The organism is Klebsiella sp. CN_Kp100, assembly GCF_040065315.1.
In the GTDB taxonomy this organism is placed as follows: domain Bacteria; phylum Pseudomonadota; class Gammaproteobacteria; order Enterobacterales; family Enterobacteriaceae; genus Klebsiella; species Klebsiella oxytoca.
Genome location: NZ_JBEAIJ010000001.1, coordinates 171,101 through 228,771 on the forward strand (window position 1 = coordinate 171,101; position 57,671 = coordinate 228,771).

Here is a 57,671-nt window from a genome sequence, read left to right on the forward strand (position 1 = left end):
TCGCCAACGGTCAGATGCAGGCGACCCGCTTGCTCAACCAGCTGGCTGGGACGAATATTCATCTCCGGCGCGCCGATAAACCCGGCCACAAACATGTTTTTCGGCTTGTGATAGAGGTTGTCCGGGGTATCCACCTGCATGATATGGCCCAGCTTCATCACGCAGATGCGGTCGCCCATGGTCATCGCCTCGGTCTGATCGTGGGTGACGTAGACGGTGGTCGCCGGTTTACCGGATTTTTTCAGCTGCTTATGCAGGTCGGAAATACGAATACGCATTGAGGCGCGCAGCTTGGCGTCAAGGTTAGAGAGCGGCTCATCGAACAGGAATACATCCGGTTTCTTCACAATCGCGCGGCCAACCGCTACGCGCTGTGCCTGTCCGCCGGAGAGCTGACGCGGCAGGCGGTCCAGCAGTTCTTCCAGCTCAAGGATTTTCGCCGCTTCGTTTACCTGGGCCTCAATCTGGTCTTTTGGCAGCTTGCTCAGCTTCAGACCGAAGGCGAGGTTCTCGCGCACCGTCATATGCGGATAGAGCGCGTAGTTCTGGAATACCATCGCAATGCCGCGCGCTTTTGGCGCGAGATTATTCACGATTTTTTCGCCGATCCGCACTTCGCCGCCGCTGATAGTTTCCAGACCAGCCAGCATGCGCAGGGTAGTCGATTTGGCGCAGCCGGACGGCCCAACGATAACCATAAACTCGCCGTCCGCGATTTTCAGATCGATACCATGTACCGCCTTGAAGCCGTTGGAGTAGACCTTTTCCAGTTTGTTGAAAATAACTTCAGCCATGATATTTCCCTCTTAACCTTTAATTCCGCTGCTGGTAACGCCCTGTACGAAGTAGCGTTGTGCCAGGAAGAACACGATGATGGACGGCAGAATGGAGATACTCGCCATTGCCAGAATTTCGTTCCACGGAGCGCCTTCCGTGACGTCGATGGACATTTTCAGCGCCAGCGCGATGGGGTATTTATCCACGCTGTAGACGTAAATCAGCGGACCGATAAAGTCGTTCATGGACCACATGAACTGGAACAGCGCCACCGAGATAATCGCCGGTTTCAGAATTGGCACCACCACGTACCACAGCACCTGAATGGAGTTGCAGCCGTCAATCTGCGCCGCTTCTTCCATGTCGCGCGGAACGCCGCGCAGGAACTGAATCAGCATGAAGACGAAGAACCCCTGAGTGGCGAAGGCCAGCGGCAGGTACAGCGGCAGATAGCTGTTCAGCATGCCCATTTCGCGGAACATCAGATACTGCGGGATCAGCAGTACGGTGCTCGGCAGGAGCATGGTGGTGATCAGCGTAGCGAACCAGAATTTCTTCCACGGGATTTCGAAGCGGGCAAAGCCGTAGGCCACGATGGTGGAGGAGATAATGGTCAGCAGCACTTTCGGGATCACATACTTAAAGGTGTTCAGCATGTAGTGGCCGAAGTTGTACTCGGTGCCGGTTTTCCAGCCGTTGATAAAGCCATCCCAGGTCGCGTGGGCAGGCCACAGACTCAGGGTGGTGAAGATCTCATGGTTCGGTTTGAACGACGCCGAGAACATCCATACCAGCGGGTAGAGCATCAGCAGGCCGACGAACAGCAGGATCACATAGCGAATCGAGCGGCTTATTTTTTCACGGCGCAGCGTCCGCGCGACTTCACGTTCAGCGACGTCCCTTGCTTCAGTGATTTGTTGGATATCAGCCATTTTTGCCTCCCTTATCGGCGGAGTAGAACACCCAATATTTCGAAGACTTAAACGCAATGGCGGCAAACACCGCGACCACCAGGAACAGCACCCATGCCAGCGCCGCACCGTAGCCCATATCGAAGTACTTAAAGGCGGTGTCGTAGATATAGAGCGAGAACAGATAGGTTGAGTAGGTTGGGCCGCCGCCGGTGATGACGTACGGGCCGGTAAACTCCTGGAACGCCTGGGTAGTCTGCATGATGAAGTTGAAGAAAATCACAGGTGTGATTAGCGGCACCGTGACCTTCATAAACATCTGCCATTTTGAAGCGCCATCGATCATCGCCGCTTCATATTGTGATTGTGGAACGTTCTGCAGCGCCGCAAGGAAGATGACCATCGCTGAGCCAAACTGCCAGACGCGCAGCAGGGTAACGGACATCAGGGCCAGAGAAGGCTCGCCGAGCCAGTTGACCGGGTCGAAGCCGAGCACGCCGATAAAGCTGTTCAGCAGGCCGTCGATAGCAAACAGCGCGCGCCACAATACGGCAATCGCCACCGAGCTACCGAGTATCGACGGGATGTAGTAGGCGGTACGGAAAAAACCGATGCCGCGCAGCTTAAAGTTGAGGACAAACGCGATCCCCAGAGCGAAAGCCAGTTTTAACGGGATGGTTAAAAAGACATACGCGAACGTCACGCCCATGGATTTCCAGAAGAGGCCATCTTCGGTCAGCATGTAGCGATAGTTTTCGATGCCGTTAAACACCGGTGGACTCATCAAATCGTACTCAGTGAAACTGAGGAAGAAAGATGAAACAAAGGGAAAGGCGGTAAAGACTATCAACCCTATGATGTAGGGCGATATCCATGCCAATCCCAGCATTTTGTTTTCATTCATACATACCTACCTGGCTTACGAGTTTGTAATACGGATTCGGGGTTACTGCCTTTCCCGCGGCCCGTGCCGCCGGAAAGTTAATGCGTTCCTGGTATGTCAGCGGTAAATCCTTCCCTGGCGATGGTTGATTGGTTAAAACTTTTCTTTCTTCTTATCCCTGAAGAACATGTGTTTTTTGATTTTGTCTTACCCGGCGTCCTGATTTTGTAAAACGCCGTTTTAATTTTATTTTATTGCTATTTATTACGGAGTCATTCGGTTGATCGCGGAAATGTGATCAAAGTCGAAACGATGTTTCAAAAAGGTGCTGGAGCGCGCATTTTGCAGAGATGAGAGGTCAGAGATACGGATGAGAGTCCGACGGAGAGAGGCTGGTCAGGCGAAATTGCTTGCGCTGCTAATCATTGCGGTGCGACATACTTTATGACAATTATTTGTAGCGGAAAAGTTCAGAAAATGGTGGGCATGCGCGGCATGCCCTGGAGATGAAGGGCTACTTTTGCAGAAAATCCTGACGCACAGGGGTGAAGGTATCCAGCAGCGTTCCCGCCCTGAGGCAAACGCAGCCGTGCATAATTTCCGGTTTCTTGTAGAGCGTATCGCCGGCGCTGACCACGTGCTTTTCATCGCCGATGGTGAACTCGAACTCGCCTGAGAGCACGTAGGTAAGCTGTTCATGTGGGTGGTTATGCATCGGCCCAATGGCGCCTTGTTCGAAGTTCACTTCAACCGCCATCATTTTGCCATCGTGCGCAAGAATGCGGCGCGTGACGCCATTACCCAGATCTTCAAGGGTGGTCTCTTTATGAAAAATAAACATCCGATGGTCCTGTGATTAATTGAAACAATGTTTCATTTAATCTATCCCATAATCCTGAAAAAGGAAACGATCGTCGGGAGAAGTGGAAAGTCGATCACAACTTTGTTCTACTGAAAAACTCACACAAGGAGGGATGATGAAAACGATTGGTCTGTTAGGCGGTATGAGCTGGGAATCAACGATTCCTTACTACCGGTTGATAAATGAAGGTATTAAAGCACGCCTCGGCGGTCTGCACTCCGCCAGCCTGCTGTTGCACAGCGTCGATTTCCACGAAATTGAAGCCTGTCAGTCAAACGGCGACTGGGAACGCGCGGGCGAGATCCTCGCGCAGGCGGCCTTCGGCCTGCAGCAGGCGGGCGCCGAAGGGATCGTCCTGTGTACCAACACCATGCATAAAGTCGCGCAGGCGATAGAAACGCGCTGCGACGTGCCGTTTTTGCATATTGCCGACGCTACCGGACGAGCGATTATCGCAAAGGGCCAGCGCCGCGTTGCGCTATTAGGCACGCGCTATACCATGGAACAGGATTTTTATCGCGGCCGCCTGCAGCAGCAGTTTGCTATTGATACGCTGATTCCGGAAGCTGAAGATCGCACGCGGATTAACCAGATCATTTTTGATGAACTGTGCCTCGGCGTCTTTAACGCGCATTCACGCGACTACTATCTGCAGGTCATTGACGCTCTGGCGGAGCAGGGGGCGGAAGGGGTCATTTTTGGCTGCACCGAAATCGGCCTGCTGGTACCGGAAGAGAGCAGTCCGCTGCCGGTGTTTGATACCACAGCGATTCATGCGGCGGACGCGGTTGAGTTTATGCTTTCGTAAGTACCGCTTCGAGCGGGGTCAGGATGCGAGACATGCTGTTTTGCAAATGCAGTGCAAACGCATCGACCAGCGCGGATCCCGGGCGGTGGAGCGGGCGAACCAGGCTTACGGTAAAAGGCACTTCAATGCTAAAGCGTCGGACCACCACGCCGTTCCCGGCATAATCGAGCGCGGTGAGCGGGTTAACCACTGAAATGCCGACTCCGGCGCGCACCATAGCGCAAATGGAGGCGGCGCTGTGCGTTTCTACCACCATCCGCCGTTTCACCTGATGTTCATGAAACCGCGCATCGAGCAGCTGACGGTAGCTGTCGGTGCGCGACAGGCTAATATAGTTTTCACCATTAAAGTCTGCAGGCGTTAAAACTTGCTTAGCGGCAAGCGGATGGCCCTGCGGCAATACGCACACTTCATTCAGGGTCAACAGGGGCGTACGCTCGGTTCCGGCGGGAGTATGCAGGGTCTCCGTCAATCCCAGATCGTGGCGCTGGGCGGAAAGCCACTCCTCCAGCAGCGGCGACTCCTGCGGGACGATTTGCAGGCTGACCTCCGGGTAGCGCGTCAAAAAAGGCCCCAGCAGTAGCGGCAGGAATGATTGGGAAAATACCGGCAGACAGGCGACCGACAGTTCGCCCTGGCGGAACTCGCGCAGGCTTTCCGCAGCGCTGACGATTCTGTCCAGGCCGTACCAGGAGCGCTGCACCTCTTCAAACAGGCGTAAACCCTGAACCGTTGGCTGCAGACGGCCGCGGGCGCGGGCGAACAGCGTTAATCCCAGCACCTTTTCAAAACGCGCCAGCTCGCGGCTGACGGTCGGCTGCGAGGTATGCAGCATTCTTGCGGCCTCGGTCAGATTGCCGGTGGTCATGACGGCATGGAAGATTTCAATATGACGCAGATTAACGGCGGGCATGAGTGTTCCTTAAGTAACGCAAGCCATATCATTTTTGCATAGACTGGCAATAAAACGATATTTTTTATTCCCCACGCGCTGTGGCGTAATCGTAAAAAAACAGAGATAACGCACACACAGCACCGGAGTTCTTTATGCCACACTCGCTTTACGCCACCGATACCGACCTGAACGCAGACAATCTGCTGCGTTTGCCCGCCGAGTTCGGCTGCCCGGTTTGGGTCTACGACGCGCAAATTATCCGCCGCCAGATTGCTCAGTTGAGCAAGTTCGACGTAGTGCGTTTTGCGCAGAAGGCCTGCTCGAATATCCACATCCTTCGCCTGATGCGCGAGCAGGGCGTGAAGGTGGATTCGGTGTCGTTGGGCGAGATCGAGCGCGCGCTGGCTGCCGGATACGATCCGCATCAGCATCCGGAAGATATCGTCTTTACCGCTGATCTGATCGACGATGCAACCCTGGCGCGGGTGAAAGAACTACAGATCCCGGTCAACGCCGGCTCAATTGATATGCTGAGCCAGCTGGGCGAAGTTTCACCGGGCCATCGCGTCTGGTTGCGGGTTAACCCGGGGTTCGGTCACGGTCATAGCCAAAAAACCAATACCGGCGGCGAAAACAGCAAGCACGGCATCTGGCACAGTCATTTAACGGCGGCGCTGGAAGTGATGCGTCGTTATCAGCTACAGCTGGTGGGAATTCATATGCATATCGGCTCCGGCGTAGACTACGGCCACCTGGAGCAGGTCTGCGGCGCGATGGTGCGTCAGGTTGTCGAATTCGGTCAGGATCTGCAGGCGATCTCCGCCGGCGGCGGGCTGTCGATCCCTTACCGCGAAGGCGAAGAGGCGATCGATACCGATCACTATTTCGGCCTGTGGAACGCGGCGCGTGAACAGGTCGCTAAACACCTGGGCCATCCGGTCGCGCTTGAGATCGAACCGGGTCGCTTCCTGGTGGCGGAATCCGGCGTGCTGGTTTCTCAGGTTCGCAGCGTAAAAGAGATGGGCAGCCGCCACTTCGTGCTGATTGACGCCGGTTTTAATGATTTGATGCGTCCGGCGATGTACGGCAGCTATCACCATATTACCGCTCTGGCCGCGGACGGCCGCGATCTGAGCGCCGCGGCGGAGATTGAAACCGTGGTGGCCGGGCCGCTGTGCGAATCGGGCGATGTCTTTACCCAGCAGGAAGGAGGGAAAGTGGAAACCCGCCTGCTGCCTGCGGTAGTGCCGGGCGATTATCTGGTGCTGCACGATACCGGCGCTTACGGCGCGTCGATGTCCTCAAACTACAATAGTCGTCCGCTACTGCCGGAAGTGCTGTTCGACAACGGTAAAGCGCGGTTGATCCGCCGCCGTCAGACTATCGAAGAGCTGCTGGCGCTCGAGCAGCTTTAAGGCGCTGCCCGATGGCGCTTTGCTTATCGGGCCCGCTAATTATGCGTAATACGGCCCGGTGGTGACCGACTCGCGCAGCACCAGTTTGCCGGTAAACGGCGGTATGGTTTCGATCGGCTGACCGTTAGCCAGCTTGATCGCCTGATCGATAGCGGTAGTGATCATGTTATCGATCGGCAGATAGACCGTCGATAGCCCCGGTTCCAGCCATTTAGCGCTCGGCGCGTCATCAAAGCCAAACAGCGAAATATCCTGCGGGATCCGCAGCCCTGCCTGGTGCAGCGCCTTCGAAGCGCCCAGCGCCATATCATCGTTACAGGAAAACAGCGCGCTAAACGGCGTTTTCTCTTCCAGCAGCTCGCAGCAGAGTTCATAGCCGCGGCTCATGGTGGAGTCGCCGTATTTCACTTTCGCCGGATCCCACTTAATGCCGTGCTTTTTCAGCGCGTTACGATAGCCTTCCAGGCGAGCTTTACCCGTCGGCGTGTGCATCGGCACGGTAATACAGGCGATATCGCGATGGCCCTGGGTTATCAGATATTCCACCGCCTGAAACACTGCATCCTGCTGTTCGAAAAACACGCAGCGCTCTCTCGCCTGGCTTACATCACGGTTAATCACCACCAGCGGCATGTCGATGGATTCAATCAGCGACATGATTTTCTTTTCGCTCATATGGCGGGTGTAAAGCACGATAGCATCGCACTGGCGGTCGGCCAGCATCTGCACCGCCTCTTCTTCACGTTCCGGCGCATCGTGGCCGTCGGTAACGATCAGCTGTTTACCCCAGGCTTCCGTCTGGCGGGAAGCCTGCTGCAGCAGGCGGCCAAAATAGAAGCCGTCAAAGGTAGAAACCACCAGTCCGATACTGTTGCTGGTGCGGTTCGCCAGCGAGCGGGCGAGAAAATTAGGCCGATAGCCCAGCTCTTCCATCGCCTTAAAAACCTGTTGGCGGGTGCTCTCTTTCACCTGACCCGTGCCGTTCAACACGCGGGAAACCGTCGCTTTAGAGACGCCTGCGCGAATTGAGACATCCAGCATTGTAGCCATTCATCCGATTCCTGATATCACGTGGTAACCCGCAGTTTATCACAGACATTCAGGGGGATATGGCTTGATGGCGGCGCAAAAAACTATCGCGATCACGCTTTTACAGGAATTGATCGCGCGGAAAATAAAACTGTAAATGCGGTATGCCAATTTCCGCCTTTCTGGAATACCAATAAACGAGTTGCGAGCTTAATCACAGAACTTATTCTCACCAGTGGCTATTTTTTGGTATGCCAATAGGTGTTTGGCTGTACACCTGGTGCGCTAAAAGCCCTTAAAACTGAGGTATCCTCTATGGCATTGCAGGACAAACTGATCGACTCACTGGGGAGTTTCGCCACGAAATTCAACAGCTACCGCTACATCATGGCGATAAAATCCGCCTTTATTACCCTGATGCCGGTGATCATCGTTGGCGCCTTTTCGGTGCTGATCTCCAATATGGTGCTGGATCCAAAAAACGGCCTCGCCAGCTTTCAGGCGCTCTCGTTTCTGGCGGCGCTCAAACCTATTACCAGCGCGATCAACTACGCCACCCTTAACTTTCTCAATATTGGCGCGGTGTTCCTTATTGGCATTGAGCTGGGGCGGATTAACGGCATTAAGAGCCTGTTCCCCGGACTGCTGGCGGTGATCTGCTTTATCTGCGTCACGCCGACCACCGTCGAGATGATGGTCGACGGGCAAATGCATGAAGTGAAGGATGTCCTGCTGCGCCAGTTCTCCGATACCCGCAGCCTGTTCCTTGGCATGTTTATCGCTATTCTGTCGGTGGAGATCTACTACTGGCTGGAGGGCCGTAAGGGGCTGAAGATTAAGATGCCGGATACCGTGCCGCCCAACGTATCGGCATCATTTTCCGCGCTGATCCCGGCCATTATCACCACCACGGTGATTGCCACCTTTGGCTTTATTTTTCATCAGGCGACCGGCATGTATCTGTATGACGCGGTCTATCAGGTGGTGCAGCAGCCGCTGGAGCGGGTGGTGCAAAGCCTGCCGGGGATCCTGCTGCTGATGTTTGTCGCGCAGCTGTTCTGGGTTATCGGCATTCACGGTAATCAGATGATCAAACCGATCCGCGAACCGCTGCTGCTGGGAGCCATTACCGTCAATATGAGCGCCTTTGAGCAGGGCAAAGAAGTGCCGAATATCATCACCATGCCGTTCTGGAATGTCTATATGAGCATTGGCGGATCGGGACTGACGATTGGTCTGCTGATTGCGGTGATGATCGCCACTAAACGCAAAGAGATGAAAGAGATCGCCAAGCTATCGATTGGACCGGGCCTGTTCAATATCAACGAACCGGTCATTTTCGGGATGCCGATCATGCTCAATCCGATCCTCGCGATCCCCTTTATTATTACGCCGCTGGTGACCGGCAGCATCGGCTACTTCGCGACTGCCGCCGGTTTTGCCGGTAAAGCGGTGGTGATGGTGCCCTGGACCACGCCGCCGCTGATCAACGCCTGGCTGTCAACGGCGGGCTCGATGGGCGCGGTGGTGACGCAGCTTATCTGCATCCTGACCGCGGTGCTTATCTACCTGCCGTTTGTCAAAATTGCTTCCCGTCGCGCGGAAAACGCCCAGCGTCAGGCGGACAACGCGCAAGCCAGCGAAAATGCATGAGGACACCATGACGACAGTAAAGATGGCCATTCCCCGCGACTTTATCCTCGGCGCCGCCGCTTCGGCGTGGCAAACCGAGGGCTGGAGCGGCAAGCAAGAGGGTCAGGATTCCTGGCCCGATCTCTGGTACAAGAACGACCGTCACGTCTGGCATAACGGCTACGGTCCGGCTGTGGCGACGGATTTTATCAACCGCTTCCGCGAAGATGTGCAGTTGATGAAGCTGGCCGGGCTCACCCACTACCGTACGTCGATAAACTGGTCGCGCTTTCTCACCGATTATGAAAACGTCACGGTCGATGAAGCCTATGCGACGTACTACGACCAGTTGTTCGATGAACTGCTGGCCAACGGCATCGAGCCGATGATCTGCCTTGAGCACTATGAACTCCCCGGCTATCTGCTGGAGCAGTACGGCGGTTGGGCGTCAAAAAAGGTGGTTGCGCTGTTTGTGCAGTATGCAGAGAAAGTTTTCGCCCGCTATCACCGCAAGGTTACGCGCTGGTTTACTTTCAATGAGCCGATCGTCGTGCAGACCCGCGTTTACCTGGACGCGCTGCGCTGGCCCTACGAGCAGAATACCGGCATCTGGATGCAGTGGAACCACCACAAGGTGCTGGCGACGGCAAAAGTGGTCCAGCTGTTCCGCGAGAAAGGCTATCGCGGCACGGTAGGCTGCATTCTTAACCCGGAGGTAACGTACCCGCGCTCAACAGCGCCGCATGACGTGCGTGCCGCCGAGCGCTACGATCTGTTCTATAACCGGATTTTTCTCGACCCGCTGGTCCACGGCGAATACCCGCCCGAGCTGCTGGCCCTGCTCGAACAGCACGAGGTTGCATGGGATTATCGAGCGGAAGAGCTGGCGATTATCCGCGAAAACACCGTCGATGAGCTGGGGATTAACCTTTACTATCCGCATCGCGTTAAAGCGCCATCGCGCGCCTGGCACCCGCAGACGCCGTTCCATCCGGCTTACTACTATGAGCCCTTTGAACTACCGGGACGGCGGATGAATCACTCCCGCGGCTGGGAAATTTATCCGCAAATCATTTTTGATATGGCGATGCGGATCAAACGGGACTATCGCAATATTTCGTGGTTCGTGGCGGAAAGCGGCATGGGTGTGGAAAACGAAGGGCAGTTTCGCAATAGCGAAGGCACTATCGCCGACGACTACCGGATCCGTTTTATCAGCGAGCATCTTTGGCAGACGCTGCGCGCGTGGGAAGCGGGAGCCAACTGCCAGGGTTACATGCTATGGGCATTTACCGATAACGTTTCGCCAATGAACGCCTTTAAAAACCGCTACGGGCTGATTGAAATCGATCTGCAAAATAATCGTGCCCGGCGGCCCAAGGCTTCCGCCAACTGGTTCCGTAAGCTTGGCGAGAGTCGCGAATTGACGCTGGATATTGATGATGAGTGGCGCTAGCCGGGCTGAAATTTTGCTAAGATAGCGGCCGATATTGACTCGCAGGCTCATAACGCACAGGTGATATTGTGGAGAAGGCTATCATTCCGCCGGAAAAGAAACCCTACCAGGAAATAGGTGATGATTTACGCGCACAGATTGCGCAGGGGCGCTATCCTATCGGGTCGCGCCTGCCGCCGGAACGCAATATCGCCGAGACCTACGGCGTGAGCCGTACCATCGTCCGTGAAGCGCTGTTGATGCTGGAGCTGCAGGGGACGGTTGATATCCGCCAGGGCTCAGGGGTGTATGTGATGCGCATCCCGCACGAGGACGATAGTGAGGAAGAACAGATGCTGAGCAGCGACGTCGGGCCCTTCGAAATCCTGCAGGCCCGCCAGCTGCTGGAGAGCAACATCGCCGCCTTTGCCGCCAAAATGGCCACCCGCGCCGATATCGATAACCTGAAGCGCATTATCGAGCAGGAGCAGCGGGCCATTGCCGCTAACGATACCAGCCAGGACAACGCCCGGCTGTTTCACCTGGTGCTGGCCGGCGCGACGCAAAATCAGATGCTGCTGGCGACGGTCGAGCGCATCTGGCTGCAGATGGACAGCAGCCCGCTGTGGCAGCAGTTCAACGTGCATATTGCCAGCCGGGCGTATCGCCTGAAGTGGCTCGGCGATCGGCAAACGCTTCTCGCCGCCCTGCGTCGTCGCGATGTGATGGGGGCCTGGCAGGCTATGTGGCAGCATCTCGAAAACGTTAAAAACAGTCTGCTGGAGCTGTCCGATGAAGACGCGCCGGACTTTGATGGCTACCTCTTTGAATCGGTGCCTATTTTTCAGGGGAAGCTGGTGTGATTATCCAACCCCTCTACGCCGCGCCGCAGCACGCTTCACGCGTGACGGAATGGCTATGGCGGGCTTTTGGCGGTGAAACGCTGCCGCAGGCGTTCTTCGCCAGTATTGTCGGGCATAGCCAGACGCCAGGGGCGCTGCCTATGACCTTTATTGCCGCTGAGGGGGAGACGCTGTTAGGCACCGTCGGCCTGTGGCGCTGCGATTTAATCAGCCGTCAGGACCTTTATCCATGGATGGCGGCGCTCTACGTGGCTCCTGAAGCGCGCGGGCAGGGGCTGGCCGGGAAACTACAGCAGCACGTTATCGACTATGCCCGAAAGCAGGGCTATGGCGAGCTGTTTCTCTACTCCGCCTGCCGCGATTTTTATGAACGTTTCGGCTGGCAGTACATCGGCGAAGGCCTGGATTATCCGGCCGCCGCCGTCAGTTTATACCGCTACGATTTGTCGCTATCGAGAGGCGCAATCACCGAGTGACGGCGGACCAGCGTAGGGCTGAAAAGATGCGTTATCTCCGGCGGAGGCCGATGTTCCGCCAGCGCTAATGCCAGCTCAGCGGCCTGAGTCGCCATGGTGATAATCGGATAGCGCACGGTAGTCAGCCGCGGCCGCACGTAGCGTGAAATCAGCACGTCATCAAAACCAATCAGCGAAATCTCGCGCGGCACATCAATCCCGTTATCGTTCAGGACGCCCATCGCGCCGGCGGCCATTGAGTCGTTATAGCAGGCGACGGCGGTAAAATTTCTGCCGCGGCCCAGCAGCTCGGTCATAGCCAGTTCGCCGCCGCTCTCATCGGGTTCGGCAAAGGTCACCAGCCGATCGTTGCACGGCAGGTTGCTCTCTTTTAACGCCGAATAGTAGCCCTGCAGCCGATCTTCGGCATCGGAAATGGCGTGGTTTGAGCAGAGATAGCCGATACGGGTGTGCCCCTGCTGAATCAGGTGGCGGGTAGCGAGCCACGCGCCGTAGCGGTCATCCAGCGCCACGCAGCGCTGCTCGAAGCCGGGCAGAATGCGGTTAATCAGCACCATGCCGGGGATTTGCTTCATCAGCGAGGCCAGCTCGTCGTCGGGGATAATTTTGGCATGAACCACCAGCGCAGCGCAGCGGTGGCGGATCAGCTGTTCAATCGCCTGACGCTCTTTATGAAGGCTGTGATAGCCGTTGCCGATCAGCAAAAAATTGCCGGTATTGTAGGCAACCTGCTCGACGGCTTTGACCATCGCGCCGAAGAAGGGGTCGGAGACATCACCCACCACCAGGCCGACGGTTTCCGTTGACTGCTGCGCCAGCGCGCGGGCGTTAGCGTTGGGGTGATAATTTAGCGTTTCCATCGCCGCGCCTACTGACTGGCGCGAGGCTTCACTGGCTTTCGGTGAATTGTTAATCACGCGGGAGACGGTAGCGACAGAAACGCCTGCGAGTCGGGCTACATCCTTAATGGTCGCCATACCAGACCTTTTTTAGGGTAAGCGTTTACATACCGGTTATGGTACGGGAAAGCGCGGCAGATTCAAGGTCTGGTCGTTTCAGGTTAATGCAATTGTGACGCAGAGTAGCGTTGCCGGTGAAATAGTTACCCACAGGGGAACGGAGAATGATACCGGGAAACGATAATTCACACCTTTGCTTACACTTTGCGATTAGCTGTTGCGAATGTTCGCTGGTTAACCCATTCAGTGCATTGATACTCTGGCTATCCCAGAGGTATTGATAGGTGGAGTCGACTTCAGGTTGACCACTCTAATTACACCAGCCTGCGCAGATGCGCAGGTTTTTTTTTGCCTGCCGCTGCCGTTGTTACAGTTAGCGAAAATAGCAATAACTGGTTGCACTTAGGCTTATTCCCTTGCGTTTTATGGCTGGCACCGGCGGAGGAAAAAACGAGACAATCAGGATCCCAGAGGTATTGATTGGTGAGTTTTTTACGTACGCTCTTCGTACTGATTATCTTGCACCGACCTGCGCGGATGCGCAGGTTTTTTTTGTCCTGAATTCCGCTCCCCACACTGCATTTCCCGCCGCTTCTCGTGTAACCTGCTTTGACTGATTAACCGGTCAAACGGAGTTGTTATGCTTTTGGGATTTTTTAGACTGCTATTCAAAGGATTGTATCGGGTAAGGCTTACCGGTGACACGCAGGCGCTGTACCAGCAAAAGGTACTGATCACCCCAAACCATGTCTCTTTTATTGACGGCGTTCTGCTGGCGCTTTTCCTGCCGGTGCGCCCGGTCTTTGCGGTCTATTCCTCGATTAGCGAGCGCTGGTTTATGCGCGCGCTAAAGCCGCTGATTGATTTTGTCCCGCTGGATCCCACCAAACCGATGTCGATAAAGCATCTGGTACGCCTCATTGAGCAGGGGCGCCCGGTGGTGATTTTTCCGGAAGGGCGCATTTCGGTGAGCGGTTCGCTGATGAAGATTTACGACGGCGCGGCCTTTGTGGCGGCGAAGTCGCAGGCAACCATAGTGCCGTTGAGAATCGAAGGCGCCGAATTAACCCATTTTAGCCGTCTGAAGGGGCTGGTCAGACGCCGCCTGTTCCCGCGCATTCAGCTGCACCTGCTGCCGCCGACTCATTTGCCGATGCCCGAGGCGCCGCGCGCCCGCGACCGGCGAAAAATTGCCGGTGAGATGCTGCATCAGATCATGATGGAGGCGCGGATGGCGGTGCGCCCGCGCGAAACGCTGTACGAGTCGCTGCTGGCGGCCCAGGACCGCTTCGGCGCGCGTAAAAACTGCGTGGAAGATATCAACTTTCAGCCGGACACCTACCGCAAGCTGCTGACCAAAACCCTGTTCGTGGCGCGTATTCTGGAAAAATACAGCGCTCAGGGGGAAAAAATCGGCCTGATGCTGCCGAATGCAGGAATTAGCGCGGCGGTGATTTTCGGCGCGATCGCCCGTGGACGCATCCCGGCGATGATGAACTATACCGCCGGAGTGAAAGGCCTGAGCAGCGCCATTACCGCGGCGGAAATCAAAACCATCTTTACCTCACGCACCTTTCTCGATAAAGGCAAGCTCTGGCACCTGCCGGAGCAGTTGACTCAGGTACGCTGGGTGTTTCTCGAAGATTTAAAAGGCGACGTTACCGCCGCCGATAAGCTGTGGATTTTTGGCCATCTGCTGATGCCGAAGCTGGCGCAGGTGAAGCAGGAGCCGGAAGATGCGGCGATGATCCTGTTTACCTCCGGCTCGGAAGGCAATCCGAAAGGAGTGGTACATAGCCACAAGAGCCTGCTGGCCAACGTCGAACAGATTAAAACAATTGCCGACTTTACCGCTAACGACCGCTTTATGTCGGCGCTGCCGCTGTTCCACTCCTTTGGCCTGACGGTCGGCCTGCTGACCCCGCTGTTTACCGGCGCGGAAGTCTTCCTCTATCCCAGCCCGTTACACTACCGCGTGGTGCCGGAACTGGTATATGACCGTAACTGTACCGTGCTGTTCGGCACCTCCACCTTCCTCGGCAACTACGCCCGCTTTGCGAATCCCTATGATTTCTATCGCCTGCGTTACGTTGTCGCCGGCGCAGAGAAGCTGCAGGAGATCACGAAGCAGATCTGGCAGGACAAGTTTGGTCTGCGCATTCTTGAAGGCTACGGCGTCACCGAATGCGCGCCGGTGGTGTCGATTAACGTGCCGATGGCGACAAAAGTGGGCACCGTTGGCCGAATTCTGCCTGGAATGGATGCGCGTTTGTTGGCGATGCCCGGAATTGAAGAGGGAGGCCGGCTGCAGCTTAAAGGGCCGAACATCATGAACGGCTATCTGCGGGTGGAAAATCCGGGCGTACTGGAAGCGCCCGCGGCGGAGAATCAGCACGGAGAAGTGGAAAACGGCTGGTACGACACCGGAGATATCGTCAGCTTTGACGAGCAGGGCTACGTGCGGATACAGGGCCGCGCGAAGCGCTTTGCCAAAATCGCCGGCGAGATGGTGTCGCTGGAGATGGTCGAGCAGGTGGCGCTGGCGGTTTCGCCGGACAAAATGCACGCCACGGCGATTAAACAGGACGCCAGCAAAGGCGAGGCGCTGGTGCTGTTTACCACCGATAATGAACTGAATCGTGAAAAACTGCTGCGCTATGCCCGCGAACACGGCGTACCGGAGCTGGCGGTACCGCGCGACATTCGCTGGCTGAAACAGCTCCCGGTATTGGGCAGCGGCAAGCCGGACTTTGTCACTCTTAAAAGTATGGTTGATCGGACGGAAGATTCGGATGAGTGAGTCAGTACACACTAACAATTCGCTGTACTCGAAAGGGATGATAGCGGTTATCTGCGCCCAGTTTCTCTCAGCATTCGGCGACAACGCGCTGCTGTTCGCTACCCTGGCGCTGATGAAGCAGCTGTCCTACCCGGAGTGGAGCCAGCCGGTATTACAGATGTTGTTTGTGGGCGCTTACATTCTTTTTGCGCCGTTTGTCGGGCAATTTGCCGATAGCTTCGCTAAGGGACGAGTGATGATGGTAGCCAACGGCCTGAAGCTTATCGGCGCGGGCTGCATCTGCTTCGGCGTGAATCCGTTTCTCGGCTATACCCTGGTCGGTATCGGCGCCGCCGCTTATTCTCCGGCTAAATACGGCATCCTTGGCGAGCTGACTACCGGCGATAAGTTAGTGAAAGCGAATGGCCTGATGGAGTCATCCACCATTGCGGCGATCCTGCTCGGCTCGATGGCGGGCGGTATTCTCGCCGACTGGCACGTTGTGGCGGCGCTCAGCGTCTGCGCGGTGGTGTACGCCGGGGCGGTCGTTGCCAACCTGTGGATCCCGAAGTTGCCCGCGGCGCGTCCGGGGCAATCCTGGCGCTTCAGGCCGATGACCCACAGCTTTTTCAGCGCCTGTACGACCCTATGGCGCAACGGCGAAACCCGCTTTTCATTAGTCGGCACCAGCTTGTTCTGGGGAGCGGGCGTGACGCTGCGCTTTCTGCTGGTGCTGTGGGTCCCGGTAGCGCTGGGCATTACCAGCAACGCGATGCCGACCTACCTTAACGCGATGGTGGCGGTGGGGATCGTGCTGGGAGCTGGCGCGGCGGCGAAGCTGGTGACGTTGGAAACGGTGTCGCGCTGTATGCCTGCCGGGATATTAATTGGCGTGGCGGTCATCTTTTTCGCCATTCAGCAGGCGCTGCTGCCGGCGTTTGCTCTGCTGCTGCTGCTCGGCGCGTTTGGCGGCTTCTTTATCGTGCCGCTCAATGCGCTGCTCCAGGAGCGCGGCAAGCATACGGTCGGCGCGGGCAACGCTATCGCGGTGCAGAACCTGGGCGAAAACGTGGCGATGCTGCTGATGCTGGGGCTCTATTCGCTGGCGGTGAGCATCGGCATTCCGGTGGTCGGCGTGGGGATGGGTTTTGGCGTAGTGTTCGCGCTGGCAATTACCGCCCTGTGGATCTGGGGACGGCGCAAATAACATCCCCGGCTCGCGCTGCGCTTAGCCAGGCTACCGTTCCGCCTATGCGGTGACGCTGTAGCCCGGATAAGGCGTCAGCCGCAATCCGGGAGCTTTTAGAACTTGTAGCCCGAAAAGATGCTTAGCATCGCCTCCGGGAAAGAGGCCTGTATGGTTGCGCCATTTTGTCGCCCGGACAAGGCGTTCACGCCGCGACCGGGACTTTACGCTCTTACGGCGCCGGGTAGGTATAGACCTGATGCACCGCTTCAATCTCCGCTAACACCTCTGCGCTCAGCTCCAGATGGAGGCTTTCGACGTTGGTTTTCAGCTGTTCCATGGTCGTCGCGCCCAGCAGGGTACTGGCGACAAACGGCTGACGACGCACGAAGGCCAGCGCCATTTGTGCCGGGTCAAGGTTATGCCGCTTCGCGATATCGACATAGGCCGCCACCGCTTTTTGCGTTTGCTCGCCGCTATAGCGCGTAAAACGGCTGAACAGCGTATTGCGCGCGCCGACCGGTTTTGCGCCATTGAGGTACTTCCCGGTCAGCGTACCGAACGCGAGGCAGGAATAGGCCAGCAGTTCAACGCCTTCATACTGGCTAACTTCCGCCAGGCCCACTTCATAGCTGCGGTTCACCAGGCTGTACGGGTTCTGGATCGTCACAATGCGCGGCAGGTCGTGTTTATCCGCAAGATGAAGGTAACGCATGACGCCAAATGCTGTTTCGTTGGAAACGCCGATATAGCGAATTTTGCCGGCACGCTGGAATTCAGCCAGAGCATCCAGCGTATCCAGGAGAGTGACGACCGGCGCGGAATCGGCCCAGGTGTAGCCCAGTTTGCCGAAACAGTTGGTTGGGCGCTGCGGCCAGTGTACCTGATAGAGATCGAGATAATCGGTCTGCAGGCGCTTCAGGCTGTCGTGAAGCGCCTCGCGGATATTTTTACGATCCAGTTTGTGGTCAGGACGGATGCTGCTGTCGTTATTGCGGGCAGGGCCGCTGACTTTAGAGGCGATAACCAGCTTCTCGCGGTTACCGCGCTTCGCCAGCCAGTTGCCGACGTAGGTTTACGTCAGACCCTGGGTTTCCGGGCGCGGCGGGACGGGATACATTTCAGCGACATCGATCAGGTTTATGCCCTGGCTCACGGCGTAATCGAGCTGCTCATGGGCGTCTGCCTCGCTATTCTGCTCACCAAACGTCATTGTGCCCAGCCCCAGCGTGCTGATTTCAAGAGAACTGTGTGGGATACGGTGATACTGCATAGCCGGCTTCCTTTTTTTATCAACAAGGTCAGGCGTTCCCCGACAAAGGAATATAAAAATGGCAGAGGGGAAGAAAAAGGGGAAGTAAAAAAATCAAAAAAGCCGGGCTGGCGGAATCAGGCCTGACGAATCCTCGCGGACAGATCAGGTGTATCCCGACTTTTATTTTAATGCTGAAGAATATTGAAACCTGCTTAGGCGAGCGATAAAGGAGCCATCGCTGCGTAGCGGCGAGTCTTAACGTTTAATAATCTGCGAAACGTCATCACGATTGATCTGCATTTTATTACCCTGCTGATCTTCGTAGCTGATAAGGCCAGTATCGTCGTCTATAGCGGGTTTGCCGTCAGTCAGAATCATGCGACCATCTTTGGTTGCCATGACGTAATCGCTGCTGCAACCTGAAACCGAGAACGCCAGTCCTACGGCGGAAATCAATACTGCCCATTTTTTCATCGTTATCACCCCTATTATAGCCGCACCTCGTACCAGTATATTAATAGCCTGATTTGTGAGACATAAAAAGCAGTTAAGTCTTAAAAAAAGATTGCAGCCCGTTTCAGGGCTGCATTTTAGCGCTCTACAGCGGATTTTTTTTATTTCGCAGCAGGTTGAGGCTCTCAACCGCAATCGAGAAGAACATGGCGAAATAGATGTAACCTTTCGGCACGTGCACGTCGAAACTTTCGAGCATCAGCGTAAAGCCGACAAGGATCAAAAACGACAGCGCGAGCATTTTTACCGAAGGGTGGCGATCGACAAAATCGCCTATCGAGCGGGCGGCAACCATCATCACCAGCACCGCGATAACTACTGCCGCCATCATTATAAACAGATGATCCGACAGCCCAACGGCGGTAATGACCGAATCGAGGCTGAAAATAATATCCAGCAGCATAATCTGCACGATAGCGCCCATAAATGAATGAACGTTGGTTTTCAGCCCTTCTTCTTCGCCTTCGATGGATTCGTGGATCTCTTTACTCGCTTTCCAGATCAGAAACAGCCCGCCGAGCAGCAGGATCAGATCGCGAAAAGAGATCTCCTGACCTAATACGGTAAAGAGAGGGTGAGTGAGCTTGACGACCCATGCGATTGACGCCAGCAGCGCCAGACGCATGATCATCGCGCCCATCAGCCCAATGCGGCGGGCATGTGCCCGTTGTGCCGTGGGCAGCTTAGCGACCACCAGAGAGAGGAAAATAATATTATCGATCCCGAGCACTATCTCCAGCAGCGTCAGCGTACCAAGCGCCAGCCAGGCGTTAGGATCGGTTACCCATGCAAATAACATCATTCAAAGTCCTGCAAAATAGAAAGAAGCAATTATATGCAACCGTCATGGCAGAACAAAAAATTAATCATCATCCAGGCCGTTCAGCTTTGGTTTACCTTATTGTTAGCCGATTGCGCTGACCCAGGTCGCGTAAGGTTTCTACGCTTCGGCAGGCGTTTAATGACCGCCGTGAAGCAAGCCGATTTATTTAGGGTAAAGAAGAAAATGGCGGGCGAGCAGGGCGGCGGTAAAATTTTTCTTCAGATAGAAACCGCGCGGTAAGGTGAGGATCGGTTCGCCGCGGGCGCCTACGGCCTCGGTCAGCGCTTTGCTGTTGGCCGCTTTCGGGCGCAGCTGCAGAACTTCGCCGTGGCGAGCGGTGATACGTTCGACCTGGCCAAGGACGATCAGGTCCATCAGCTCTTCCCAATCCATACGTAGCTGTCGCTCTTCTTCTTCGCTGGGGCTCCACAGCAGCGGAGCCCCAACGCGGCGGTCGGCTAAAGGGATCGCGCGATCGCCCTCTACCGGTACCCACAGCACGCGCTTAAGCTTGTGACGAACGTGGCTGCTCTCCCAGGTAACGCCGCTGTTGCCGGTTAGCGGCGCGACGCAGACGAAGGTAGTTTCCAGCGGCCGGCCAAAAGCATCGATGGGAATCGTTTTCAGCTCAACGCCGAGGGTGGCGAAATCCTGCTCCGGCTTGCTGCCTGCGCTCGCCCCCAGCCATATTTCCAGCAGAATACCGATCCAGCCTTTATCACGTTTTAAATCGCGCGGAATGGGAATTCCGGCAAGCATCGCCAGCTCTCCCAGCGAATAGCCTGCCAGCTGCTGCGCCTGGGCCAGCAGCTGCGCCTGGCTTTGCGGGGGGGATAACAGCGGCGCGATGGTCGACATAACGTAAAACCTCTGACTAAAAAATGAGCGGTAATTTCATCCGTTGTGGATAGAGTTTACCTTTTCTTGGGTAAGTATGACAATTTGATGATTCATATAGCTTTTTTTGCGATTTTTTGCCGCGATGAAATTTGTAAAACCGGGTTTTCCAGAACTGGTCACCGACAATGAACAGGATCTTACACCATGTTATCCACAGAAAAATGGGATAACTGGGGAAAAGCCCCACTACTGTTTCCATTTACAGCCTTGACGTGAGAGGAAAATCGAGTTTTTAGACAAAATATGCCCAGAGCGCTTGCGTAATCTGTGGATAAAACCAACATTGCTCGATCTTTCATCAGTTCCAGGATCGCTTATGTGATGATCGTCACGTTATGCAGTGGATTATGAAATTTCACCATGCTAACTTAATGAAAATTAGGTCATTATTATCGAGGGTTATGACTACGCCGTTCGGATGATTCCGGGTTTTCCCTGGTTAATTCCGTACTTCTTCACAACTCTATCCACAGAAAAAGTGAATAAAATCGTCCGGGTACGGCTTTCGCTGTTTATAACTCCGGGTATTACTGTGAGTTATTCAAATGTTATTCGATCTCATCGCCCTCACAGAGTGGTTTACCGTTTCCAGCGAGTGTGAAACAATCATTCACATTGAAGCTTATTTTGAGGTAGTCCGGTGATTGATGACGATGGCTACCGCCCAAATGTCGGTATTGTAATCTGTAATCGCCAGGGCCAGGTTATGTGGGCCAGGCGCTATGGTCAGCACTCGTGGCAGTTCCCGCAAGGGGGCATAAATCCAGGAGAATCAGCAGAGCAGGCGATGTATCGGGAATTGTTCGAAGAAGTCGGGCTTAGCCGCAAAGATGTGCGGATCCTCGCTTCAACCCGTAACTGGTTGCGTTACAAATTGCCTAAACGTTTGGTGCGTTGGGACACAAAGCCGGTATGTATCGGCCAGAAACAGAAGTGGTTTCTCCTGCAATTGATAGGCAGTGATGCAGATGTCAATATGCAAACCAGCAGTACACCTGAGTTTGATGGCTGGCGATGGGTAAGCTACTGGTACCCGGTGCGTCAGGTGGTGTCGTTTAAGCGCGACGTATACCGCAGGGTGATGAAAGAGTTTGCCAGCGTCACAATGGCGCTGGCGGAAAACACGCCTAAGCCGCAAAGCGCGCCTGCATATCGACGTAAAAGAGGTTAAGCCACGCACATTATGCTCACTCGGTTGCGAGAAATAGTCGAGAAGGTCGCGAGTGCGCCACGTTTAAACGAGGCGCTGGATATCCTGGTAACCGATATCTGCGCTGCGATGGAGACGGAAGTTTGTTCGGTTTATCTGGCTGATCATGACCGACGCTGTTATTACCTGATGGCGACGCGCGGGTTGAAAAAGCCCCGCGGGCGCATCGTTGCGCTTGCTTTTGATGAAGGCCTGGTCGGCCTGGTCGGCCGCCTGGCGGAACCCATCAACCTCGCCGACGCGCAAAAGCACCCCAGCTTTAAATATATTCCTGCCGTAAAAGAGGGCCGCTTTCGCGCTTTCCTCGGGGTGCCGATTATCCAGCGGCGTCAGCTGCTCGGCGTGCTGGTGGTACAGCAGCGCGAGCTGCGCCAGTTTGACGAAAGCGAAGAGTCTTTTCTTGTCACGCTGGCCACGCAAATCGCCGGCATTCTCTCCCAGTCCCAGCTAAACGCGCTATTTGGTCAGTATCGTCAGACCCGCATCCGCGCGCTGCCCGCATCGTCCGGCGTAGCAATTGCCGAAGGCTGGATGGACGTCAGCCTGCCGCTGATGGAGCAGGTTTATGAAGCCTCAACCCTCGATACCGCTTCCGAGCGCGAGCGGCTGACCGGCGCGCTGGAAGAGGCGGCGAATGAGTTTCGCCGCTACAGCAAACGCTACTCTGCTGGCGCGCAGAAAGAGACGGCGGCCATTTTTGACCTCTATTCGCACCTGCTTTCTGACGCGCGCCTGCGCCGCGAGCTGTTTGCCGAAGTGGATAAAGGCGCGGTGGCCGAATGGGCGGTGAAAAAGATCATCGAGAAATTCGCCGAACAGTTTGCCGCGCTCAGCGATGGCTATCTGAAAGAGCGCGCGGGCGATCTGCGCACGCTGGGCCAGCGGCTGCTTTTCCATCTCGACGACAGTATTCAGGGGCCAAATACCTGGCCGGAGCGCATCGTGCTGGTGGCGGATGAACTGTCGGCCACCACCTTAGCGGAGGTTCCTCAGGATCGTTTAGCCGGCGTGGTGGTGCGCGATGGCGCGGCGAACTCCCATGCCGCGATTATGGTCCGCGCGTTGGGCATTCCGACGGTGATGGGGGCGGATATCCAGCCTTCGTTGCTGCACGGCCATACGCTGATTGTCGATGGCTATCGCGGCGAGCTGCTGGTCGACCCGGAGCCGGTGCTGCTGCAAGAGTATCAGCGCCTGATCAGCGAAGAAAACGAGCTTAGCCGCCTGGCTGAGGACGATCTTGAACGCGCTTCGGAACTGAAAAGCGGCGAGCGGGTAAAAGTGATGCTCAACGCGGGCCTGAGCCCCGAGCATGAAGAAAAGCTCGGCAACTTCGTCGACGGGATTGGACTTTACCGTACCGAAATCCCCTTTATGCTGCAAAGCGGCTTCCCCTCTGAAGAGGAGCAGGTTGCCCAATATCAGGGCATGCTGCAGATGTTCAACGATAAATCGGTGACGCTGCGCACGCTGGACATCGGCGCGGACAAACAGCTGCCGTACATGCCGATCAGCGAAGAGAACCCGTGCCTTGGCTGGCGTGGGATTCGGATCACGCTCGATCAGCCGGAGATCTTTCTGGTGCAGGTCCGCGCGATGCTGCGCGCCAACGCGGCGACCGGAAACCTCAGTATCCTGCTGCCGATGGTTACCAGCCTCGATGAAGTGGATGAGGCTCGTCGCCTGATCGATCGCGCCAGCCGCGAAGTGGAAGAGATGATCGGCTACGCCATTCCCCGCCCGCGTCTTGGCGTGATGCTGGAAGTGCCGTCGATGGTGTTTATGCTGCCGCAGCTGGCGAACCGCGTCGATTTTATTTCCGTCGGCACCAACGATCTGACCCAGTACATTCTGGCGGTGGATCGCAACAATACCCGGGTCGCCAGTATGTATGACAGCCTGCATCCTGGGGTTCTGCGGGCGCTGGCGATGATTGCCCGCGACGCCGAGCGTTTTGGTATCGATCTGCGCCTGTGCGGAGAAATGGCGGGCGATCCAATGTGCGTGACGATCCTGATTGGCATGGGCTATCGTCATCTGTCGATGAACGGCCGTTCGGTGGCGAGAGTGAAGTATCTGCTGCGGCGCATCGATATCAATGAAGCTCAGGAGCTTTCACAGCGAAGCCTGGAAGCGCAGATGACCGCCGAAGTGCGCCATCAGGTCGCGGCATTTATGGAACGACGAGGACTCGGCGGCCTGATTCGCGGCGGCCGTTAGCGCGGGCTACGGTTCAAGAATTTGTAGCCCGGGTAAGGCGCAACACGCCGCTTCCGGGAATGGCCGGCAAATTTTGTAGCCCGGGTAAGGCGTTAGCCGTGGCCCGGGACGACGCTGACGAGGTTCGAGCGGCCTGAGGGTTGGGTAGCCCGGACAGGCGCAGCGCGCCGCCTCCGGGAATGCTCAGCCGCGAATTCGCATTCGTATACATATCTTTTACATGTCCAACGGGGATCGCCCCTGGCGCTTATGCTATCATTCGCAGCCTTTGGAGCGCCCGTTTCTGACGCGCGTGAACGATCCCCGCTGTCCACTTTCGGCGGAATAACAAGTCTTTATGGTGACAGATGAATAGTGGCTACCTGCATTTTCCGGAGTTTGATCCGGTAATTTTTTCCATTGGACCGGTCTCCCTCCACTGGTACGGCCTGATGTACCTGGTTGGGTTTGTTTTTGCGATGTGGTTGGCCACCCGTCGGGCCAATCGTCCAGGCAGCGGTTGGACAAAAAACGAAGTTGAAAACCTGCTGTACGCCGGATTCCTTGGGGTTTTCCTCGGCGGGCGTCTTGGCTATGTCTTCTTCTACAACCTGCCGGTGTTCCTCGACGATCCGCTCTATCTGTTCCGCGTCTGGGACGGCGGTATGTCCTTCCACGGCGGCCTGATCGGCGTGATTCTGGTGATGATCATTTTCGCCAAACGCACGAAGCGTACCTTCTTCCAGGTTTCTGACTTCATTGCGCCGCTGATTCCGTTTGGTCTCGGCGCCGGGCGTCTGGGTAACTTTATCAACGGTGAACTGTGGGGTCGCGTCGATCCGAACTTCCACTACAGCATGATTTTCCCCGGCTCTCGGGCGGAAGATCTGGCGCTGCTGCCATCGCATCCGGAGTGGCAATCGCTGTTCGATACCTACGGCGCGCTGCCGCGTCATGCTTCGCAGCTCTATGAACTGGCGCTGGAAGGCGTGGTGCTGTTCCTGATCCTGAACCTCTTTATCCGTAAGCCGCGTCCGGCCGGTTCGGTTTCCGGGCTGTTCCTTATCGGCTATGGCTTGTTCCGCATCATCGTGGAATTCTTCCGCCAGCCTGATGCGCAGTTTACCGGCGGCTGGGTACAGTACATCAGCATGGGGCAGATTCTTTCGATTCCGATGGTGCTTGCGGGTATCATAATGATGGTCTGGGCGTACCGTTCTCGTCCGCAGCAACAAAATTCTTGAGGAACCATGAAACAGTATCTTGATTTGATGCAGAAAGTGCTCGACGAGGGCACGCAAAAAAATGACCGCACCGGTACCGGCACCGTCTCTATTTTCGGCCACCAGATGCGTTTTAACCTGCAGGAAGGATTCCCGTTGGTGACGACCAAGCGCTGTCATTTACGCTCCATCATCCATGAACTGCTGTGGTTCCTGAAGGGTGACACCAACGTCGCGTATCTGCACGAAAACAACGTCACTATCTGGGATGAATGGGCGGATGAAAACGGCGACCTGGGTCCGGTTTATGGCAAGCAGTGGCGTTCCTGGCCCGCGCCGGACGGCCGTCACATCGACCAGATTAGCACGGTGATGGAACAGCTGAAAAACGATCCCGACTCTCGTCGGATTATCGTCTCGGCCTGGAACGTCGGCGAACTGAACAAAATGGCGCTGGCGCCGTGCCATGCGTTCTTCCAGTTCTATGTCGCCGACGGCAAGCTCTCCTGCCAGCTCTATCAGCGCTCTTGCGACGTGTTCCTCGGCCTGCCGTTCAATATCGCCAGCTACGCGCTGCTGGTGCATATGGTAGCCCAGCAGTGCGACCTCGAAGTGGGCGATTTTGTCTGGACCGGCGGCGACACGCACCTGTACAGCAACCACATGGAGCAGACGCACCTGCAGCTAAGCCGCGAACCGCGGGCGCTGCCGAAGCTGGTGATCAAACGCAAGCCAGCGTCGATTTTCGACTACCGCTTTGAAGACTTCGAAATCGAAGGGTACGATCCGCATCCGGGGATTAAAGCGCCGGTCGCGATTTAACCCCGAAGTCATGATGAAAACCGGCGCCTGCGAGCGCCGGTTTTTTTATGCGCCAACCCGGCCGAGCCGCGGCTGTAAGCCGCTGGTCGTACGGATTTTTTGCGAGCAGATTTCCTGTACTTTTGTAATCCGTTGCAACGCCTTGAATACTCTCCGAGGCGCGACGCAAAGCGCCATTTTCCCGTTCGTATAAAGCCTCAATGCTACGCATACTCGGGCCATGAACAGAGAACATGGCTATACCCTGATTGAAACCCTGGTCACCATGGTCGTCGTCGTCATTCTTGGCGCCAGCGGACTTTATGGCTGGCAGAGCTGGCAACAGCAGCAGCGTCTGTGGCAAACCGCCTGCCTGGTTCGCGATTATCTGGTGCTGCTACGCGATGACGCCAACTGGCACAACCGCGACAGGGTATTAAGCGTCGACCGAAGCGCGGAGGGCTGGTGCCTGAGCGTCAGCGGATTGACGAACGACTGTAGCGTCAGCAACGCTTTCACGCTGCAGCCGCTATGGCCGGAGGTTTCGCTCAGCGCGATGACGCCGGGGCTAGGATTTTACGGCCTACGAAATACCGCCTGGGCGGGACATATCCGCCTGCAAAGCGCGGCGGGCGGCTGGAATATTATCGTTTCTAACTGGGGGCGTATTCGCCTGTGTCGCGGCGAGGAGACGGCATCATGTCTGTAAAAAAACGCGGCTTTTCCCTGCCGGAAACGCTAATGGCGATGGCGATCGGCTCCGTGCTGTTGCTCGGCAGCGCGCGTTTTCTCCCGGCGCTGCAGTGGGCCGCGCTTCGCCAGACCCGGCAGCAGGCGCTGGAAAATGAACTATGGCAGCGAATCTACACCGTAGCGAAGCATCTGCAGCGCGCAGGTTATTGCCGTGGCCGCTGTAGCGGGCAACCGCTGTATATCGCAGAGAGCGGCGATTGCCTGCTTGTTCGTTGGGATGGCAACAGCGATGGCGTCTGGAATCGCTCTCCGTCATCAGAATCTGATACTACCGGATTTCGCCTGCGCGACGGGGCGCTGGAAACCCTGAGAGGGGCGGAGGAGTGTAGCGGCAAGGGCTGGGAGAAAATGACCAATCCAGCGGCGATTCAGGTCACCGTTTTTCAGGTTACCCGGCAGAATAAGACGGATTTTTCGCCTGAGTTGTCGATAACGCTGGCGGCGCATTCCGTTGCCGACCCGCAAATCCGCGCGCGAGCGGAATATGGCGTAACGGGGTATAACCTGTGAATCGCCAGCGCGGGCTCTCTTCGCTGCTGATGGTGCTACTGCTTTTAGCGCTTGGCACACTGTTACTCCAGGGGCTGCACCAGCAGCAGCGTTCGCTGTTAGCGCAGACGGCCAGCGAAACGCGGGCGCTTCGCGACGCCGCTGATGCGCATTCCGCGCTGCAGTGGGGAAAAACGCTGACCTGGCCGTTGCAAGAAGCGGTTAGCTGCCAGCAGAAGGCTGCACTCGACTGGCGCGCCTGTCTGAGGATCTTCAGCGACGCCTCGGTATTGCTCATTGGCAGCAGCGGCGGTGGCAGAATGCTGCTGTGGCAGTCGGGCGCTGTGGAACAAAATCGCGTCCATTTTTCACCACACGGCTGGAGCGATTTTTGCCCGTTAAAGGAGGTGAGCCTATGCCAGATGCCCTGAGCCGGCAGAGAGGGTTTAGCCTGCCGGAAACGCTCCTGGCTTTAGTCTTGCTGATCGTCACCGTCACCGCGCTGGCGGGCTATCAGCGCGGGCTGGCCAGCAGTTCTATGCAGCTCACCCAGTACCGTCAGCTGTGGCGCGATGCGTGGCGATTTGGTCAGCTTAGCCCTCCGGCGATTGCCGGGGGCCACCAGATATCCCGTATGCAGACATCGATGCAAAGATGTGTCAGCATCACGGTAACGATCACGATGCCCGCAGCCAGGCGGGCGCAGATGACCCGGCTCCATTGCCCGGTCAGTCAGTAGCCAGGAGCGAATATGTTAAGGGTGTACCACTCAAACCGTCTGGATGTGCTTGAAGCCTTGATGGAGTTTATCGTCGAGCGCCAGCGGCTGGATGACCCTTTTATGCCGGAAATGGTGCTGGTACAGAGTACCGGGATGGCGCAGTGGCTGCAGATGACGCTGGCGAAGCGCTTCGGGATTGCGGCCAACATTGAGTTCCCGCTACCCGCCAGTTTTATCTGGGACATGTTCGTGCGGGTGCTGCAAGATATTCCCGGAGAAAGCGCGTTCAGCAAGCAAAGCATGAGCTGGAAACTTATGACTCTGTTACCAGAGCGGCTTAATGATGAATCTTTTACGCTACTGCGCCACTACCTGCATGATGATAGCGACAAGCGTAAACTGTTTCAGCTGGCCGCCAGAGTGGCGGATCTCTACGACCAGTATCTGGTTTATCGCCCGGAGTGGCTGATGCGCTGGGAGGCTGACCAGCGCGTTGACGGGCTGGGAGAGGCGCAGGAGTGGCAGGCGCCGCTGTGGAAAGCGCTGGTGGAATATACCGCTGAGCTGGGCCAGCCGCTGTGGCATCGCGCCAACTTGTACCAACGTTTTATCAGCGCGCTTGAAGACGCCGAACAGCCGCCCGCCGGGCTGCCATCGCGGGTCTTTATTTGCGGAATATCGGCGCTGCCGCCGGTGTATCTGCAGGCGCTCCAGGCGCTGGGTAAACATGTTGATGTATATGTCCTCTTTACTAACCCGTGCCGCTACTACTGGGGCGACATCAAAGATCCGGCATTTCTGGCCAAACTGCTGTCCCGCCAGCGGCGCCACCACCGCGAAACGGCGCGAGAGCTGCCACTGTTCCGCGATGCGGAACAGGCGCCGGGGCTGTTCAACGACGCCGGTGAGCAGGATGTCGGCAACCCGCTACTGGCCTCCTGGGGTAAGCTGGGGCGCGACTATATCTACCTGCTGGCGGGTCTTGAACGCTATGAAGAGCTGGACGCTTTTGTCGATATTGTGCCGGATAACCTGCTGCATAATCTTCAGGCGGACATTCTCGAACTGCGCAATGAAGCCGTGGCCGGGCGCAGCGCCGAAGAGTTTGCCAATAGCGGCAGCAAGCGGCCATTGGCAGCGGACGATCGCAGCCTGACGATTCATGTTTGTCATAGCCCACAGCGAGAAGTTGAGGTGCTACACGATCGGCTGCTGGCGATGCTCGAAGAGAATCCCGAGCTCACGCCGCGCGATATTATCGTCATGGTGGCGGATATCGATAGCTATAGCCCGTATATTCAGGCGGTTTTCGGCAGCGCCAGCGGCGAACGCTGGCTGCCGTGGGCGATTTCCGATCGACGCGCCCGTGAATCGCATCCGGCACTGCAGGCCTTTCTCACGCTCCTTTCGCTGCCCGATAGCCGCTTTGCCAGCGAAGATGTGCTGGCGCTGCTTGACGTGCCGGTGCTGGCGGCGCGCTTTAACATTGACGAAGAGGGGCTGCGCTACCTGCGACAGTGGGTGAACGAATCCGGCGTACGCTGGGGGATGGATGATGACAACGTGCGTGAACTCGACCTCCCGGCAACCGGCCAGCATACCTGGCGCTTTGGCCTGACGCGCATGTTATTGGGCTATGCCATGGACAGCAGCGAGGGTGAGTGGCGCTCGGTGCTGCCTTATGATGAGTCGAGCGGGCTGATTGCCGAGCTGGTGGGCAACCTGGCATCGCTGCTGATGCAGCTTAATCTCTGGCGTCGCGGGCTGGCCCAGGAGCGGCCACTGGCCGAGTGGCTACCGGTATGCCGCGATCTGCTGAATGACTTTTTCCTCCCGGATAGCGAAACGGAAGCCGCCCTCGCGCTGATAGAACAGCAGTGGCAGGCGGTGATTGACGGCGGCGTCGACGCCCAGTATGGCGAAACGGTACCGCTCTCCTTGCTGCGCGATGAGCTGTCCCTGCGCCTCGATCAGCAGCGTATCAGCCAGCGCTTTCTCGCCGGGCCGGTTAATATTTGCACCCTGATGCCGATGCGTTCGATTCCTTTCAAGGTGGTCTGCCTGCTGGGGATGAACGACGGCGTTTATCCGCGCACGCTTGCGCCGCTGGGCTTTGACCTGATGAGTCAGAAGCCGCAGCGCGGCGACCGTAGCCGTCGCGATGACGACCGCTATCTGTTCCTTGAAGCCCTGATCTCCGCCGAGCAGAAACTCTATATCAGCTATATCGGCCGTTCTATTCAGGATAACAGCGAACGCTATCCCTCGGTTCTGGTTCAGGAGCTGGCGGACTATATCGGTCAGAGCCACTGCCTGGAAGGAGACGAAGATCTGGATTGCGATGCCAGCGAGCGCCGCGTTAAAGAACATATTACTCATCTGCATACCCGCATGCCTTTTGATGCCGCGAATTTTCTGGCGAACGAAGATCAAAGCTATGCCCGGGAATGGCTGGCGGCTGCCAGCCAGCAGGGGGAAGCCCACGGTGAGTTTATCCAGCCGCTACCGGTCCCTGAACTCGATCACCTGCCTCTGGAACAGCTGCTGCGCTTCTGGCAGCATCCGGTACGCGCCTTCTTTCAGCAGCGGCTGCGGGTGAATTTCCGCTCGGAAGAGAGCGAGATCCCTGACGATGAACCTTTTACCCTCGAAGGGCTGAGCCGCTATCAGCTGAACCAGCAGTTGCTTAATACGCTGATTGAGCAGCAGGACGCCTCGGCAATGTATCGCCGTTTTCGTGCCGCCGGGGAGCTACCCTATGGCGCATTCGGCGAACTGGCCTGGGAAACGCAGCGTCAGGAGATGCAGAACCTGGCAGAGCGGGTGATAGCCTGCCGTCAACCGGGGCAGAGCATGGAAATCGATTTGCAATGTAACGGAGTCAACATTACTGGCTGGCTACAGCAGGTACAATCCGACGGTTTGCTGCGCTGGCGGCCATCGTTATTAAGCGTGGCGCAGGGAATGCAACTTTGGCTGGAGCATCTTGTCTATTGTGCTAGCGGCGGTCGCGGCGAAAGTCGGCTGTTTGTGCGCAAAGAAGGCGAGTGGCGCTTTCCCCCGCTGGCGCAGGAACAGGCCCAGGAATACCTGAATGAGCTCGTTGACGGTTACCTGCAGGGAATGTCAAAACCGCTACTGTTGCTGCCGGAAAGCGGCGGTGCATGGCTAAAAGTCTGTTATGACGCCGAAAAGAATGTCATGTTAATGGACGAAGAGACGCAGCAAAAAGCGCGCAGTAAATTTCTTCAGGCTTATGAAGGGAACATGGTGGTCAGAGGCGAAGGTGCCGACGTCTGGTATCAGCGCCTGTGGCGCACCCTGGAGCCGGAATACTATGAAGAGATCCTTACGCAAACGCAGCGTTATTTGCTACCGGTGTTTCGTTTTCATCAGTCCGAATAACATTGTAATAGTATAAAAATTGCGCAATAGATGGCACTTCATTTATGATGCGCAACCAATCACGGACTGATGTTTTATAAAGGCTGCATAGCGTGCAGCGCCAGGTTTGTTAATGATGAGGTCCGTGAATGCCCCGCAGTTTATGGTTCAAGGTTATTGTTTTACTGGCCGCCCTCTGGGCGCCGTTAAGTCAGGCAGACACCGGATGGCAACCAATTCAGGAAACCATCCGTAAAAGCGACAAAGATACCCGTCAATATCAGGCGATCCGCCTCGATAACGGCATGGTGGTATTGCTGGTTTCCGATCCCCAGGCGGTAAAATCGCTGTCGGCGCTGGTCGTTCCCGTGGGGTCGCTGCAGGACCCCGCTGAGCATCAGGGACTGGCCCACTTCCTGGAGCATATGACGCTGATGGGGTCGAAAAAGTACCCGCAGCCGGATAGCCTCGCCGAATATCTCAAAATGCACGGCGGCAGCCATAACGCCAGTACCGCCCCGTACCGCACCGCCTTCTATCTTGAAGTAGAAAACGATGCTCTGGACGGCGCGGTCGATCGCCTGGCCGATGCCATCGCCGCGCCGCTGCTGGATAAAAAATATGCCGACCGCGAGCGTAATGCGGTCAACGCCGAGCTGACGATGGCGCGCAGCCGCGACGGGATGCGGATGGCGCAGGTCAGCGCAGAAACCATTAACCCGGCGCACCCCGGCTCGCAGTTTTCCGGCGGTAACCTTGAAACGCTGAGCGACAAGCCCGGCAAGCCGGTGCTTGATGCCCTGCACGCCTTTCGCGATAGCTGGTATTCCGCCAACCTGATGAAGGCGGTGATCTACAGCAACAAGCCTCTGCCGGAGCTGGCAAGTATCGCGGCGGCCACCTACGGTCGCGTGCCGAACCACGATATCAACAAACCGGAAATAACCGTCCCGGTGGTGACCGATGCGCAGAAGGGCATCATCATTCACTATGTCCCGGCGATGCCGCGTAAAGTCCTGCGCGTGGAGTTCCGCATTGATAACAATAGCGACCAGTTCCGCAGCAAAACCGACGAGCTGGTGACCTATATGATCGGTAATCGCAGCCCCGGCACGCTCTCAGACTGGCTGCAAAAGCAGGGGCTGGCTGAGGGTATTCGCGCGGACTCCGACCCGGTTGTCAACGGCAACAGCGGGGTGCTGGCTATTTCTGCTACTCTGACGGACAAAGGCCTGGCGCACCGCGATGAAGTGACCGCGGCCATCTTCAGCTACCTCAATCTGCTGCGTAGTCAGGGAATTGATAAACGCTATTTTGATGAACTGGCCCACGTGCTGGCGCTCGACTTCCGCTACCCGTCCATCAACCGCAATATGGATTACGTCGAATGGCTGGCGGACACCATGATCCGCGTGCCGGTCGAACATACCCTGGACGTAGTTAACATCGCCGATCGCTACGATCCGCAGGCGATCAAAGACCGTCTGGCGATGATGACGCCGCAAAATGCCCGTATCTGGTACATCAGCCCGAAAGAGCCGCATAACAAGACCGCCTACTTCGTTAATGCGCCCTATCAGGTGGATAAAATTAGCGAGCAGACTTTTGCCGACTGGCAGCAGAAGTCCAGCGCTATCGATCTCAAGCTGCCGGTGCTGAACCCCTATATTCCGGACGATTTTAGCTTAATCAAAAGCGATAAGGCTTACCCGCATCCGCAGCTGATTGTCGATGAACCGACGCTGCGGGTGATCTACGCGCCGAGTCAGTACTTCGCCAGCGAACCAAAAGCGGATATATCGCTGGTGCTGCGTAACCCGCAGGCGATGGACAGCGCCCGCCGTCAGGTGATGTTTGCCCTCAATGATTATCTGGCGGGTATCGCGCTCGATCAGCTCAGCAACCAGGCTGCGGTTGGGGGCATCAGCTTTTCTACCGGTGCAAATAACGGGCTGATGGTTAACGCCAACGGCTATACGCAGCATCTGCCAGAGCTGTTTAACGCCCTGCTGGACGGTTACTTTAGCTACACGCCAACCGAAGAGCAGCTGGAGCAGGCCAAATCCTGGTACGCGCAGATGATGGATTCGGCGGACAAAGGCAAAGCCTACGATCAGGCGATCATGCCGATTCAGATGGTTTCACAGGTGCCGTACTTTCAGCGTGAAGATCGCCGGGCGCTGCTGCCGTCGATTACGCTGAAAGAGGTGCTGGAGTATCGCGATAACCTCAAGGCGAAAGGGCGACCGGAGCTGCTGGTCATCGGTAACCTTACCGCCGAACGGTCAACGGCGATGGCCCGCCAGATCCAAAAACAGCTGGGGGCGGACGGCAACGAATGGTGCCGCAACAAAGACGTACTGGTTGATCGCAAGCAGCTGGCGATTTTTGAGAAAGCGGGTAACAGCACCGACTCCGCCCTTGCCGCTGTCTTCGCGCCGCCGAACCTGGACGAATACGCCAGCTCAGCTGCCAGCTCGCTTCTCGGGCAGATCGTCCAGCCGTGGTTCTACAACCAGCTGCGTACGGAAGAGCAGCTGGGATACGCGGTCTTCGCCTTCTCGATGAACGTGGGCCGCCAGTGGGGAATGGGCTTCCTGCTGCAAAGCAACGATAAGCAGCCGGCTTTCCTCTGGCAGCGCTTCCAGGCCTTCTTCCCCACGGCGGAAGCCAAACTGCGGGCGATGAAGCCGGAAGAGTTTGCGCAGATTCAGCAGACGGTCATCAGTCAGATGCTGGAGGCGCCGCAAACGCTGGGCGATGAAGCATCGAAGCTGAGCAAAGATTTCGATCGCGGTAATATGCGCTTCGATTCACGTGATAAAGTAGTGGCTCAGATTAAACTGCTGACGCCGCAAAAGCTTGCCGACTTCTTCCATCAGACGGTGGTGGATCCGCAGGGCATGGCAATTCTCTCCCAGGTTTCCGGTAGCCAGAATGGCAAGGCGGAATACGCGCATCCGCAGGATGGCAAAGTCTGGGAGAACGTCAGCGCGTTGCAGAAATCCTTACCCCTGATGCGAGAGAATGAATGACCGACACCGCCGAGTCTCTTGACCCACTGCGCTTGCCCCTGACGGGCGAGCGCCTGATAGAAGCCTCTGCGGGCACCGGAAAAACGTTTACCATCGCCGCGCTCTATCTGCGGCTGTTGCTGGGGCTGGGTGGTGAATCCGCTTTCCCCCGGCAGATCAGCGTGGAAGAGCTGCTGGTGGTGACCTTTACCGAAGCGGCGACCGAAGAGCTGCGCGGACGTATCCGCAGCAATATCCACGAGCTGCGGATCGCCTGCCTGCGCGAAAGCACCGACAATCCTCTTTATGCCGGGCTGCTGGCGGAAATTGACGATAAAGCCCAGGCGGCGCAAACGCTGCTGCTGGCCGAACGCCAGATGGATGAAGCAGCGGTATTTACCATTCACGGGTTCTGCCAGCGGATGCTGAGCCTTAACGCCTTTGAGTCCGGCATGCTGTTCGAACTGCAGCTGATTGAAGATGAATCCCGCCTGCGCTATCAGGCCTGCGCCGACTTCTGGCGTCGCCACTGCTATCCGCTGCCGCGCGAAATTGCTGCGGTTATCCACGAGGCGTGGAAAGGGCCGCGCGACCTGTTGAAATCCATCGACCGCTGGCTGCAAGGAGAGGCGCCGCAGCTAAAATCTCCGCCCCCTGCTGAAGAAACGCTGGCCGAACGCCACCAGCAAATTATTGAACGCATTAACGCGCTCAAACAGCAGTGGCTGGAACAGGCGAGCGAGATTGAGGCGGTACTGGAAACCTCCGGTCTCGACCGGCGCAAGTTCAATCGCGGCAATCAGGGCAAATGGCTGGAAAAAGTGACCGCCTGGGCCCAGGAAGAGACTTTGAGCTACCAGCTGCCGGATGCGCTGGAAAAGTTTTCTCAGCCCTTCTTGCTTGAGCGCACCAAAGCGGACGGCGCACCGCCGGTACACCCGCTGTTCAGCGCGATAGAAGCGCTGCTGGCGACACCGTTAACCCTGACCGATCTGGTGATCGCCAGGGCGATGGTTGAAATCCGCGAGGCGGTCGCGCGGGAAAAACGCCGCCGCGGCGAGCTGGGATTTGACGATATGCTTAGCCGCCTGGATGACGCCCTGCGCGGAGAGAGCGGAGAAGCGCTGGCCAGCGCGATTCGTCAGCGCTTCCCGGTGGCGATGATCGATGAGTTTCAGGATACCGACCCGCAGCAGTACCGAATCTTTCGCCGCATCTGGCGGCGCCAGGCGGATACCGCGCTGCTGCTGATTGGCGACCCTAAACAGGCTATTTACGCCTTCCGCGGCGCGGATATCTTTACCTACATGAAAGCGCGTGGAGACGTCACCGCTCACTATACGCTCGATACCAACTGGCGCTCCGCCCCGGGGATGGTTGACAGCGTCAATCGCCTGTTTAGCCTCAGCGATAACCCTTTTATGTTTCGCGAAATCCCGTTTCTGCCGGTGAAATCGGCCGAGAAAAATCAGGGGCTGCGCTTTACCGTTGATGATACGGCGGTTCCGGCGATGAATATCTGGCTGATGCCGGGCGAGGCCGTGGGCGCAGGGGATTATCAGACGTTTATGGCCCAGCTGTGCGCGGCGCAAATTCGTGACTGGCTAAGCGCGGGCCAGCAGGGCAAGGCGCTGCTGTGGCGCGGTGAAAAAGCTGAACCCGTGCGGGCTTCAGACATCACGGTGCTGGTGCGCAATCGTCAGGAGGCGTCGTTAATTCGCGATGCCCTCCAGCTGCTGTCGATACCTTCCGTCTATCTCTCCAACCGCGATAGCGTGTTTGAAACGCCGGAGGCGCAGGAGCTGCTTTGGCTGCTGCAGGCGGTGCTGGCCCCCGAGCGCGAGAATACCCTGCGCAGCGCGCTGGCGACCTCAATGTTCGGTCTTAACGCGCAGGATATCGAAAACCTCAACCAGAACGAACGGGCGTGGGATGAGCTGGTAGAAGAGTTTAGCGGCTACCGGCAAGTCTGGCGGCAGCGCGGCGTTATGCCGATGCTGCGCGCGCTGATGACCGCGCGGCGCATTGCAGAAAACCTGCTGGCGACCAACGGCGGCGAGCGGCGCCTGACCGATATCCTGCATATCAGCGAGCTGCTTCAGGAAGCGGCGAACCAGCTGGAGAGCGAACATGCGCTGGTGCGCTGGCTGGCGCAGCATATCGCCGAGCCGGATAGCAACGCCTCCAGCCAGCAGATGCGCCTGGAAAGCGACAAGCATCTGGTGCAGATCGTCACCATCCATAAATCGAAAGGGCTGGAGTATCCGCTGGTCTGGCTGCCGTTTATCGCGCGTTTTCGCAAACAGGATCAGGCGTTTTATCACGACAGAACCTCTTTTGCCGCCGTGCTCGATCTGGGCCAGAATGAGGGCAGCATGGAGCTGGCTGAGGCCGAACGTCTGGCCGAAGACTTACGTCTGCTGTACGTTGCGCTGACCCGGGCGGTCTGGCACTGCAGCCTGGGCGTTGCGCCGCTTAGCCCCCGCCGCAGCGACAAGCCCGGCGCCAGCGATTTTCACCACAGCGCGCTGGGGCGGCTGCTGCAGGGCGGAGAAGCGATGGACGCCGCAGGGCTAACGGCGCGACTGCAGGCGTTTTGCAGCGGGGATATCGCCCTGCAGCTCCCCGCGACGACGACGCAGACGCCCTGGCAGGCTCCACAGTCGGCGCTGCCGCCGCTCTCCGCGCGTCTGCTTGAGCGTTCGGTGAGCGATGACTGGCGCGTCACCAGCTACTCCGGCCTGCAGCAAAACGGACACAACGCGGCGCAGGACCTTTTACCGCGTCTGGATATTGATGCCGCAGGCGTCGGCGATGTGGCGGAAGAACCGCAGCTTACGCCGCACCACTTCCCGCGCGGAGCATCGCCAGGCACGTTTCTGCACAGCCTGTTTGAAGATATTGATTTCACCCAGCCGGTCCCCGCCGACTGGATGGCGGAAAAGCTCCAGCTTAGCGGCTTCGAGGAGAAATGGGCCCCAGTACTGACCGAATGGCTCGACGGCGTGCTGCGTACCCGTCTCCCTGGCGCGGAGATCGCGCTGAATCAGCTTAGCGAGCGTGATAAACAGGTGGAGATGGCTTTTTATCTGCCCATCGAGCAGCCTCTGGATCCGCTGCGCCTGGATGCGCTAATTCGTCAGTACGATCCGCTCTCCGTCGATACCCCCATGCTCGATTTCCGCCAGGTGCGCGGTATGCTGAAAGGCTTTATTGACCTGGTATTTCGCCATAACGGCCGCTATTACCTGCTGGATTACAAATCCAACTGGCTGGGGAAAGATCGCGAGGCCTATACCCAGGAAGCGATGATGCAGGCTATGCGCACCCATCGTTACGATTTGCAGTATCAGCTCTACAGCCTGGCGCTGCACCGTTATTTGCGCCACCGTATTGCCGATTATGATTACGAACGCCACTTTGGCGGCGTCATTTATCTCTTTTTACGCGGTATGGATGGACAGGACGGCGGGCAGGGTATTTTTACCACTCGTCCGGCGCGACCGCTGATTGACGGCCTTGATGCGCTGTTTGCTGGAGAAACTCAGGAGGTGGCGCTATGAACCTGGATGAACTATTGCTACAGGCGGTTGAGCAGCGACTGCTGCGCCCGCTGGACGTTCAGTTTGCGCTAATGGTGGCGCAAGAAGCGCATCCGGCGGTGAAGCTGGTCGCGGCGATCCTCAGTCGCGATGCTGGTGAAGGGCACGTCTGTCTGCCGATTTCGCGTCTTGTCGATGATGAACTGTTGAAGGCTAAAGCAGGTGGCCTGAGCGAGCAAATTCTTGAACTGACCGGCGCGCCGGACGGCTGGCTGCCGCTGCTCAATGATTCCGAGGCCGTCAGCTGCGGAGAGCGGCCAGCGCCGATGATTCTCTGCGGCGATCGGCTTTACCTTAACCGCATGTGGCGCAACGAATTAACCGTCGCGCGCTTTTTCAATGAAGCCAATCAGGTGCTGGAGGTGGATGAAGCCCGGCTGGCAGCGACGCTCGACGCGCTGTTTCCGCCCGCAGAGGAAACTGACTGGCAAAAAGTCGCGGCTGCTGTCGCCCTGACCCGGCGGATTTCGGTAATTTCCGGCGGACCGGGCACCGGTAAAACCACGACCGTCGCTAAACTCCTGGCCGCGCTGATCCAGACCTTCTCCAGCCCGCGCTGCCGTATTCGCCTGGCTGCGCCGACCGGTAAAGCCGCGGCGCGCCTGACCGAGTCCCTTGGCGCTGCGCTGCGCCGTCTTCCTCTCACCGACGAACAAAAGGCGCTGGTGCCCACCGAAGCCAGTACCCTCCATCGCCTGCTGGGCGCGCAGCCGGGAAGCCAGCGGATGCGCTATCACAGCGGAAACCCGCTGCATCTTGATGTGCTGGTGGTCGATGAGGCCTCAATGATTGACCTGCCGATGATGTCGCGCCTGATCGATGCGCTGCCTGAGCACGGAAGGGTGATTTTCCTTGGCGACCGCGATCAGCTGGCTTCGGTCGAGGCCGGGGCCGTGCTCGGCGATATCTGCGCGTGGGTTAATGCAGGCTATACCCCGGAGCGGGCGACGCAGCTCGCCCGGTTAACCGGCCAGCCGGTTCCGGCAGGCGAGGGTAATATGGCCGGTTCGCTCCGCGATAGCCTGTGCCTGCTGCAGAAAAGCTACCGTTTCGGTCGCCATTCCGGTATCGGCCAGCTGGCCTGGGCGGTGAACAGCGGCGATCGTAGCGCGGTACGCGCAACGCTGCGCCAGTCATTTGACGATATCGCTCTGTATCCGCTGAGCGCCACCGAAGAGTATGAAGCGATGCTGAATCAGGCGCAGGCGGGCTACGGCCGCTTCCTGCAGCTGCTGCACGCTCGGGCAGAGCCCGAAGAGATGATCGCCGCTTTTGGCGAATTCCAGCTGTTGTGCGCGCTGCGCGAGGGCCCGTATGGCGTCAGTGGAGTTAATGAACAGCTGGAGCAGATGCTCAACCGCAAGCGGGCGATTACGTTACCGCGCCATTCGCGCTGGTATGAAGGTCGGCCGGTGATGATCTCGCGCAACGACAGCGCGCTGGGGCTGTTTAACGGCGATATCGGTATCGCGCTGGAAAGAGGTGGTGACCTGCGCGTCTGGTTCCCGATGCCTGATGGCAGCATCAAGTCGGTACAGCCAAGTCGTCTGCCGGAGCATGATACCGCCTGGGCGATGACGGTGCATAAATCGCAGGGGTCGGAGTTCGATCACGCGGCGCTGATCCTGCCTTCGCGCAGCGTGCCGCTGGTGACCCGCGAGCTGGTTTATACCGCTATAACTCGCGCGAAACGGCAGCTGTCGATCTATGCCGATGAGCAGGTACTGACCCAGGCGGTTGTCGCGCGTACCGAACGACGCAGCGGCCTGGCGGATATTTTTTCCGCTCAGTGATGTTTTCCCCGGTCAGCCGTGCGCTTTCCGGGGAGAGAATCAGGCCAGGTCTGCCATCAACACCTTGGAGCGGCGCTGGTAGTTGTACATCTCTTTTTTGCTCTCCGGCAGCAGGTCAACGTCTACCGGCGTAAATCCGCGCTCCTGGAACCAGTGAATGCTGCGGGTTGTCAGAACAAACAGTTTGCTGAGGCCCATTTGCTTCGCCTGCGCGGCAATTCGTTCGAGCAGCACTTCGCCGCGCGATGAGCTGCGGTAGTCCGGATGCACCGCCACGCAGGCCATTTCGCCGATCTTCTCTTCCGGGAAAGGATAGAGCGCGGCGCAGGCGATGGTGGTGTTGTCGCGCTGAATAATGGTGAACTTATCGATTTCCATCTCCAGCTGTTCGCGAGAACGCCTGACCAGAATGCCCTGCTGCTCCAGCGGGCTTATCAGCTCAAGGATGCCGCCGATGTCGTTAATGGTGGCGCGGCGGATCTGCTCGGCGCTCTCCATCACTATCTGAGTGCCGATACCGTCGCGTGAGAACAGCTCCTGCAGCAGAGTGCCGTTTTCCTGATAGCTAATCAGGTGGCAGCGGCGCACGCCGCTGCGGCAGGCTTTTACCGCGCCGCGCAGGAAGCGCACGGTACCGGAGCTGTAGTCTTCGTCCGCTTCCATCTCTTCAACCCGCGCCTGGGCTTCGTTAGGGAATAGCTCGGGGACGATCTCGCCATCCTGGTTGTAGACCCCCTGTGACGAGCAGAAGCCAATCATCTTTTCGGCTTTGAGCTTAATCGCCAGCTGGGTTGCAATCTCTTCGGAGGTCAGGTTAAAGCTTTCGCCGGTGACCGACACCGCAACCGGGCCCATCAGCACAATCGCGCCGTTATCCAACTGACGGTGAATGGCTTCTTCATCGATGCGCCTGATGCGCCCGCTGTGACAGTAATCCACGCCGTCATCCACGCCTAACGGCTGCGCGATAATGAAATTGCCGCTGACCACGTTGATGTGGGCGCCCTGCAGAGGGGTGTTATTGAGGCTCATCGACAGGCGAGCGGTAATTTCCAGCTGCAGCATACCCGCCGCCTGCTTAACCAGCTCGAGCGTTTTGGCGTCAGTCACTCGGGTTTGTTTGTGATAGACCGGTTCGTGACGGTGCTCCGCCAGGTTGGCGTCGATCTGCGGACGGGCGCCATAGACCACTACCAGACGAATTCCCAGGCTGTGAAGCAGGCCAATGTCGTTGACTATGCTAGAGAAATTATCATGCTCGATGGCTTCCCCGCCCAGCATGATGACAAACGTTTTACCTCTATGGGCGTTAATATAGGGGACAGAATGGCGGAATCCCTCTACCAGTTCGGTGCGACGTTCCTTCACCATGACACAACCTCAATGCATGATTATTCGTAATTTATGTATTTTTATTCTGTTTTGCCGGCAAACGCAAGCCCCAATTTCTCGCGCAACCGAGAAAACAGTGTGAGCCAAATCAGGGTGTCAAAGATTGTTTACCCTTTTATAGATGACAGGTTATGCGCCTTTCGTTAAAGTTTCTGGTCAATCTGTTTGTTTTAAATACGAATGATTTCTTACTGCTTGGGAGTGGCATGTCAGGATACAAGTCAGGATTAAGCCGCCGCCGATTTTTACAGGGGGCGGGCGCCATGTGGTTAATGAGTGTGAGTCCGGTTGGGTTGGCTGCCGCGGCGCAGGTGGTTGCCGTACGCGTCTGGCCATCATCGACCTACACGCGCGTCACCGTGGAGTCCAACCATATCCTGAAATATCGGCAGTTTGCGCTCAGTAATCCTGAACGTGTGGTTGTGGATCTGGAAGGCGTTAACCTCAACTCCGTCCTAAAAGGCATGGGTAACCAGATTCGCAGCGACGATCCCTATATTCAGTCCGCCCGCGTGGGACAATTCGACCCGCAAACCGTACGCATGGTGTTCGAGCTGAAACAGAACGTAAAACCGCAGCTGTTCGCGCTCGCTCCGGTCGCCGGTTTTAAAGAGCGTCTGGTCATGGATCTCTACCCTTCCAACGCGACCGACGTGCAGGATCCGCTGCTGGCGCTGCTCGAGGATTACAATAAAGGCGATCTGCAGCGGCAGGTTCCGCCTGCGGAGAGCGGGCCGAAACCGGGTAAAGCCGGGCGCGATCGGCCTATCGTTATCATGCTCGATCCCGGACACGGCGGCGAGGATTCCGGCGCCGTCGGTAAATACCGCACCCGCGAGAAAGACGTGGTGCTGCAGATAGCCCGACGGCTGCGCGCGCTGATCGAGAAAGAGGGCAACATGAAGGTCTATATGACCCGCAACGAGGATGTCTTTATCCCGCTGAAGGTTCGCGTCGCCAAAGCGCAGAAGCAGCGCGCCGACCTGTTTGTCTCTATTCACGCCGATGCGTTTACCAGCCGTCAGCCGAGCGGCTCGTCGGTATTTGCCCTGTCAACCAAAGGGGCTACCAGTACCGCGGCTAAATATCTGGCTCAGACCCAGAACGCCTCGGATCTGATCGGCGGCGTCAGCAAAAGCGGCGATCGCTACGTCGACCACACGATGTTCGACATGGTGCAGTCGTTGACCATTGCCGACAGCCTGAAGTTTGGCAAGGCGGTGCTGGAAAAGATGGGAAATATTAATAACCTGCACAAGAATCAGGTTGAGCAGGCGGGCTTCGCGGTGCTGAAAGCGCCGGATATTCCATCGATCCTGGTGGAAACCGCGTTTATCAGCAACATCGAAGAAGAGCGTAAACTGAAAACGGCGAAATTCCAGCAGCAGGTTGCAGAGTCGATTCTGGCAGGGATTAAAGCCTACTTCGCCGACGGCGCGACGCTGGCAAGGCGAGGATAACGCAACAGGAAAGTGAAATGGCTCTATTAAAGAGCGCGCACGGCGGCAATATTCGCGAGGCCGCCGCGCTTATGGGCATCTCTGCGGAGCAGTTGCTGGATTTTAGCGCCAACATCAACCCGCTGGGGATGCCGGAAAGTTTAAAGCGCGCAATCCTCAACAATATGGACTGCGCTGAACGCTATCCCGACGTTGAGTATCAGCAGCTGCACCTTGCGCTGGCGGAACATCATCATATTCCTGCGTCGTCGATCCTTGCAGGAAACGGCGAAACTGAAGCGATTTTTACCCTGGTACAGGGGCTGAAACCGCGCCAGGCGATGATCGTCACTCCGGGTTTTGCCGAATATCGCCGGGCGCTGCAGTCGGTGGAGTGCGCGGTGCGGGAATTTCTGCTGCGCGAGGAGGATGGCTGGCAGCTCACCGGAGCGATTCTTGACGCCCTGACGCCGGATCTGGACTGCTTATTTCTCTGCACGCCGAACAATCCAACCGGCCTGCTGCCCGATCGTCGACTGCTGGCGCTGATTGCTGAACGCTGTCAGTCGCTGGACATCGCCCTGATCCTCGATGAGGCGTTTATCGATTTTATCCCCGATGAGCCAGGATTTATTCCGCTTCTGGCCCACAATCCGCACGTGTGGGTGCTGCGTTCGCTCACCAAATTTTATGCCATACCCGGCCTGCGCCTGGGGTATCTGGTCAATGGCGATGCGCGGGCGGTGGCAAGAATGCGCGAGCGCCAGATGCCGTGGTCGATAAATGCTTTTGCCGCCCTGGCGGGGGAGATCATTCTCCAGGATAGCGCCTACCAGCAGAAAACCTGGCAGTGGCTGGCGGAGGAAGGGCAGCGCTTTTATCATCAACTGCGCCATATTCCCGGCCTGACGGTCTATCCCGGACAGGCAAACTATCTGTTTCTGCGCTGCGACGTTGCGGATCTGGATCTGCAATACGCGATGCTGCAGCAGCACATCCTGATCCGCAGCTGTGCCAATTATCCAGGGCTCGACGGGCGCTACTTTCGCGTCGCGATCCGCAGCCAGCAGGAAAATACCCGACTGCTGACGGCCTTCAGGCGGGTATTTAACGAGTAGATGCCTGCCGCTATTGTTCGTCTGCGGTTCTTCCCGGTGGCGCTGCTGTATGACCGGGCTACGGGTTCATAGTCGTCTGCGGTCCGGTAGCCCGGATAAGGCGCGCAGCGCCGCCTCCGGGGAATGCGCCGGGATTAATGCATAGGTGCGGCTTCTTCCCGGCTCGCGCTGCGCTTAGCAGGGCTGCGGGTTTACAGCCGTCTGTGGTCCGGTAGCCCGGACAGGCGCGTAGCGCCGCCTCCGGGGCATAGCTGCGGCAGCGTTAGCGCAGTTCGACGCCGCCCTGCACCATGCGCAGCAGGTGCTGCCTGGGCCAGAGCTCGCTAAGTCGCGTCTCTTCCAGCCGTCGCTGTAAATACTCAATGTCGTGACGTTGACGGTCGAGCATCAGGCCGACCACGCTGCCGCTGTGCGCCACGTTAATACCGTATAAATCGCACTCTTCCACCAGCCCCCGCAGCGTATCAAACCCCGGCTTTGGTAACAGATGCTGGCTGGCGACGGCGCTAAGCGTCGCGGCCTCTCCCATCCGCCGGGGATTATCCGTCTCGCAGGCCAGCTGAACTTTCTCCCAGGCTAGCTGCAGAGACGCGGAGTGGGCGTGCAGCTTTTCAAGCCGGGGAAGTCGGTGGTAATCGGTGGTCAGCAGCGTGGCGGGGCTTTCCAGCACCAGCAGATCGAGCTGAGGCTGGCTGTCACAGGCAATCTGCGTGGCGGCGGTGTTATGGTCGAACAGGGTGAGCTGACGAAACAGAGTGCTGTCGGTGGGCTCCAGGGAGACGCAGAGCCGGGCGAGGGTGGGTTCATCCAGCGGATGGCCGAGATGATGCGCGGCGGCTACCGCCGTCGCGGCGATGTCCGCGGTGCTGCTGGCCATACCTTTGGCAACCGGAATCGTGGAGCAGATATCGATCCGAATCTCCTTGCTCAGCGCCGGCGGATAACGCCAGTAGCTCAGCAACTGGTCGACCATCGCCCGCGCCAACGGACGTTCATCCGCCCGAGGCGAACCGTAGTCCACCTCGACGGTGCTGTACCAGTCAACGGGGCAGGAGACCAGCTTCTCGCTGCCGAGGATCCAGCCCTGGATGAGTTCCCCACAGGAGGCGGGGCATTGTGCTACGGCCACGTATTCACCTTTTTACCCGTTATACTTCAAGCTACAGGGGCGTTGGCTGCTCTCATTCACCCCAGTCACTTACTTATGTAAGCTCCTGGGGACTCACTCGTTTGCCGCCTTCCTGTGACCTGAATTATTTAGGGTAAAGTTTCAGAATTTTAAGCGCATAGTGTCATGCCGATCCCGCTATTTCCATGATTCACCGCAATTTGCCTGGCGGCGAGCTCAGGCTGAAACGGTTAATGTCTGCGCTTCGGGAAGCGCCAGGCGCATCACATCGCGGGCAATCATCAGCTCTTCATTGGTATTGATGACCGCCACTTTGACCATCGCATTTTCGGCCTGAATAAAGGTAGCGTTGTGCTGGTTTTTCTCTTCATCGACCGAGAGCCCGAGGAAATTCAGGTTATGGCAGATGGCGCTCCTGGCGCGGGCGGAGTTTTCGCCGATGCCGCCGGTAAAGATCAGCGCGTCCAGGCCGCCCATCTGCATAATATAACTGCCGATGGTGGCGCGAATGCGCTCGGCAAACAGCGAGAGCGCCAGGGCTGCCTGACGATTACCGCTGTCCGCCGCCTGCTCGACATCGCGATAATCGTGCGAGATGCCGGAAACCCCCAGCAGGCCGGACTCGTTATTCAGCAACTGATTAAGCTGCTCCGGCGTTTTTCCCTCATGCAGCGCCAGCCACGGTAGAATCGACGGATCGATATCGCCGCTGCGGGTGCCCATCATCACGCCGGACTGCGGCGTAAAGCCCATTGACGTGTTAACCGAGCGCCCGCCTTTGATTGCGCAAACGCTGCTGCCGTTGCCGAGATGGCAGCACACCACGCGCAGAGCGCTCAACGGTACGCCCAGCTTTTCCGCCAGCGTCGCGCTAACGTACTTGTGGCTGGTGCCGTGGAAGCCGTAACGGCGAATGCCCAACTCGCTGTAGTAGCGCCAGGGCAGCGGATAGATAAACGCGCGCTCGTCCAGCGTCTGGTGAAAAGCGGTATCAAACACCGCCACCGACGGCGCGTCGGGCAGCAACTGGCGGAAAACTTTAATGCCCAGCGCGTTGACCGGATTATGCAGCGGGGCCAGCTCCGCCAGGCGCTCGATTTCCGCTAAGGTCTCATCGGTCACCGGCGTCGAATCTTTAAAGCGCTCCCCGCCGTGCGCCACGCGGTGGCCGACGCCATCGATATCCTGCAAACTCTGGATAATCCGATGGTCGAGGAGCTTTTCCAGCAGCAGGGTGACGGCTTCACGGTGATCGGCTACGGGCGCCGTTTCCTGCCATTTTTGCGCCGGCGTTTTGAGGGCCACCTGGGCGTTTGCCATGCCGATACGCTCGATCAATCCCTGGCAGAGCATATCGCCCTGAGGCATCTCCAGCAGCTGGAATTTTAACGATGAACTGCCGGCATTAATGGCCATTATTTTGTAAGACATAAAGGTTCCTTCGAATTCAGAAAATCCAGCACGGCATCAAGACCCAGATTATTCAGCGCGCTGGTGATAAAAATCTGCTGGGCGCCAGCCTGCCTGAGCCACTCGCCGATTAGCGATATCCGCTGCGCATCGGCAAGGTCGGCTTTAGTGACCAGACCAATCGTCGGGCGGTTCATCGGAGCGGTAAAACCCGGAGAAAACGGCGACCACTGGGCGTCGGCGTTCAGCACCAGAGCGATAACGTCGGCCTCGCAGGCGCTGGTCAACAGAGCGCTATAAAGGCAGCGGTTCTCCAGATATTCGCCCGGTGTGTCGATGGCCATCGGCGACCATTCAATCGCCTGGGTTTTCTTGTAATGGAGCGCTTCGCCGCGCAGGCCCTGGGTCAGCGAGGTTTTGCCGCACTGGCTGGGGCCGATCAACATCAGACGTTTCATCGCGCTACGTCCGGGTTATTGAGCAGGTAGTAAACTGCATCATCTCGCCCAGGGTGCGCGTCACCTGCTTGAGGGCGTACTCGACGGCGGAAACGTCGCCGGTCAGCACCACGGCGCCGGTAAAGCGGTCAAGAAAACCGATCTCCACCGCGCCGGATTTGGTGGCGATATCGCAGGCGATAATCGACGCTTCGCTGGGCGTAATGGTGAGGATGCCGATGGCGGACACCGCATCCTGCAGGCCGAGTTTCTTAAAGAGATCTTTCCCGGGATTGGCAATCAGGTGCGCGAGGGTTACCTGTTTCCCGGGAACGTATTCCTGAATCATGCGATCCGTTGTTGGCTGTCTTTCCATTATCCCTCCACCATCTGTCGCCACATGGCTTCATGCGGTCGCGGGATCACCGAACGATAAACCAGCAGCCCTTTTTCACCCGCGCTTTCGCTGGCTACCGTAACCGCGTTGTTGACGTCGGAAACGTCGCCCGCCACCACCATGTAGCATTTACCGCCGATGCCGAAGGCCATATGCACCCGTACCAGGGTGACGTTGGAGCCTTTCACCGCCCGGTCCGCGGCGCTGATGCAGGCCGCAACGCTCCAGGTTTCAACGATGCCGACTGCCTGGCGTTTGTCTACGCTGTTCAGGCCGCTGATGGCCGGGAGTACGCTGGGATGGATATTCGCCAGCACCAGGCTGTCGACGAGCATTTCGCCGGCCTGCGAAGTGCCGGTTTCAATGGCCTGCTGGATAGCGCCGATATCCCCGCCTAGCATCAACAGAAACTTACCCGGGCAGATAGTCTTGCTGACCAGCAGATTGACGTTGGCGCTTTTCAGCATCGCATCGCCGAGTTCCATTCCTTTGGCAATGCTGGTGAGTTCTAAAATTCCTATAGCCTGAGACATGGTTAACCTCTTACAACCGTGATGGCCTGTTCGCTGATGGCCGCAACCACGCCGTCGATGCTGGCGTGAACCGGCGCGCCTAATGCGCCTGCCGGGATATCGGCAACGCATTGCCCGCGGGTAACGCGTTCACCCACTGCAACGTTCGCTACCGCGCTGGCGCCGATATGCTGGCGCAACTGTAAAGTCACTGTTTCTACTGCCGGTTCGTCTTCCACCAGCGGCGCCTCCTGATACCAGGGGCTCAGCCCCAGTTTGGCGATCAGTCGCTTCACCGGCACGAGGCGATATTTCGCCATTTCGTCGGCAGGATAGAGCGGTCCTTCATAGCGCTGGTTTTGCGCGCGCAGCTCGCGTTTCAGCATGCGGTTGATTCGCATCGGCGAGATCCCCACCGGACAGGCCACGCTTTCGCAGACGTTGCATTCCGAACAGGTGAGCGCGCTCAGCAGCAGCTGGGGCGTGGCGGCCTGATGAAAGTTCACCGCCCGCACCAGCAGGTGCGGGGAGAGTTCGTGGCCGATCAGATGCCGTGGGCAGAGATCGGTACACAGGCGACACTGTTCGCAGACGGTACGGGCCACGGAAAGCACCGTGCGCTCGTCCTGCATCCGCCGCTGGATAAGCGGATGGCTTTTGGGCAGCACCAGCAGGCCGCCGGTAGTTTTGGTTACCGGGCTATCGAGAGCAGTCATCAGGCCGCCCATCATCGGGCCACCGTTAATAAAACCGGGGTCGTCGACCGTCGCGCCGCCCGCCAGCGCCAGCACTTCGCGCAGCGACATGCCGATGGGGACGGTGACGGTCAGCGGTCGGGCGACCGCGCCGTTAACGGTTAGCGTGCGGCGGGTCACCGGAAACTGCTGCTCAACCGCACGGGCAATATTGAGCACCGTTTGTACGTTATTCACCACGACCCCAACGCTGGCTGGCAGCGCGGCGGGTGCGACCCGTCGACCGGTAGCTAACCAGATAGTCAGCACCTCATCGCCTGCGGGATAGACATCCGGCAGAATATGCAGGCGAATACCGGCAGGCAGCAGCGGGGTGAGGGCGTCGATAGCCCGGCGGTACTTCTCTTTCAGGGCAATCACCCCTTCGCGCGCGCCGGTTGCCGTCATCGCGTACTGCACGCCGCGGACCAGACGTGCAGCCTGCTGCCACATTAGCTGCTGGTCGACCTTGAGCATCGGTTCGCACTCGGCGGCGTTAACCAGAAAGATCTCCACCTGCGCCTGCAGCTTCACGTGGGCGGGAAAACCCGCTCCACCCGCGCCGACTACGCCCGCAGCACGCACGCGCTCGCGGATCTCCTCGGCGCTTCTGGCCATTTCAACAGCGTTGACGGCGGTACTCATAGCAGTTCCTCCAGCAGTTCCTGAATTTCCCCGGCGCTGGCCGGGCGAGGATTCGTGCGCAAGGTCACGTCAGCCAGTGCGGCCTGCACCATGGCCGGAATGCGCGCTGAGTACTCGGCACGTCCCTCTTTCAGCGCGATCGCCAGTGACGGCAGCGCACAGCGCTGCTTGAGCCGTTCGATTTGCTGGATCAGCGCATTGATCGCCGTACTATCGCTGGCGTCTGCCGGACAAAAACCGCAGGCTTTGGCCAGCCGCGCGTAGCGTTTTCCGGCGCGCGGATGACCGGCGTTAAAGCGGATAACCGCGGTTAACAGCAGCGCGTTGGCCAGTCCGTGCGGGAGATGAAACTGCCCGCCAAGCTGGTGGGCGATAGCATGGTTAAGCCCCAGCCCCGCCTGGCTGAACGCCATCCCGGCAAGCGTTGAGGCATTGTGCATTTTCCCGCGCGTCGCCACGCAGTCGCCTTTTTCCACCGCCGTGGGCAGATACTGGAACACCAGTTTGGCGGCTTTTTCCGCCAGCGCGTCGGTAAAGTCGCTGGCGTGCGGAGAGACCCACGCCTCCAGCGCGTGGGTCAGCACGTCCATGCCGGTGTTGGCCGTAATCTGCGGCGGCACGCTGACCACCAGCTCCGGGTCAAGGATCGCCATATCGGGATAGAGCGCATTGTTGAACAGCGGGTACTTGATGCCTTTATCCGGATCGCTAATTACGCAGGCGCTGGTCACTTCTGAACCGGTACCGCTGGTGGTTGGTATCGCCACGCAGGTTTCGATATTGATGCCGCTCTGCTGGCTAAACCAGACGATGGCTTTCGCCGCGTCCATCGCCGATCCGCCGCCGAAGCCGATGACCACCTGCGGCTGCAGGGCCTGCATTTGCGCAATGCCCTGCACCACGGTATGGATAGTGGGGTCCGGGGTTATCTCGCTAAAGACGCTGATGCGGTTATCTGCGGGCAACGCCTGACGCAGGGTTTCCAGCAGCGGCGAGCGCGCAAGAAAGCCATCGCAGATAATCCAGATGTGCTTGTTGGTAAAGCGTTTGAGCACCGCCAGGCTACCCTGACCGCTGTACAACCGCGTTTGTAGTGAGAAAGTTTTCATCGCGACCTCGGTTAGCGAATGGAAAAGCCGTTGGTCAGCACGCAGCGACGGGAGCGGGCAAACGTGCGCGCCGAGGTTGTCCCTTCACCGGTCGGCGTGGCGATAGTAAAGGTGGTAAAGCCTTCGCCGCCGACGCCGATCCCGGCATAAGAGGGGCCGTTCTTGACGAATATCGAGGTTTGCAGGGTGCGGGCCGCGAGGTTCAGGCGCGACACGTTCTGCGAGTGCATAATGGCGGTATGATGCAGTCCCTCTTCAACCTTCAGCGCCAGGGCCAGCGCGCTATCGAAATCGCTAACTTTCACTATCGGCAGCATCGGCATCAGCTGCTCGGTGGTAACCCACGGATCGTCGGCGTTAACCAGCGCTATCAGCAGACGCGGCGCTTTCGACGGAACGGCGATCCCGGCCGCTTCGAGCATGGCTGATGGGCTTTTGCCGACCAGTTTTTTATTCGCCTGGCCTTCAGGCAGGCAGGCGGCCCGGAGTTTGTCAGTGTCGGCAGGGCTCAGCAGCAGCGCGCCGAAGGTTTGCATTTGCTGCACCAGACGTTCGGCGACGCTCTCCACCACAATCAGGCTCTTCTCGGCAATGCAGGGCAGGTTGTAATCGAACGAGGCGCCGTTGATGATATCTTCCGCCGCTTTAACCAGATCCGCCGTTTCATCAACGATGCAGGGCGGGTTACCCGCGCCAGCGCCAATGACTTTCTTACCGCTCTTCATGCCCATCGCCACAATACCCGGGCCGCCGGTAATGGCCAGAACCGCAATGCGCGGATGGGCCATCATCTGCTGGGTGGCTTCGAAAGTGGGTTCTGCTACGGTAACCACCAGATTGCGGATGCCGCAGCAGCGGAAAACAATCTCTTCAATCATGCTAATCAGCTTCAGTGAGACCTTTTTTGCTCCCGGATGCGGGCTGAAGTAGACGCTATTGCCCGCCGCCAGCATGCTGATGCTGTTATTAATGATGGTTTCCGTCGGGTTGGTGCTCGGTGCGACCGACCCGATAACGCCAAATGGCGAATACTCAAACAGCACCATGCCGCCGTCGCCGGTCAGTGCCGTGGTGGTGAGATCTTCCACGCCCGGCGTGTTGTCCAGCGCAGCTTTGTTTTTCAAAAATTTATCTTCTTTGTTGCCCATCCCCGTTTCATTGGCGCTCTCTTCCGCCAGGGCGGCCAGATGCGGCGTCAGCTCCTGACGCATTGCGCTAATGATGGCGCTGCGGGTTTTTAGCGGGCACTGCTGATAACGTAAGAACGCCTGATGCGCGGCATTAATGGCCTCGCTCACGGACTGAAAAATCCCTTTGCCCTGCGCCGGGTTTGGCGTTTGGGCTGGGGTTAACTGTTCGCTAAGAATGGTGCGAATAAGCGTTTCGAGTTCAGAAGTATTCATTGATGAGTTCCCACGTTAATGGCCGCGATGGCGGTCTGTGCTATATCCATGTCCTGTTCAACGCTGCCGCCGCTGATGCCAAGACCCCCAATTAATGAGCCGTCGCGCCACAGGGCGTAACCGCCGCCAAAGGTAACCACTTTTCCCTGCAAATGCGTTTCGAGGCCATAAAGCGCGGCGCCAGGCTGAACGGCCTCGCTCAGCTCATGGGTCGCCGTTTTCATCGCCACCGCGGTCCAGGCTTTTTTCGGCGCCAGTTCGCTGCTGACCAACAGGGCGTCCGGCATCCGCCAGGTCACGGTTTCGGTGCCGTGTGCGTCAACGATACTGATCACCACCGGCACCTGAAGCTGCTGCGCGCGCTCAACGGCGGCGCGGGTGAGCTGGTGCAGATCGTGGAATGAAAGGTCCAGGGAAAGGTCCAGGGGCGTCTTCTCCTTGCTGCGGCTCGGTAGAGTGGCGGCCAGATAGCGCCGGCTCACTTCACGAATGATGTTGTTCTGGTGCGCATCGCTATCTTCCGCGCGCGCCAGGGCGTACAGGCAGTCTGACAAGCGATTGATGTAGCGCATCAGCACCTGGCGCACGTTGACTTCCGCCGCCAGCTCAACCAGTCGCCGTTCGGCCCGGCGGGCCAGCGTGCGGGCAAAATGCAGGCGGCTCGCGGCTTCGCAGCGGCCGGGTAAAATAAAACTGTGCAGCGGTTCGACGCGGGCCATGGCCCGATCGATGGCGGCTTCCAGAGCGGAAATCTCTTCGCTGCTGATGTAGCGCTGTTTCGGTGACGGCCGTTCGCTGTCGCTGGCCAGTTCTGCGCTAAACCAAAAAAGCTGCTGCTGGATGGCCTCAAGTAAGGCGCGGTGATTTTCATCCGCGGCGGCGCAGGCGCACAGGCTCAGCGCGGCGTTCAGCTCATCCAGCGTGCCGTAGGCTTCAACCCGCGGGTGGGTTTTACTCACCCGCTGGCCGGTAAAGAGTGAGGTGGTGCCAGCGTCGCCCGTTCGGGTATAAATCGCCATATTCGCTCCTTAACGTGAAAGCGTATCGACAATGCCGACAACGGCGAGGTCGATGGCCTCGTTTGGCCCGGAAAAAACGTGCCTGGCGCTGGAGCCGCCGCTGAGCAGAACCAGCTCGCCGATCCCCGCGCCGACGGAATCCACGGCGACTTCATCACCGGAGGTCGGCGAGGCGGGAAGCTCGCCATCGGCGCTGACCCGCCGCACCAGCAGCAGCTTTTTGCCGATCAGGGAAGGCGATTTTTGCGTGGAGACAACCGCGCCCGTGACTCGTGCCAGATGCATGATTTACTCCTGCTTAATTAATTGAATATGCCGCGCCTGTGCCGCTTCGCACGCCAGCGCGGTCACGATGCATTTGCGGTGGATAACCAGGCGACCCTGGCCCAGCTGCGCGACGTCGCGATAGCTCAGCACCGATCCTGCGTGCAGGATCAGCGGCAGCCCGCGCTCGTCGGTGAAGATCGTCGGCAGGCGCGCCAGTTTTTTGACCGGGATAACCGGCAGCAGCTGGCTGTGCAGGGTGAGCTGCACGCGGATGCCGAAAGCCAGCGCGTCGTGAATTTTCCGGGCCGCAGGATCGTCGGTTTCCGCCTCCGTCAGCTGGCCCAGCAGCGGCAGGTCGACAAGCAGGATGCGCAGCGAGGCGTGCTGGCTGAACAGCCCGGGGCCGTCGGCATCGCGCAGCTGCGCAACGCTCAGCGTCGCCGTGCTGTGGGCGCGACGCTGCAGCCTGGAGACGATTTCCTCCACGATGCGCTGAAGAACTTCGCCGTTCATCGCGGGCCTACCAGCCGGGCAAAGGCCTGCGGATTATCGGCGCCGGCGGCGTTGGCTTCATCGGTATCAATGTGCATTTCGAGACGCATATCCGGTGAAACGCGAATCGTCACGTTGTTGAAAATCAGCCCGCGCTCGTCGCCTTCAATGGCCACGGAGACCCTATCGCCGTGGGAAACCCGCAGGATCAGCGCATCGAGCGGCGACATATGAATATGCCGCTGCGCGACGATAACCCCTGACGACAGCGTCAGTTCGCCATAGGGGCTGACCAGACGGATGCCCGGCGTCCCTTTCAGATCGCCAGACATTCTCAGCGGCGCCGCAACCCCCAGGGTTCTGGCATCGGTACGCGATATTTCCACCTGGCTTACCGAACGCAGTGGGCCGAGCAGGCGCACATTTTTAAGCTGCCCCTTCGGCCCTACCAGGGTGACGGTTTGCTCCGCAGCGTACTGTCCCGGCTGCAGCAGCGCTTTTTTCTCGCTGATGGGATGGCCAGGAAACAGGCGTTCATAATCCGACGCCGACAGGTGGATATGACGATTTGAAACCCCCAGCGGAATGGGCCGCAGACGCATCTCGTCGAGGACTTTACTGACCGTTGATTCGAGAAGCTGTTTATCCATTACGCTTCACCTCGCTTGCCGGGATGAATGCAAAGGGTGCGCGGCTCGCCCTTCTGGCGCGGACATTTTGGATCCAGACACAGGTTGCAGCTGACCACGCCTTGTTGCTGGAGGGGCTCTTCTGCTGGCGCTTCAGAAACGACATTAGCCGTCTCTGACTCTTCAGGCTCAGGTTCCATGACGGAGGGGGGGGGAGCCTCTGCGGGCAGGATCCCTTCTCCGGGTCTGGCGATGACTTTATGAGCCACCAGACCGTTTCGCTGTTCGGCAAACTGTGCACCGGTGGTGATGGCCGCCTGTACTGAGGCCACATCACCGGTAATTTTAATGACCGTCCAGCCTGAACCATTGGTCTTTTCGAGGGCGACCAGCGTGATAGAAGCGGATTTCGCCATGATATCGGCGCAGCTAATAGCCAGTGCCAGACCACAAACTTCAAGTAATCCCAGTGATTGCTTCACGCGGTGCTCCTTATTCGCCATCAATCAGGCTGATTTCGGTAAAATGGCCTCAACGTCGCTGTGCGGACGCGGGATCACGTGGCAGGATTTCACTTCGCCTACGACGCTTGCCGCCGCGCTGCCCGCATCTACCGCCGCTTTGACCGCGCCGACATCGCCGCGAACCATTACGGTCACCAGACCCGAGCCAATTTTTTCGTAGCCGACCAGCTGCACGTTGGCCGATTTCACCATCGCATCGGCGGCCTCAATGGCGCCTACTAACCCTTTTGTTTCAACCAGTCCCAGTGCGTTATTCATACTGCTGTTCTCCTGTTGCTTAGCTATTCAGATCCCGGAACGGGATCCCTTTGACCAGCCGTGCCGCGTTATTACCGGTGTTACGTTGGGCCTGACTGTCCTGATGATGCATCAGCGTAAAAAGCGGCGCCGATGCGGGTAAATTCTTGTAGTGCACGACCAGCGTATGGCGATCGCAGGCGATGCCCACCAGTAGCGGCGAGCTGCGCGCCGCCTGCCAGGCGCTGTCCACGACATCCCCGGCCGGGTGATGCTGGAGCAGGAAAGGAATGCCTTCCTCTTCGATACCCAGCAGCACTTCGCGCCACAGGTCGTCGCAGCCGTCGATGGCGGCGATCACAATAGCCGGAGCGCTGTGATTACTGTCCATGCGCGAACTCCTTATGCCAGGAGAGAATCAGGCCGGTGGCCACCGCGTTTCTGGGGCCCTCGCTGCCGCGAATATTTCCCCGCCCGGCAACCAGGCGGTAGTGCGCCAGCGCATCGGTGACCAGCTGCGGGACCTCGAAATCCAGCGACGAACCGCCGACCAGCACCACGAACGGAATATCGCGAATGTTGCCGGTGGGGCTGACCTGACGCAGTGCGCGCAGGGCGTTGGTGACAAAGACCCGCTCTTTGGCGCTGCGGCGAATGGCGCGTACTTTTTCCAGCGCTAAGTCGCCGGGTAGTGGCACCAGTTCGTCCGGTTTCACCACGCAGACGCGGGCGAATACGGCGGGGGGCAGCGGCGTGGAGAAGAACTGCACGCTGCCGTCCTCGTGGCGTAAATGGAACAGACTTTCCACCTTGGCCAGCGGATACTTCTTGATCTCTTCCGCCAGATAGCGGTCTTCCAGCCCCAGCTCGCGGGCAATAATCATCGTCACCATATCGCCAGCTCCGGCGAGGTGAGTGGCGATGATTTCGCCTTTGGGGTTGATGATGGAGGCATCGGTGGAGCCTGCGCCGAGGTCGAGGATCGCCAGCGGTCGGGTGGTACCCGGCGTGGTCAGCGCGCCCAGAATGGCGGCTTCGGCCTCGGCGCCGCCGATCTGCACGTCGATATTGAGCTTCTGCTCGATTTCGCGGGCAATCATCGCCATCTGCAAACGATCCGATTTCACCATTGAGGCGATGCCCACGGCCTGCTCCAGCGAGAACTCCCCGGCAAGACCGCCGGTGACGCTCACCGGCACCGAGGTATCGACGGCCAGCAGGTCCTGAATGAATATTTCGCTGCTGGGCTTGTTGGTCAGCTCGGCCATGGTCTGGCGCACGTGTTCCAGCATGCCGCCGATATTGGTCCCCGACTCGCCGGTGACGTTATCGAGCTTGCCGCAGCCGTCGACCGCTTTCATGATGGCTTCGGCGCCAGCGGCAACGTCTACGCGTACGCTCCGGCCCTGGGCCAGCAGCTCAAGGTTACCGGCGGGTATCGCGCGCGCTTTGACGTCACCGGATGGCGTTTTGACCACCACGGCGGAACGGTTGCCAATCAGCGCGCGAGCCATCGGGACGATGTTTTTCGTCTCCTCGGCGTTGAGGTTGAATACGGTGGCGATGCCGTAGGGGTTAGAGAGCGTTTCGATGACCTTCCCCGGGACGGCGACCTCAATTGCCGCCAGCATTCCCAGCGGAATGCGGTCGATGTACAGCACTTCGTCAACAATCGGCAGCGGTTTTTCCAGCCGGTTGCTGACCAGCACGCCATCGTCGCGTTGCAAAATGACGCCGGTAATCTGATATCCGGCGCGCAGGGAAGCGTTAATCACGCTGGCGATATCGGCAAAATCGAACGCCGACGACACCACCAGGATATAGGGCGCGTCCGCCGGGCGGGTTAACAGCTCCTGTGGCGTAATGGTGATGCCCACGCCAAGCCCCGCGCCGCCGGGCGTTTTCGGGTTATGGCCGATCATGGTCGATTCGGTGATGATGGTCTCGGTAATGGTTTCCATCGCCACATCGCCAATCACCGGCGTAGCTTCATTAATGCGGATGAGCGAAATATCGCTGACAGCGATCCCGGCGCCTCTGGCGACGAGGGCGAGCGCCTCCTGAATACCGAACACGTTACGCAACGTGCCTTTGATCCCGGTGGTTTCCGCCAGCGCGCTGTGGGTGATTGTCAGCGTGCCAACCTCATTCAGAGTCGCCAGGGCGACTTCCGTCGATGAGTTGCCGATATCAATGCCAGCTATATATCGCATCACATACCCCTGTAATTAATCGTCGCCTTTGAGTTTTTTACGCTCGACGTACAGCGTTGCCGCTTCGCGAACGAAAGCGGCGCAAATCTTCGCCTGATAGCGGCTTTCGAGATCGTCGGCGATCGCCAGCAGCTCCTCTTTCGTCGAGCGATAGGGGCGGAGGGCGTTGTAGATTTCAAGAATGCGATCGTCCGGTACCGCGGTCAGTTCGGCGGCGCGTTCGAAGTTCATCGCCAGCCGGTCGCGGCCCGCGTCCCTGGCGATAGAAGCCTGTAAGCGCAGCGTTTCCGGGGTAATACGCATATCCTGGGCGGTAACTTTGTTGCTCAGCACGTTTTCCAGCGTAAAGTCGTCCAGCGTTTTATTGGTGGCGGTTTTCACCCATTCCGGGTGTTTGTTCGCCAGCGGGTAGTCGCTGACCTTTGCGCTACGGGACGTGCCGTCTGCCGCCGGAGCCGCCGTCGGCGCCTCGCCCTGCAGGCTGTTCATGCGGCTTAATACGTCGCGCACCATCGATTCAATTGCGTCGGTATTCATGGAGTTATCCTTTATCAAAGCGCCACGCGCAGTTCCTGCGGGTTTTTGCCCGTCACCACGTACTTGGTCTCTTTAATGTGCAAAATGGCCGATTTCGCCTGGTATTTTGGCCGCGCCATCTGGTCGTTCAGCGTCGGGACCGGCTGCGGCGATTCGCGTTTCGCATAGCGGGCGGCGTTTTTACCAATCTGGCGATAGGTTTCCAGGGTCAGCAGCGGCGCCTGGGGGAACAGCTCCAGGTTAGAGAGCGGCGGCAGCCCCTGCTGGTGAATCACCGTGGTGCCTTTTGACTGGATGCCGATAGAGATGCCGGAACCGCTCAGGCGATTGCCTTCAACGGCTACGAAGGCCACGTCGGAGGATTTAAAGCAGCGAATCACGCGCGCCTTAATGCCTTCTTCTTCAATACCGGCAATGACTTCGCGCAAAATGCTCTTA

General features: G+C 57.9%; 51 protein-coding genes and 2 pseudogenes (2 of these 53 running past the window's edge). 22 read left to right on the forward strand and 31 right to left on the reverse strand.

Translation table 11 applies throughout. The annotated features are described in order from the left end of the window. From ABLV12_RS00825 to ABLV12_RS00840, 4 genes are all read right to left on the reverse strand, one after another. Positions 1–794, reverse strand: partial view of an ABC transporter ATP-binding protein gene (locus ABLV12_RS00825; protein WP_004105304.1) — the 5' portion only. 334 nt of this gene lie to the left of the window's left edge; the window shows 794 of its 1,128 coding nt (coding positions 1–794); it begins with the start codon at positions 792–794; its stop codon lies beyond the left edge, outside the window. Positions 795–806: 12 nt separating this feature from the next. Then, positions 807–1,709 (reverse strand): carbohydrate ABC transporter permease, encoded by a 903-nt coding sequence (locus tag ABLV12_RS00830; RefSeq protein ID WP_004105302.1) that lies wholly within the window; start codon positions 1,707–1,709, stop codon positions 807–809. Next, the gene (locus tag ABLV12_RS00835) at positions 1,702–2,592 is read right to left on the reverse strand and encodes a sugar ABC transporter permease (RefSeq protein WP_004115132.1); all 891 of its coding nucleotides are present in this window, start codon (positions 2,590–2,592) and stop codon (positions 1,702–1,704) included. Before ABLV12_RS00835 ends, ABLV12_RS00830 begins: the two co-directional genes overlap by 8 nt. A gap of 493 nt (positions 2,593–3,085) precedes the next feature. Further along, on the reverse strand, positions 3,086–3,412 hold the full coding sequence (locus ABLV12_RS00840; protein WP_064397348.1) for a cupin domain-containing protein: 327 nt from the start codon (positions 3,410–3,412) through the stop codon (positions 3,086–3,088). A 136-nt stretch (positions 3,413–3,548) separates the two neighbouring features. Between ABLV12_RS00840 and ABLV12_RS00845 the strand changes: the two genes are divergently transcribed. After that, positions 3,549–4,241: an aspartate/glutamate racemase gene (locus ABLV12_RS00845; protein WP_004105281.1), complete on the forward strand. Its 693-nt coding sequence runs from the start codon at positions 3,549–3,551 to the stop codon at positions 4,239–4,241. On the opposite strand, the gene ABLV12_RS00850 is transcribed toward ABLV12_RS00845, so the two are convergent. Further along, positions 4,228–5,154: a LysR family transcriptional regulator gene (locus ABLV12_RS00850; RefSeq protein ID WP_064397351.1), complete on the reverse strand. Its 927-nt coding sequence runs from the start codon at positions 5,152–5,154 to the stop codon at positions 4,228–4,230. The genes ABLV12_RS00845 and ABLV12_RS00850 overlap by 14 nt on opposite strands. Before the next feature lie 134 nt (positions 5,155–5,288). Between ABLV12_RS00850 and lysA the strand changes: the two genes are divergently transcribed. Then, positions 5,289–6,551, forward strand: a complete 1,263-nt coding sequence (lysA, locus tag ABLV12_RS00855; protein ID WP_049128655.1) for a diaminopimelate decarboxylase — start codon at positions 5,289–5,291, stop codon at positions 6,549–6,551. A 39-nt stretch (positions 6,552–6,590) separates the two neighbouring features. Here the strand turns inward: lysA and ABLV12_RS00860 are convergent, their stop codons facing one another. Next, on the reverse strand, positions 6,591–7,592 hold the full coding sequence (locus ABLV12_RS00860) for a LacI family DNA-binding transcriptional regulator (protein WP_160887019.1): 1,002 nt from the start codon (positions 7,590–7,592) through the stop codon (positions 6,591–6,593). A gap of 303 nt (positions 7,593–7,895) precedes the next feature. Here ABLV12_RS00860 and ABLV12_RS00865 point away from each other — a divergent pair, with 303 nt between their 5' ends. The 4 genes from ABLV12_RS00865 (at position 7,896) to ABLV12_RS00880 (ending at position 11,986) form a co-directional block, all read left to right on the forward strand. Next, positions 7,896–9,233: a PTS transporter subunit EIIC gene (locus ABLV12_RS00865; RefSeq protein WP_348866723.1), complete on the forward strand. Its 1,338-nt coding sequence runs from the start codon at positions 7,896–7,898 to the stop codon at positions 9,231–9,233. 7 nt (positions 9,234–9,240) lie between these two features. Next, positions 9,241–10,668: a glycoside hydrolase family 1 protein gene (locus ABLV12_RS00870; RefSeq protein ID WP_348866724.1), complete on the forward strand. Its 1,428-nt coding sequence runs from the start codon at positions 9,241–9,243 to the stop codon at positions 10,666–10,668. A gap of 68 nt (positions 10,669–10,736) precedes the next feature. Next, entirely contained in the window at positions 10,737–11,510 is a 774-nt protein-coding gene (locus ABLV12_RS00875; RefSeq protein WP_004105268.1) for a GntR family transcriptional regulator, read from the forward strand. Then, entirely contained in the window at positions 11,507–11,986 is a 480-nt protein-coding gene (locus ABLV12_RS00880; protein WP_064397355.1) for a GNAT family N-acetyltransferase, read from the forward strand. Before ABLV12_RS00875 ends, ABLV12_RS00880 begins: the two co-directional genes overlap by 4 nt. Here ABLV12_RS00880 and galR read toward each other — a convergent pair. Beyond that, positions 11,947–12,963, reverse strand: a complete 1,017-nt coding sequence (gene galR / locus ABLV12_RS00885) for an HTH-type transcriptional regulator GalR (RefSeq protein ID WP_004105264.1) — start codon at positions 12,961–12,963, stop codon at positions 11,947–11,949. The two genes, ABLV12_RS00880 and galR, sit on opposite strands and share 40 nt — an antisense overlap. A 622-nt stretch (positions 12,964–13,585) precedes the next feature. Between galR and aas the strand changes: the two genes are divergently transcribed. Further along, positions 13,586–15,745 (forward strand): bifunctional acyl-ACP--phospholipid O-acyltransferase/long-chain-fatty-acid--ACP ligase, encoded by a 2,160-nt coding sequence (gene aas, locus ABLV12_RS00890; RefSeq protein ID WP_325905382.1) that lies wholly within the window; start codon positions 13,586–13,588, stop codon positions 15,743–15,745. After that, the gene (lplT, locus tag ABLV12_RS00895) at positions 15,738–16,931 is read left to right on the forward strand and encodes a lysophospholipid transporter LplT (protein ID WP_004105260.1); all 1,194 of its coding nucleotides are present in this window, start codon (positions 15,738–15,740) and stop codon (positions 16,929–16,931) included. The genes aas and lplT overlap by 8 nt, the downstream gene beginning before the upstream one ends. Before the next feature lie 211 nt (positions 16,932–17,142). Here the strand turns inward: lplT and ABLV12_RS00900 are convergent. The 5 genes and pseudogenes from ABLV12_RS00900 to ABLV12_RS00920 all read right to left on the reverse strand — a co-directional run. Next, positions 17,143–18,183 (reverse strand): annotated as a pseudogene (locus ABLV12_RS00900) (NADP(H)-dependent aldo-keto reductase). A 237-nt stretch (positions 18,184–18,420) separates the two neighbouring features. Beyond that, positions 18,421–18,639, reverse strand: a complete 219-nt coding sequence (locus ABLV12_RS00905) for a YgdI/YgdR family lipoprotein (protein WP_004105255.1) — start codon at positions 18,637–18,639, stop codon at positions 18,421–18,423. Between the two features lie 124 nt (positions 18,640–18,763). Next, positions 18,764–19,477 carry a TerC family protein gene (locus ABLV12_RS00910; RefSeq protein ID WP_348866747.1) on the reverse strand — a complete coding sequence of 238 codons (714 nt, stop codon included), beginning with the start codon at positions 19,475–19,477 and terminating at the stop codon, positions 18,764–18,766. A 186-nt stretch (positions 19,478–19,663) separates the two neighbouring features. Continuing rightward, on the reverse strand, positions 19,664–20,359 hold the full coding sequence (gene mutH / locus ABLV12_RS00915; protein ID WP_023330014.1) for a DNA mismatch repair endonuclease MutH: 696 nt from the start codon (positions 20,357–20,359) through the stop codon (positions 19,664–19,666). A 121-nt stretch (positions 20,360–20,480) separates the two neighbouring features. Further along, positions 20,481–20,588, reverse strand: a pseudogene (locus ABLV12_RS00920) (hypothetical protein); the annotation flags it as partial. A gap of 453 nt (positions 20,589–21,041) precedes the next feature. Between ABLV12_RS00920 and rppH the strand changes: the two are divergent. The 12 genes from rppH (at position 21,042) to recD (ending at position 39,590) form a co-directional block, all read left to right on the forward strand. Beyond that, positions 21,042–21,572 carry an RNA pyrophosphohydrolase gene (gene rppH, locus ABLV12_RS00925; protein WP_004105248.1) on the forward strand — a complete coding sequence of 177 codons (531 nt, stop codon included), beginning with the start codon at positions 21,042–21,044 and terminating at the stop codon, positions 21,570–21,572. Between the two features lie 12 nt (positions 21,573–21,584). Next, positions 21,585–23,831 (forward strand): phosphoenolpyruvate--protein phosphotransferase, encoded by a 2,247-nt coding sequence (gene ptsP / locus ABLV12_RS00930; RefSeq protein WP_004105247.1) that lies wholly within the window; start codon positions 21,585–21,587, stop codon positions 23,829–23,831. Between the two features lie 347 nt (positions 23,832–24,178). Next, positions 24,179–25,054, forward strand: a complete 876-nt coding sequence (gene lgt / locus ABLV12_RS00935; protein WP_004115094.1) for a prolipoprotein diacylglyceryl transferase — start codon at positions 24,179–24,181, stop codon at positions 25,052–25,054. A gap of 6 nt (positions 25,055–25,060) precedes the next feature. Beyond that, positions 25,061–25,855 carry a thymidylate synthase gene (gene thyA, locus ABLV12_RS00940; protein ID WP_004105244.1) on the forward strand — a complete coding sequence of 265 codons (795 nt, stop codon included), beginning with the start codon at positions 25,061–25,063 and terminating at the stop codon, positions 25,853–25,855. A 220-nt stretch (positions 25,856–26,075) separates the two neighbouring features. Continuing rightward, complete coding sequence (locus tag ABLV12_RS00945; protein ID WP_064397365.1) at positions 26,076–26,543, forward strand: prepilin peptidase-dependent protein; 468 nt, start codon at positions 26,076–26,078, stop codon at positions 26,541–26,543. Continuing rightward, positions 26,534–27,097: a prepilin peptidase-dependent protein gene (locus tag ABLV12_RS00950; RefSeq protein ID WP_325905381.1), complete on the forward strand. Its 564-nt coding sequence runs from the start codon at positions 26,534–26,536 to the stop codon at positions 27,095–27,097. The genes ABLV12_RS00945 and ABLV12_RS00950 overlap by 10 nt, the downstream gene beginning before the upstream one ends. Next, entirely contained in the window at positions 27,094–27,507 is a 414-nt protein-coding gene (locus ABLV12_RS00955) for a DUF2509 family protein (RefSeq protein WP_064397369.1), read from the forward strand. Before ABLV12_RS00950 ends, ABLV12_RS00955 begins: the two co-directional genes overlap by 4 nt. Then, on the forward strand, positions 27,492–27,815 hold the full coding sequence (locus ABLV12_RS00960; protein WP_004105238.1) for a prepilin-type N-terminal cleavage/methylation domain-containing protein: 324 nt from the start codon (positions 27,492–27,494) through the stop codon (positions 27,813–27,815). The genes ABLV12_RS00955 and ABLV12_RS00960 overlap by 16 nt, the downstream gene beginning before the upstream one ends. A 12-nt stretch (positions 27,816–27,827) precedes the next feature. Beyond that, positions 27,828–31,202, forward strand: a complete 3,375-nt coding sequence (gene recC, locus ABLV12_RS00965) for an exodeoxyribonuclease V subunit gamma (RefSeq protein WP_335269710.1) — start codon at positions 27,828–27,830, stop codon at positions 31,200–31,202. A gap of 128 nt (positions 31,203–31,330) precedes the next feature. Then, positions 31,331–34,216, forward strand: coding sequence for a pitrilysin (ptrA, locus tag ABLV12_RS00970; RefSeq protein ID WP_053064397.1), 2,886 nt, complete (start codon positions 31,331–31,333; stop codon positions 34,214–34,216). Then, positions 34,213–37,758 (forward strand): exodeoxyribonuclease V subunit beta, encoded by a 3,546-nt coding sequence (recB, locus tag ABLV12_RS00975; protein WP_064397371.1) that lies wholly within the window; start codon positions 34,213–34,215, stop codon positions 37,756–37,758. Before ptrA ends, recB begins: the two co-directional genes overlap by 4 nt. Then, complete coding sequence (gene recD, locus ABLV12_RS00980) at positions 37,755–39,590, forward strand: exodeoxyribonuclease V subunit alpha (RefSeq protein WP_064397373.1); 1,836 nt, start codon at positions 37,755–37,757, stop codon at positions 39,588–39,590. The genes recB and recD overlap by 4 nt, the downstream gene beginning before the upstream one ends. Positions 39,591–39,629: 39 nt before the next feature. Here the strand turns inward: recD and argA are convergent, their stop codons facing one another. Continuing rightward, entirely contained in the window at positions 39,630–40,961 is a 1,332-nt protein-coding gene (argA, locus tag ABLV12_RS00985; RefSeq protein ID WP_004105227.1) for an amino-acid N-acetyltransferase, read from the reverse strand. 227 nt (positions 40,962–41,188) lie between these two features. Between argA and amiC the strand changes: the two genes are divergently transcribed. Next, the gene (amiC, locus tag ABLV12_RS00990; protein ID WP_024274647.1) at positions 41,189–42,442 is read left to right on the forward strand and encodes an N-acetylmuramoyl-L-alanine amidase AmiC; all 1,254 of its coding nucleotides are present in this window, start codon (positions 41,189–41,191) and stop codon (positions 42,440–42,442) included. A 17-nt stretch (positions 42,443–42,459) separates the two neighbouring features. Beyond that, entirely contained in the window at positions 42,460–43,539 is a 1,080-nt protein-coding gene (gene cobD / locus ABLV12_RS00995; protein ID WP_004105223.1) for a threonine-phosphate decarboxylase CobD, read from the forward strand. Positions 43,540–43,801: 262 nt separating this feature from the next. Here the strand turns inward: cobD and ABLV12_RS01000 are convergent, their stop codons facing one another. The 18 genes from ABLV12_RS01000 to pduD all read right to left on the reverse strand — a co-directional run. Further along, entirely contained in the window at positions 43,802–44,668 is an 867-nt protein-coding gene (locus tag ABLV12_RS01000) for an L-threonine kinase (RefSeq protein WP_004105221.1), read from the reverse strand. Between the two features lie 216 nt (positions 44,669–44,884). Next, a complete protein-coding gene (locus tag ABLV12_RS01005) occupies positions 44,885–46,099 on the reverse strand; it encodes an acetate/propionate family kinase (RefSeq protein WP_064397375.1) in 1,215 nt (404 codons plus the stop codon). Beyond that, on the reverse strand, positions 46,084–46,536 hold the full coding sequence (gene pduV / locus ABLV12_RS01010) for a propanediol utilization protein PduV (protein WP_004105216.1): 453 nt from the start codon (positions 46,534–46,536) through the stop codon (positions 46,084–46,086). Before pduV ends, ABLV12_RS01005 begins: the two co-directional genes overlap by 16 nt. A gap of 4 nt (positions 46,537–46,540) precedes the next feature. Continuing rightward, a complete protein-coding gene (gene pduU, locus ABLV12_RS01015) occupies positions 46,541–46,891 on the reverse strand; it encodes a propanediol utilization microcompartment protein PduU (protein WP_000441103.1) in 351 nt (116 codons plus the stop codon). Beyond that, complete coding sequence (gene pduT / locus ABLV12_RS01020) at positions 46,891–47,445, reverse strand: propanediol utilization microcompartment protein PduT (protein WP_000075777.1); 555 nt, start codon at positions 47,443–47,445, stop codon at positions 46,891–46,893. The genes pduU and pduT overlap by 1 nt, the downstream gene beginning before the upstream one ends. 2 nt (positions 47,446–47,447) lie before the next feature. Then, on the reverse strand, positions 47,448–48,803 hold the full coding sequence (gene pduS / locus ABLV12_RS01025) for a cobalamin reductase PduS (protein ID WP_004105191.1): 1,356 nt from the start codon (positions 48,801–48,803) through the stop codon (positions 47,448–47,450). Continuing rightward, on the reverse strand, positions 48,800–49,912 hold the full coding sequence (gene pduQ, locus ABLV12_RS01030; protein ID WP_064397377.1) for a 1-propanol dehydrogenase PduQ: 1,113 nt from the start codon (positions 49,910–49,912) through the stop codon (positions 48,800–48,802). The genes pduS and pduQ overlap by 4 nt, the downstream gene beginning before the upstream one ends. An 11-nt stretch (positions 49,913–49,923) precedes the next feature. Beyond that, the gene (pduP, locus tag ABLV12_RS01035; protein WP_348866725.1) at positions 49,924–51,315 is read right to left on the reverse strand and encodes a CoA-acylating propionaldehyde dehydrogenase PduP; all 1,392 of its coding nucleotides are present in this window, start codon (positions 51,313–51,315) and stop codon (positions 49,924–49,926) included. Then, a complete protein-coding gene (pduO, locus tag ABLV12_RS01040) occupies positions 51,312–52,334 on the reverse strand; it encodes a two-domain cob(I)yrinic acid a,c-diamide adenosyltransferase PduO (RefSeq protein WP_064397380.1) in 1,023 nt (340 codons plus the stop codon). Before pduO ends, pduP begins: the two co-directional genes overlap by 4 nt. Positions 52,335–52,343: 9 nt before the next feature. Further along, a complete protein-coding gene (gene pduN / locus ABLV12_RS01045; RefSeq protein WP_000549823.1) occupies positions 52,344–52,619 on the reverse strand; it encodes a propanediol utilization microcompartment protein PduN in 276 nt (91 codons plus the stop codon). Positions 52,620–52,622: 3 nt separating this feature from the next. Next, positions 52,623–53,114: a microcompartment protein PduM gene (gene pduM / locus ABLV12_RS01050; RefSeq protein WP_348866726.1), complete on the reverse strand. Its 492-nt coding sequence runs from the start codon at positions 53,112–53,114 to the stop codon at positions 52,623–52,625. Then, positions 53,111–53,743 (reverse strand): phosphate propanoyltransferase, encoded by a 633-nt coding sequence (locus ABLV12_RS01055; protein ID WP_325905379.1) that lies wholly within the window; start codon positions 53,741–53,743, stop codon positions 53,111–53,113. The genes pduM and ABLV12_RS01055 overlap by 4 nt, the downstream gene beginning before the upstream one ends. Next, the gene (locus ABLV12_RS01060; protein ID WP_086075064.1) at positions 53,743–54,225 is read right to left on the reverse strand and encodes a BMC domain-containing protein; all 483 of its coding nucleotides are present in this window, start codon (positions 54,223–54,225) and stop codon (positions 53,743–53,745) included. The genes ABLV12_RS01055 and ABLV12_RS01060 overlap by 1 nt, the downstream gene beginning before the upstream one ends. 3 nt (positions 54,226–54,228) lie before the next feature. After that, on the reverse strand, positions 54,229–54,504 hold the full coding sequence (gene pduJ, locus ABLV12_RS01065) for a propanediol utilization microcompartment protein PduJ (protein ID WP_001057755.1): 276 nt from the start codon (positions 54,502–54,504) through the stop codon (positions 54,229–54,231). Positions 54,505–54,523: 19 nt separating this feature from the next. Continuing rightward, positions 54,524–54,874 carry a propanediol dehydratase reactivase beta subunit PduH gene (pduH, locus tag ABLV12_RS01070; protein ID WP_064372410.1) on the reverse strand — a complete coding sequence of 117 codons (351 nt, stop codon included), beginning with the start codon at positions 54,872–54,874 and terminating at the stop codon, positions 54,524–54,526. Further along, positions 54,864–56,696, reverse strand: a complete 1,833-nt coding sequence (pduG, locus tag ABLV12_RS01075; RefSeq protein WP_064397384.1) for a propanediol dehydratase reactivase alpha subunit PduG — start codon at positions 56,694–56,696, stop codon at positions 54,864–54,866. Before pduG ends, pduH begins: the two co-directional genes overlap by 11 nt. Positions 56,697–56,711: 15 nt before the next feature. Further along, a complete protein-coding gene (gene pduE / locus ABLV12_RS01080; RefSeq protein ID WP_004115017.1) occupies positions 56,712–57,233 on the reverse strand; it encodes a propanediol dehydratase small subunit PduE in 522 nt (173 codons plus the stop codon). 14 nt (positions 57,234–57,247) lie between these two features. Then, positions 57,248–57,671, reverse strand: the 3' portion of a protein-coding gene (gene pduD, locus ABLV12_RS01085; protein WP_004105135.1) for a propanediol dehydratase medium subunit PduD. It continues 251 nt past the right edge of the window; the window shows 424 of its 675 coding nt (coding positions 252–675); the start codon falls outside the window, past its right edge — the gene reads right to left on this strand; it ends in the stop codon at positions 57,248–57,250.

What these genes read in the sequence shown, in the direction of transcription:
- ABLV12_RS00950 (WP_325905381.1), top strand. Translation starts at nt 26,534, where the DNA reads ATGTCTGTAAAAAAACGCGGCTTTTCCCTGCCGGAAACGCTAATGGCG.
- pduO (WP_064397380.1), bottom strand. Translation starts at nt 52,334, where the DNA reads ATGGCGATTTATACCCGAACGGGCGACGCTGGCACCACCTCACTCTTT.
- ABLV12_RS00835 (WP_004115132.1), bottom strand. Translation starts at nt 2,592, where the DNA reads ATGAATGAAAACAAAATGCTGGGATTGGCATGGATATCGCCCTACATC.
- ABLV12_RS00865 (WP_348866723.1), top strand. Translation starts at nt 7,896, where the DNA reads ATGGCATTGCAGGACAAACTGATCGACTCACTGGGGAGTTTCGCCACG.
- pduT (WP_000075777.1), bottom strand. Translation starts at nt 47,445, where the DNA reads ATGTCTCAGGCTATAGGAATTTTAGAACTCACCAGCATTGCCAAAGGA.
- aas (WP_325905382.1), top strand. Translation starts at nt 13,586, where the DNA reads ATGCTTTTGGGATTTTTTAGACTGCTATTCAAAGGATTGTATCGGGTA.
- ABLV12_RS01055 (WP_325905379.1), bottom strand. Translation starts at nt 53,743, where the DNA reads ATGGATAAACAGCTTCTCGAATCAACGGTCAGTAAAGTCCTCGACGAG.
- ABLV12_RS01005 (WP_064397375.1), bottom strand. Translation starts at nt 46,099, where the DNA reads ATGTCTTACAAAATAATGGCCATTAATGCCGGCAGTTCATCGTTAAAA.
- pduP (WP_348866725.1), bottom strand. Translation starts at nt 51,315, where the DNA reads ATGAATACTTCTGAACTCGAAACGCTTATTCGCACCATTCTTAGCGAA.
- lysA (WP_049128655.1), top strand. Translation starts at nt 5,289, where the DNA reads ATGCCACACTCGCTTTACGCCACCGATACCGACCTGAACGCAGACAAT.
- ABLV12_RS00945 (WP_064397365.1), top strand. Translation starts at nt 26,076, where the DNA reads ATGAACAGAGAACATGGCTATACCCTGATTGAAACCCTGGTCACCATG.
- ABLV12_RS00830 (WP_004105302.1), bottom strand. Translation starts at nt 1,709, where the DNA reads ATGGCTGATATCCAACAAATCACTGAAGCAAGGGACGTCGCTGAACGT.
- ABLV12_RS00905 (WP_004105255.1), bottom strand. Translation starts at nt 18,639, where the DNA reads ATGAAAAAATGGGCAGTATTGATTTCCGCCGTAGGACTGGCGTTCTCG.
- recD (WP_064397373.1), top strand. Translation starts at nt 37,755, where the DNA reads ATGAACCTGGATGAACTATTGCTACAGGCGGTTGAGCAGCGACTGCTG.
- recC (WP_335269710.1), top strand. Translation starts at nt 27,828, where the DNA reads ATGTTAAGGGTGTACCACTCAAACCGTCTGGATGTGCTTGAAGCCTTG.
- galR (WP_004105264.1), bottom strand. Translation starts at nt 12,963, where the DNA reads ATGGCGACCATTAAGGATGTAGCCCGACTCGCAGGCGTTTCTGTCGCT.
- pduE (WP_004115017.1), bottom strand. Translation starts at nt 57,233, where the DNA reads ATGAATACCGACGCAATTGAATCGATGGTGCGCGACGTATTAAGCCGC.
- pduQ (WP_064397377.1), bottom strand. Translation starts at nt 49,912, where the DNA reads ATGAAAACTTTCTCACTACAAACGCGGTTGTACAGCGGTCAGGGTAGC.
- ABLV12_RS01060 (WP_086075064.1), bottom strand. Translation starts at nt 54,225, where the DNA reads ATGGCGAATAAGGAGCACCGCGTGAAGCAATCACTGGGATTACTTGAA.
- pduG (WP_064397384.1), bottom strand. Translation starts at nt 56,696, where the DNA reads ATGCGATATATAGCTGGCATTGATATCGGCAACTCATCGACGGAAGTC.
- ABLV12_RS00840 (WP_064397348.1), bottom strand. Translation starts at nt 3,412, where the DNA reads ATGTTTATTTTTCATAAAGAGACCACCCTTGAAGATCTGGGTAATGGC.
- thyA (WP_004105244.1), top strand. Translation starts at nt 25,061, where the DNA reads ATGAAACAGTATCTTGATTTGATGCAGAAAGTGCTCGACGAGGGCACG.
- ptsP (WP_004105247.1), top strand. Translation starts at nt 21,585, where the DNA reads ATGCTCACTCGGTTGCGAGAAATAGTCGAGAAGGTCGCGAGTGCGCCA.
- ABLV12_RS00910 (WP_348866747.1), bottom strand. Translation starts at nt 19,477, where the DNA reads ATGTTATTTGCATGGGTAACCGATCCTAACGCCTGGCTGGCGCTTGGT.
- ABLV12_RS00960 (WP_004105238.1), top strand. Translation starts at nt 27,492, where the DNA reads ATGCCAGATGCCCTGAGCCGGCAGAGAGGGTTTAGCCTGCCGGAAACG.
- pduV (WP_004105216.1), bottom strand. Translation starts at nt 46,536, where the DNA reads ATGAAACGTCTGATGTTGATCGGCCCCAGCCAGTGCGGCAAAACCTCG.
- ABLV12_RS00860 (WP_160887019.1), bottom strand. Translation starts at nt 7,592, where the DNA reads ATGCTGGATGTCTCAATTCGCGCAGGCGTCTCTAAAGCGACGGTTTCC.
- recB (WP_064397371.1), top strand. Translation starts at nt 34,213, where the DNA reads ATGACCGACACCGCCGAGTCTCTTGACCCACTGCGCTTGCCCCTGACG.
- cobD (WP_004105223.1), top strand. Translation starts at nt 42,460, where the DNA reads ATGGCTCTATTAAAGAGCGCGCACGGCGGCAATATTCGCGAGGCCGCC.
- amiC (WP_024274647.1), top strand. Translation starts at nt 41,189, where the DNA reads ATGTCAGGATACAAGTCAGGATTAAGCCGCCGCCGATTTTTACAGGGG.
- pduU (WP_000441103.1), bottom strand. Translation starts at nt 46,891, where the DNA reads ATGGAAAGACAGCCAACAACGGATCGCATGATTCAGGAATACGTTCCC.
- pduM (WP_348866726.1), bottom strand. Translation starts at nt 53,114, where the DNA reads ATGAACGGCGAAGTTCTTCAGCGCATCGTGGAGGAAATCGTCTCCAGG.
- pduJ (WP_001057755.1), bottom strand. Translation starts at nt 54,504, where the DNA reads ATGAATAACGCACTGGGACTGGTTGAAACAAAAGGGTTAGTAGGCGCC.
- ABLV12_RS00850 (WP_064397351.1), bottom strand. Translation starts at nt 5,154, where the DNA reads ATGCCCGCCGTTAATCTGCGTCATATTGAAATCTTCCATGCCGTCATG.
- pduS (WP_004105191.1), bottom strand. Translation starts at nt 48,803, where the DNA reads ATGAGTACCGCCGTCAACGCTGTTGAAATGGCCAGAAGCGCCGAGGAG.
- argA (WP_004105227.1), bottom strand. Translation starts at nt 40,961, where the DNA reads ATGGTGAAGGAACGTCGCACCGAACTGGTAGAGGGATTCCGCCATTCT.
- pduH (WP_064372410.1), bottom strand. Translation starts at nt 54,874, where the DNA reads ATGGACAGTAATCACAGCGCTCCGGCTATTGTGATCGCCGCCATCGAC.
- ABLV12_RS00870 (WP_348866724.1), top strand. Translation starts at nt 9,241, where the DNA reads ATGACGACAGTAAAGATGGCCATTCCCCGCGACTTTATCCTCGGCGCC.
- pduN (WP_000549823.1), bottom strand. Translation starts at nt 52,619, where the DNA reads ATGCATCTGGCACGAGTCACGGGCGCGGTTGTCTCCACGCAAAAATCG.
- ptrA (WP_053064397.1), top strand. Translation starts at nt 31,331, where the DNA reads ATGCCCCGCAGTTTATGGTTCAAGGTTATTGTTTTACTGGCCGCCCTC.
- lplT (WP_004105260.1), top strand. Translation starts at nt 15,738, where the DNA reads ATGAGTGAGTCAGTACACACTAACAATTCGCTGTACTCGAAAGGGATG.
- lgt (WP_004115094.1), top strand. Translation starts at nt 24,179, where the DNA reads ATGAATAGTGGCTACCTGCATTTTCCGGAGTTTGATCCGGTAATTTTT.
- ABLV12_RS00845 (WP_004105281.1), top strand. Translation starts at nt 3,549, where the DNA reads ATGAAAACGATTGGTCTGTTAGGCGGTATGAGCTGGGAATCAACGATT.
- mutH (WP_023330014.1), bottom strand. Translation starts at nt 20,359, where the DNA reads ATGTCGACCATCGCGCCGCTGTTATCCCCCCCGCAAAGCCAGGCGCAG.